We start from the raw sequence: 56844 nt of genomic DNA on the forward strand, positions 1-56844 counted from the left end.
GACGGCGGGAAGAAGAAGCCGAGCGGCGGCAAGTCCGAGGGCGGGTGGTGGCCGTTCGGCCGCAACAAGACCCCGGGTAGCGGCAAGACCCCGGCCGGCGGCGAAAAGTCTCCGGCCGGGGGCAAGGCTCCCGCTGGTGGGAAGCCGACCGGCGACGGCGGGAAGAAGAAGCCGAGCGGCGGCAAGTCCGAGGGCGGGTGGTGGCCGTTCGGCCGCAACAAGACCCCGGGCAGCGGCAAGACCCCGGCCGGCGGCGGGAAGCCCTCGGCCAGCGGCAAGACCCCGGCCGGCGGCGGGAAGCCCGCCGCCAGCGGCAAGACCCCCGCTGGCGGCGGGAAGCCGACCGGCGACGGCGGCGGGAAGCCGACCGCTGGTCGTAAGGCCAAGACGGCGGGCGGGACGGCGCTGCTGGCGCTGGTGGGGCTGGCCCGTGCCGCGAAGAAGGCCAAGACCGGCAAGGCGGCGGACAAGCCGGCCGGCGCGGAGGAGCCGGTGAAGGCGATGACGCGGCCGTCTCCCGGCGGGCACCGGCCGGAAACGGTGATCGACGTCGAAGTGGACGACATTTTCAACCCGCCTGGTCGGCCGGGCGCGACGCCGGCCAGCGGGTCGGCCGGTCCGACGCCGCAGTCGGCTCCGCGTACTGAGCCGCTCTTTGACCCCGGGACCACCGCTGGCAGCGAGTGGTGGGACCGGAACGCACCGACGCCGCTGCGCACCACCGAGCACCAGATCCCTGTTCCCAACCACCTTGGAGGACCAGCAATGAGCACCACGACCAGCAGTGTCGACCAGGACGCGATGCGGGTGGCGAACCGCTACGCCGGGCTGATCGAGAAGGCACAGACGTTGCAGGGCCGTGCGGGCGCCTGCCGGGATGCGGCGGCCCAGTACCGGCGTGACGCCCGGGCCAACCAGGAGTCGGCCGAGAACCACAAGATGGCCGCCCGCACGATCCGGGACGTCAACGTCGCGGCGGAGCACGCGCGGCAGGCGCGTGAGGCCGAGGCCGAGGCGGCGCGGGAGATCCTCGCGGCCCGCTACTACGAGGAGCAGGCCGAGGAGTACGAGGCGCAGGCACGCTCCATCGGTTTCTGACCGATCCACCGCGCGGGGGCCGCACCCGGTGCGGCCCCCGCACCCCACGAACCGCGCAGGACCAGGCAGAACAAGGAGGACGTCGTGACGAAGCGGCGAGCAGCGGTGGGCATTCAGTGGAAAACGTTCTGGGCTGTGGTCGCGCCGTTCATCAGCGCGGTGTGGGTGGCGGTGTGGCTGGTCACCGGCTCGCCGGTGTGGATCGCCGGGCTGGCCACGGCGCTGCTGGCGGCGATGGCTGCGTTCGGCGCCCGGCTGCTGGTCCGGATCTCCCCCATGTTTGCCCGCCTCAGCTCGGCGGCGAAGTCCCGGGTGCTGGGCTGGCTGGTCGCGGCGGTGACGGTCTACGCCGCCTGGTCGACGCTTGCGGTGTCGGTGCCGGACCTGTGGCCGGTGTGGGCGCTGGTCCTGCCGGCGCTGGGCGGTAGCACCTGGGTGATGGCGCGAGCGCACGAGTACCTGCTGCGGTACGCGCCCCCGGCGACGCGCCCGGCGGCGGAGGTCGCGTTGACCACCGGCGGGCACGCCCAGCTCGCCCTGGCCGCTGAGGACCTGACCGGCCCGCGTGACGGGGAGCCGCACCTGGCGTGGCTGCTGCGCCTGGCGGTGCGCCGCGCCGGCCTGGAGTGGCTGCGGATCTCCAACCCGCAGATGGTCGGCCCGGCCGATCGACCGTTCGGCGCGCGGGTCGAGGCGTGGGCACCGATCGAGCTGCGCCGCGTCGTCAACGGCAAGCTGCGCGTCGAGCAGGCCCCCCGCCTGGACGACCACGACGTGCGGCGCATCGCGCTGGCGCTGCGCGACATCACCCGCCGCGACATCGCCCCGGACTGGGTGCAGATCAGCGAGGACCCGAACCGGGTCGGCGTCTACACGATCCAGGCCAACACCGAGGACGTGATGAAGCGGATCCGTCCCTACAAGGAGCGCGTCGATGACCTGGTCGACGCCGCCGGCCGGCCGAAGTGGCGGCGGGTCGCCGAGCCCTCGTACGCGCTGTGGGGCATGGACGGGATGCCGATCGGCGTCGACGTCGCCCGGCACGCCTGGATCCTCGGCGCGACCACCGGCGGCAAGTCCGCCTACATCCACCGCGAGTGGGCCGACGTGACCCGCTGCGAGGACGCCCTGATCTGGGTCGCCGGCACCCGCAAGCTCTACGACCTGGTCGGCCCGTGGCTGGAGCCCTACCTCGGCCAGGACGTCCGGCCGCCGCTGGACTGGGTCCGCGCCGACGCCGTGGGCGTGCTGCACATGCTCATCGCCGCGATGGAGATCGCCCGCTGGCGTCAGGACCAGCCGTTCTCCGCCCGCCACGGCTTCAAGAAGATCCTCTTCTACATCGACGAGGCGTCGTTCGCGCTGAACACCAAGGTCAAGGCGTACTACGACGGGGTCGAAGTCACCGCAGGCGACATGTACGCCGAGTGCACCCAGGCCGTCGCCTCCGCCGGGATCTACCTGATCGCCGCCACCCAGCGCGGCGTGCACCACGCCTTCGGCGACAAGGGCGGCGACGCCAGCGCCAACATCGGCCGGGAGATCGTGCTCATGTCCGGTGACGAGCAGGAGGCTGGCCGGGTCACCGGCAACTACAAGCTGCCCCCGCTGCGCCACCGCGGCGAGTGCTATGCCCGCCTCGGCGATAGCGAACCGGTCCGGGCGAAGATCGAGTACGTCCAGACCTCGGACCCGTCCAAGCCGGTGCTGCACGACGGGCCGCGCGTCGACGAGATTTCGTGGAATCGCCGCTACCACCAGCGCGACCTCGACGCCGGATCGGCGCAGGCGGCCGGGAAGACCTACGCCGGCCGGCACCAGCTCGTCACCGACGACTACCTGGCGGACCTGCGCGGCGCCCGGACCCGCAGCGGCGCGAAGACGCAGGCCAGCACGCCGGAGCGCGACGCCGACCAGGCGATGGCCTCCGCCGTCGCCAGCATTTTCAGCCGGCTCGGCGGCAAGCCGGCCACCGCACCGCCCGCGCCGGCCGCTGGCGAGGCACCGGCCGCCGTGGGCCCGGTCGAGCCGACGCCGCTGGCCGGGTACCGCACCCGCGCCGACCGGGTCGAGGCGGCCGTCCGCCAGATCTGGCGCACCAGCAGCGCCCCGGCCGGACCGCGCGACATCCTCGCCGCGCTCCACGAGGGCGGCGACACCACCGCCACCTCCCAGCTGGTGTCCAACGCGCTGACCCAGCTTGGCCAGCAGGGCCGCGTCGTGCGCCCGCAAAACCCAGACGGGCGGGCGGCGACCGGGCAGTACCTGCCGCCCGAGGTCGCCACCAGCACGGTCACTGCCAGTAACGCATAACGCCTCATAACCCGGGTGTGCCCTCCCCCGTGAGGGGGCCCCTATGCAGGCGTCGACCCCCTCCCCCACCGCTGTTATGAGACCCGCCTGTTAGGTCACCGTCCGTAGAGGAGAACCCGCCCGCCATGTCTGCCAGGGTCGCTGAAATTGAGTCCGAGATCCGCCGCCTGACCCGTCAGCGCGACGCCCAACCGGCCGACACCGTCTACGCGCTGACCCACCAGCAGCGAATCGACGCCCTGTCGGTCGAACTGATCGCCTGGCAGCTCGACGGTGCCCGGATGCGCGCCGCCGAGGACGCCATCCGCGCCGCCGGCCGCCGGCACCGCCGCGCCCACATCGGCCGCAACCGCTGGCCGGCGGTGGCCGGCGCGAGCGGCCTGTTCGGCAGCGTGGCCACCGCCGGGCACCTCGCCGCCGACGCGGGCGGCCCGCCGCTGATCGGCGGCGCGCTGCTGACCGTCGCCGCAGCCGCGCTGGCGCTGACCGCCGTTGACCGCACCCGCGACGCCCGCGAGGCCGTCGCGGCCGAGGCGGACATGCACACCGCCCAGCACCAGTACGCCGCCGTCGTGGCGGGCCACGCCCGCGCCATCACCCCGGTTCGCCCGCTCGCCATCCACAGTCAGGAGACGCCATGCAGCAGCAGCCCGCAGCCCCCGGCAACGAGCCGGTCCACCGCCATCAGCACGACACCGGGCTCTGGCCCCGCGGCTGCTGCGATCGCTGGCCGCCCGCCAACCGCGTCACGACCGTCGGCACCGTCCTCGCCGACCGCCGCCGCCTGATGGCCGCCGCCACCTACACCGCCTGGCTGCTGCTGGCCTTGGTCGCCGTCGTCACCGCCCACGCGATGCTACTGCCCGCTACCACCGCCTGGGCGGGCGCCCACGGCCCGTGGGGCTGGGCGCTGTGGGCCGGCTGGGCCGCCGGTTCCCTCGCCGCCCTGCAGCAGGGCGTGCTCGCCCGCCGCCGCTCCCGCACCGCCATGTACGTCCTGCACGCCGCCGCGGTGACCGCCGTCCTCATGTCGATCGCCGCCCCCGGCGGGTGGACCCAGGCGCTGACCGCGACCGCCGGCATCGCCGGTACGTGGGCGATCGCCTTCCTCGCCAACCGCCGCTGAACAGGAGGAACCATGACCACGATCATGAGCACCGCCGCGCCGACGATCCCGGTGCGGCTGTACCTGAGCGACACCGACGCCGAGGAGCCCCGCGTCCGGGAACTGGTCGTCACCGGCTGGCCGCTCGTGCCCGGCCTGGCCATCAACGTCACCGTCGACGACGACGGCCTGCGTCTCGACGGCCGCTACAGCCTGACCCACCTGCCCAGCGGCCAGGCCATCGCCCAGCGGCTGTGCGCCCGCCACGTCGACCAGGCCGCCGTCGCCGCGATCGCTACCGGCATCGACTGGACCGACGACGCCGAGCAGATCCTCGCCGACGAGCGCACCGCCCCGCTGCGCCCGGGCGTCGCCGTCTGGGACTGGTGCGGCTACGACGCCTTCTGCCGGGCCGAGGCGTACCCGCGTCCGGACTCTCCCACCTACGCCAGCCGCTAACGCCGCGCGGGCGGCCCCCCTGCCTTCCCAAGCTCGGGGCCGCCCGCCAACTCCCCCATCCGAAACAGATGACAGGAGCTCCCGTCATGGTGCCCGAATCAAGCGACCCGACCTACCTCGGCGCGGCCTACGCCAGCGCCTACGAGCCGCGCGCCAAAGGCGGACCCCGCCGCCACTTCACCATCCCGACCGCCGGTGCGTACGCGGTGTTGGTGGAGATTTCCCCCGGCCTCGCCGACAGCACCTCCCGGTGCACCGGCTGCGGCGTGGAAGACCGCGACTTCAGCGAGCTGGAGATCCTGGCCCGTGCCGGGGCGCACGCCTCGGCGTGCGGCCGGGGCACCGTGCCGGCCTGCCTGGACGCCGAGATCACGATCGTCCGCGCCGAACTGGCCCGCATCGACCCCAAGGCGTCCGGCTACCTCCAGATGGCCGGGGTGCTGCTCGGCGCCGGCCTGGCAGTCCTCGGCGGCGCCGGAGCCGGCGGCCACCTCCCCACCGCCGCGCTCACGGCCGGCGCGGCCACCGCCGTGGTGGTGCTGACCGCCGTGGTGCTGCTCCTGCTCGCCTCCCGCCCTCGCTTGGGCGGGGACTTCGGGTTCGTCGCCTACGCCGACGCCGACGACGCCCAAGGCGTGCTCGCCCGAATCGTCGCCGGCGACGCCGAGCAGGTCCCGCAACTGACCCCCCTCGCCAAGGCCAGGGAACTGTGGTGGCTCAGCCGCTCCACCCGCGCCAAGTACCGGGCGATCAGCCGTGCGGTGCCGCTGCTGCTGGCCGGATACACCGGTGCGGCCCTGACCGCCGCCCTGGCGATCGGCGCTTGGTGACCACATGACCCACCGCCCGTTCGCCAGCGTCGTCGCCGCCACGACCGACGAGTACCGCCTAGACGTCGTCACCGACCCCGACGTCGACAGCCCTCAGGCGGTCACCTACTTCACCGCCGCCGACGTCGACGCGGCCAGCTACCAGGCCGTACGGCTGCTCGCCGCCGTCGACGGCCCCGACGACCGCTACGGCGAGCTGTATGCCCACGACGGAGACGGCAACGCCGTCCACTGCGACACCATTCACCTGCCGGCGTGACCATTCAATGCGCACGAATGGGCGGCCCGATTGACCGGGCCGCCCACCTGATTGCTCACTTTCGGATTCCCTTGGTGCGTAAGGTCGTCTGGCTTATCCCGGTATGTGCCTATTTCACGGTGAGCTCCAAACAGGACTGGCCAGGATCGCCGGTGCCGGGGCGTGGCGGTGCCTTTGCCGGTGGCAGAGTCACCGTAAGATCCACGGGTTACAACACGGCCCTGACTCGGGGTCACACCCCAACTTCGATCGTGAGGGAGCGCCCTCGCTCAACCCCTAACTGCAGACAGCAAGAGAGCCCCAGACCCCCAATCGTTTGGCCGCGAAAGGGTCTGAGGCTCCAACAAGCTCGGAGGACACCATAGCACCCACCTCCGGGCTGGGTGCATTCTTGTCTCCAGACACGGTGTCCGCGTGTCGCGGTGACGCTTGCCCGCGCCCAGCCTCATCTCACCTTCGCCCAGGTCAGCCCGCGTCAGGACGTAAGCCTGGCCGGTCTGCGACGGTGCCGCCCCGGTTGATGCCGATGATTACGGCAACTAACCGCCGCAGGCCGGCGCAGTCGGCCGAGACGATCAGCCATGGGCAGGCCCGCATCGCCACCCCGTCTGCAGCCGTGCTGGTGGTGGGCCGATGACGGCTGTTCTGGATCCCGCGCGCCTGGTGGAGTTGGGCTGGTGCCCGTCGTGCTACGCGGGTGGTCGTCCGGTGCCGGTAGTGGCGGGCCGGTCCGGTTGCCGGGCGCACTTGGTCGACGAGCGACCACTTCTCGAGGCCGACCGGTCGGGGCAGTTGCGTATCGGTGTGCCGGCCCGGGACCGCAGGCGGCCGGTATACCCGACCGGGCAGCAGACGCCGTGTGTGCGGTGCGCGGCAGCCGGCGTGGACCGGCTGGGTGTCTCCCGTGAAGGGGCCGCGTCGGACCCGCTGTGCTGGCCGTGTTGGCGAGGACGGCAAGACCGGGCGGCGGCCGGCGAGCGGCGCCGCCTGGTGGCCGAGCTGCGCGAGCGCCTGGACGTCGACGTGCCCGAGGGGTGCGGGGCGTGCGGATCGGCTCATCCGGTGCCGGAGTGCTGGCTGTGCGGGTGGTCGCACCTGGCCGCCGCACGTGCCGCCCAGGAGGCCGCCGACGCCGCCGAGGCCGCCGGGGAGGCGGAGCGGTTCGCCCTGCTCGCGGAGGTCACCGAGGCCGAAGGGCGCGTCGACGAGCTGGCCGCGTGGGTGGGCCGGTTGCGCGCGGCCGTCGACGGCTACCCGGCCGGGTCGGGCCGGTCCCGCGCGGTGGAGCTGCTGGCGGACCTGCTGGCCCGTGACGCAGCGGCCCGGTCGACGACGCGAGGCCGTCCGGGTGCGCTGGCGCGGGTGGCGGGGGTGCTGGCGGTCGACGCGGACTGGCGTTCCGGGCGGCGGGCGATGCCGGGTCGGGCGCGCAGCGCGGAGCTAGCCGGTTGCACGGAGCGGGCGGTCACCGCGGCGTGGTCGCGGGCGACCGCCCTGCGGTGGGCGGTGCGGACCGAGGCCGGCCGCCGGTTGTCCCTGGCGGAGCGGGTCGAGACGGGCCGGGCCCAGGACCGGGCCTGCTACGACCTGGTGCCGCTGCACCGGGGTGACGGCACCGGCCGGGCTCGTTACGTGCCAGCCGCGCTCGCTGTGTTGGCGGACCTGGTCGAGCACGCCGCCGCCCTGCTGGCCGCCGCGCAGGAGCACCTCGACGGGCTGCGCGCCCGTGCTGGCGGCTGGGTGGAGCGCTCGGAGGCGGCCCGTCGTGACGAGATGCGGGCGGCGTCGGCTGTCAGCGTGGAGCAGGTCCGTGGCCTGATCCGGGAGGCCATCGACAGCGGCAATTTGTTCCCCCCCCACATGGTGTCTCAAGGTAAGTATTTAAGTTCCTGTTCGTACCGGGGTTTGGTCTTCTCTCCGCCGATCGCTCCCGCCACATCTGAGGACCGGCAAAGCCGGCGGGACAAGCGCGCTTCGCGCTCATCAACTAACGAGGGGCACGCGGTTCGACCGAGGTGTGCCGGGTCACCGCGTGTACGGCGTCCTAGGTCGGTTCAGACCGAGTCTGACGGCCCACGGGCCCGCCGTCCCCGTCCGCAGTGGGCTGGGTGGGCGTACGACTTCGCGCGGGCCGTTCAGGGTTGGTGGACGTGGCTGCGTCCAGTTCCCCTGCCCAGGGTCGCCGCGACCGTGGGCGCGGCGCTCGGACCGGAGTGGACGGTCGAGGCACTGGACGCCTGGGTACGCCGGGCCCGGTCCCGGCCGCTGCTGGTCGAGCCCCGCGAGCCCTTGGCCTACCTGCGCGCCTTGCTGGAGGACGCGCTGACCGGGCCGGACGCCCCACCGCACCCGGCGGCCCGGCACACCCGGCACCAGCGGGTCCTGGCCGCGATGCAAGCCGCCGCGCAGCGCGAACGGCGCGACCAGGTACGCGCCACCGAGGACAAGCGGGACAAGGCCGCCGTCGGGCCGGGCCAGCGCAGCCCGGCGGCCGAGGCCGCGCTCGCCGCAATCCGTGCCCGTACCCCGGGGCACCTGCGCCGCGCCGGCCGTGCCGCCCTGCTCGATGTTGCCGGGGCCGGCGGTGAGTGCGAGTGGCCCGACGTGGCGCAGCCCGGCTGCGGCCTTCCCCAGGCCCTGCGCCCTTGACCGAGTGCCCCAGCCGACCTGCAGTACGACCAGCCGCCCTTGGCCTACACCGGCCGGGGCCGGCCCCGAGCTCTGTCCGGACGACAGGCGGCGGCATCCGGGCGGGCGCAACTGCAGGCAGGCGTGTGCCGAGCAGCGGCAGGCCGAATACGCCTGCCCGCGGCCGGTGACCGTCAGCGGGCACGTTGCGGATTTGCTCTGTACGGGCACGATTCCGCAGTGTGATGAGACAGTTGAGTGTCGCTTTGATGGCGGTCGGCCGCAGTGTGATGAGACAGTTGAGTGTCGCTTTGATGGCGGTCGGCGGGTTGGTTCTGCTGTCGGTCGCGCTCGCGTTGGTTCCCCGGTCGTGGTGGGGTGTCCCGGCTACCGCGTGGCCGGTGCTGGTGCCGGTGGCGGGAGCCTTGGCGGCGCTGGTCGCGGGGGTGCTGCTGTGGCAGCGGAACAGTGTGAAGCATGAGGTGTCTGCCGCGCCGACGCCGCCGGATCGGCAGGTGCGGACCCTGCGGTCCTGGGTGATCCCGGCCGGAGCGGCCGTGGTTGGGACGGTCACCTGGGTCGCGGTCTCCTGGCTGCAGGGTTCGGTGCCGGTGGTGGGTGACGGGGTGCAGCGGGCGCAGCTGCGGGTGGAGTCCATCCGCACTGGTCTGACCATCGGCGCGGCGGTGACCGCCGCCTTTGCATTGCTGTTGGCGTTTCGTCGGCAGCAGTTGGCGGAGCGAACCCAACAGGCCACCGAGTACGACGCCGGGGAGAAGCGCGTCACCGAGCTGTACGTCAAGGCTGCCGACCAGCTCGGCTCGGACAAGGCCCCAGTTCGCCTCGCCGGCCTGTACGCCCTGGAACGCCTCGCCCAGGACAACCCCGCGCACCGGCAGAGCATCGTCGAGGTGATCTGCGCCTACCTACGCATGCCCTACACCCCGCCCATCGACCAACCCGCCCTTACGCCCACTGCCCCACCACCTGCGGACGGCGCCGCTCCAGCCACCGTGCCGACGGCCGCCCCTGCTGACAGCGACAAACCCGCCGTGGACCCGCGGGAAGAACGACAGGTCCGCCTCGCCGCCCAACGCATCCTCGCCCGCCACCTGCGACCGACGACCCCAGACAGAGAACCCCACCCCTTGTACTGGGGTACGAAGGTGGTGCTCGACCTTACCGAAGCCGTCCTCATCGACCTCGACCTCACCGCCTGCCACCTTCACAACGCCACCTTCACCAAAACCCACTTCAATGGCGACGCCAGGTTCGGCGGGGTGACGTTCGGCGGCGACGCCGGGTTCGACGGGGCGACGTTCAGCGGCGGCGCCTGGTTCGGCGAGGCGACGTTCAGCGGCGGCGCCTGGTTCGGCGAGGCGACGTTCAACGGCGGCGCCAGGTTCCGCGAGGCGGCGTTCAACGGCGACGCCCTGTTCAGTAAAGCGACGTTCAGCGGCCGCGCCGAGTTCGGCGGGGTGACGTTCAGCGGCATCGCCGGGTTCGACGGGGCGACGTTCGGCGGCGGCGCCTGGTTCGGCGAGGCGACGTTCAGCGGCGGAGCCTGGTTCGGCAGTGCGGCGTTCAGGGGCATCGCTTGGTTCGGCGAGGCGGCGTTCAGGGGCATCGCTTGGTTCGGCGAGGCGGCGTTCGGCGGCGACGCCTGGTTCGGCGGGGCGACGTTCGGCGGCGGCGCCGGGTTCGGCAAGGCTGTGTTCAGCGGCGACGCCGAGTTCGGCGAGGCGACGTTCAGCGGCGACGCCGGGTTCGGCGAGACGAGATTCAGCGGTAGCGCTGGGTTCGGCGAGGCGACATTCAGCGGCGACGCTGGGTTCGGTAGGGCGAGGTTCGATGACGACGCCGGGTTCGGCGGGGCGACGTTTAGCGGCGACGCCTGGTTCGATGAGGTGACGTTCGGCAGCACCGCTGAGTTCGACGGGGCAAGATTCAACGGTGACGCGAGCTTTGACGGGGCCACCCTCGCCGGGACGAGGTACGCCGGGCCGGAGTCCGTTGCCGAATAACGTTGCGAATTGGCCTCTATGGGATCAAGACACGCTGGCGCGCGGTGAGCCGGCCGGGCGTCAGCGCGGGGGCCGGACTTGCGAAACGGACCAGTGGTTTGTGCCGTAGTGAGGCGAGGAGTCGCCCCATGACGGCTCCCCAGGGGGTGCCGCGCCCTGGGGAGCCGTCATGGTCGAGCTAATCGACGGTGCTGTGAAATTCGGGTTCTCGGCCATCGGTGGCTGCCGACAGGCGTAGTAGGAGGTCCCCGAGCGCTCGTAGGTCCTCGGTTGTCATCTCTGTTCGCAGCGCATCCGCAATCTTGTCGGGCGTGCCGCCGAGGCGTCTGATGGCCGACGCTGCTGCTGACCGCTGCGGTTTTGGTCCGCTGGGTGATGACTCTCCAGGGCGGCTGGGCTCTCGGTTAACCGCGGTTAATCCCGGTACCTCAGTTGGCTGCTTACGCTGGCGTAGCTCGGCGAGCTGCCCATCAGGGGGGAGCTGGTGGAGATCGCGGACGTCTCGGAGGGGAAGCTCTCTGGACCTCAGCAGTGCCTGTACCTCCGGTGCCAACTTGAGCAGGTTGAGTCGCTGCGTCACCCAGGCCGGAGTGCGGGACATCCTCTCGGCTGCGGCCTTTCCTGTCCCGCACTCCTGCACCAATAGCTGGATCGCCCGGGCCTCCTCGATCGGGTCCAGGTTCTCGCGGTCGAGGTTCTCGGCGGCGGTGGCGCTGACCCATGCCTCTCTGCTGTCGGCCAAGCTGTTCTTGACGACGATGTCCAGAGTTGGTTGCTCCGCCAGCAGCGCCGCCGCGCGCCGTCTGCCACCGGTGACCTGTACCCATGCGGCCTTCCCGATCGCAGCCTCGTGCTCGGGGTAGATGCGCAGGAAGGCTTCCCGGGCCACCACGGCACACGGCTGGAGTTGCCCGTGCGTCCGCATCGAATCGGCGATGCTCTCGATCTTCGCGTGGTCGGCGTCGAGGTCTCGGGTATTGAGAGGGTTGGCCGCTACCTGATGTACCCGGGCAGTCCGTGGTGCCGACTCGGCGAAGACCGGCACCCGCGCCTCAGGCAGCGCTGGCTCGGTGGCGAGGTCAGATAGATTCACTCGCTTCCCAGCCACGTCAAACCTCCTGAAGGTTCGTCGAGCCGGCCTGCGAGGGCACTGTCGCTCCCCCGCCGTAGCCCATCTCCAGCGCCAGTCGGAAGAAGTCCTCGCGCGCCTCCATGGCCACCCTGTTCCGGGGATACTGCGTGACCACCAAGCCTTCGGCGGAGGCTCGGGAGTGCAGCTTGTACCGCCGGATGACCGTGTTGCACATCGGCCAGCCCTTGCGCTGGATGAACTGGGCGGTCTGCTGAAGGTCGGGTAGCCCGTCGCGCGGGTCCCAACTGTTGACAACCACCCGGTACGGAATTCCGCGCGGCGCGATGACAGCCTCGATGGTGCGGGTCGTCGGGTCGTAGCAGAGCGGCTCCGGCACCATCGGCACCAGGACGTCATCGCACTCATCCAGCGCGGCCTGCAGGATGCGCTCGTCCTCAAGCGAGCCCGGCGTGTCGACGAAGATGTGCTCGTAGTGCAGTTTTCGTAGCTTGCGGAGATCGCGGGGATCGTCGATCTGGGCAAAGTCGAACGGCAGTCCTCCCCCTTGCTGCTCGACGCGCTTCGACCACCACACCGACGAGGCTTGAGGGTCCGTGGACGCGACCATGACCGGACTCGCCGGGTCTCCGATGGCCTCAGCGGTCGACCTGAGAATCGGCTCCGGGTTGACCAGAACGTCGTAGGTCACCGCCCCCAGGTTGACGGCAAGGGTGGTCTTGCCTACGCCGCCCTTCTGGTTGGCGACGACGTGGACCTGAGTCATGTGGAGCTCCGTTCCGTCTGCTTCCCGGGCCCATCGTGGCCGCGGTACTTCGGATGCTCGCCATGCTAGGGCCGCAGGCGCCTGCTCAGGAGTTTGGGCGCTCCAGAGTGTTGTGGTTAACCGCGGTTAATCGCTCTTGAGTGCGGGCGTGGCGGAAAGCTGCTCGACTCGTCATTGCTCGTATTGCCTAAGAGGTCTGTGAGGTCTTAGGGTGGTTGCATGGCAAGTGGTCCGCGTTACCAGGAGATCGCCGCCGACCTGCGTCGGCGGCTCGCTGACGGCGAATGGCCCGTCGGCACCACGCTGCCCGGCATCAGCGAACTGCAGGAGGAGTACGCCGTTGCGGGGCTGAACACCATCCGTCAGGCGCAGCGCGTCCTGATCGACGACGGGCTGCTCAACCCAGTCCAGGGTCGAGGCACCTTCGTCACCGCGCTGCCCGGCCCTGGAGACCCGGCCAGCCTCAAGCAGGCACTCGGGGAGCTGCGCGCTGCGCTGACGCACACCCAGGCCGCGCTCGACCGTGTCATGAGGCGCCTGGACTGACCATCAATAAGCGAGCGTGACCAGGGGGCCGTGGTGGGGGAGTGCCGGCTGCTGCACGACACCGTCGCCGGCATTTGGCTGCTGCTCGCCGACGACAAGCCGCACGCCGACCACGACGGCCTGGGCGCCGCCGAGGTCGACCAGGCGTGCCAGTGGGCCAGCACGGTGCTGACCGACGAAGGAGTCACCTGCCACGGCTGGACCGCCCGCGCCGACCACGGCGGCGGAGTGGAGTACGTCGCCGACCTGACCGGAGAGTGCTGACCGGTGGCCTCCACCGCCCAGGAGGCGATGCGGGTGGCGAACCGCTACGCCGGGCTGGTTGCCAAAGCCGAGACGCTGCAAGGCAGAGCCAGCGCCTGCCGGGACGCGGCCGACCGCTACCGGCGTGACGCCCGAGCCAACCAGGAGTCGGCCGAGAACCACCACCAGGCCGCTCGCGTGATCCGGAACCCCGACGTCGCCACGGAGCATGTCCGGGCGGCACATGGGGCCGAGGCCGAGGCAGCGCGGGAGATTCTCGCGGCCCGCTACTACGAGATGCAGGCCGAGCAGTACGAGAGGCAGACCGCAACCACCGGGCCGCCGGCTGACCAGACGAAGGAGAAGGCCATGGTCGTGACACCACCGGCCGAACCGGGCGCGAAGCCCACCGTCAAGGACCGGCTGCGCGTCGGCGGCCGGATTCTGCTGCGCGACGGCGAACGGTTCGCCGGCAGCGGCTCCGCAGCCGGCTCGGCCGGGGAGTTGGTGCTCGGTGCCGCCGTGGACACCCCGGGCGGCCGGCAGGTTCACCTCGCCGTGTCGATCTATCCGGAGGACAAGGCGGCGTGGCGTGGCGGCCACGCGCCGGCGGAGGAGAGCGTTGTCGACGAGGACGGCGAGGAGTACGCGGTCGACACGGGGGCCGACGCCACCGTCGTCCTGGACGCCGCTGACGCGGCCCGCCTGCGGGAGGTGGTCGAGGACGTCATTGCCCGCGCGACCGAGGCAGACAAGCGGTTCCGGCAGGTCGGCAGGGACTACGAGCGGTTGTACGCCGAGCGGATTCGGCTGGAGGGCCACCGGCACCCGGGCCAGGCACAGGAGGCGATCAGGCTGGAGGAGCGGGTGCGGCAGGAGGAACGGATTCAGGCGCAGCGTCGGCAACACGTCGCGCGGGCCGTGGAGCGGCTGAACCCGGCGGACCGAGCGGTCTACGACAGCCGGCAGCGGCGGATCGACGCCGCCGGCAGGGATGCCTGGAGGCCCGACGGGGGCGTCGAGGCCGCCGAGGTGTGCGGCCTGACCGTCGACGAGTACCGAGAGATGCGCGACCTGGACCGGATTCCGTTCCAGCAGCGGACCACCGCCCAGTCGGCGCGACTGGATCAGCTCAAGCATGGCGGCGGGACAGGCCTCGCCCCAGGACTGCCGCCGCTGCTGGCCGCCCAGGCCGCGCTCGTGTGCGGCCTGAGCCTGAACGAGTACCGCGAGATGGAGGCCCTGGAACGAATTCCGAAGCGCAGCCAGGTCGAGCACTACAACCAGGGCCGGCGAGTGCGCACGCACGCCGAGCAGGCGCGGCTCGACGAACTGGACGGCTCACCAGGCGGGGCGACCGGCGCAACCCCACGGGCCACGTACAAGCTGCGCGGCGAGTACCTGTCCATGCTCCAGGCGCACCACGCGTCCAAGGGGAAGCTGGCCGACGCCCAAGCCGCGCAGGCCGCGATGGACGCCGCCGCCCACACCCTCGATGAGGCGACCGCCGCCGAGTTGGCCAGGGTCACCGCCGAACTGGAGGCGGTCAGTTCCCACTACGACGAGATGGCTGGCTGGGCGAGCGCATCGGCGGAGATTCCCGCCCGCAACGGCGGCGCCCTGGTGGTCGAGGCCCTTCAGGAGGAAGACGGCGGCGTGAGCTACCGCCTCGACCGTCGGCCGGCCGACGCCGAGGAGGACTGGAGCGTCGGATCGGCCACCGACCCGTTTACCACCACGGCGGGCGGGCTGCGCAGGGTCGCCAAGCTGGCCCGCGACCTGGCCGGCGGAAGCGGTGAGTGAATGGGAGAGGCCGCTGGCCGGGGATGCAGTAGGCTCCGCCGGCGAAGCCGACGAGGGAGGTCTCTGGTGAAGCAGCACACCGCAGATGGCGCCATGCTCGGAACCGGCAACTGGTCGCTCGTTCCTCCGGGCAGCGACGACTTCGAGGTCTACGGCGGAGCGGACACGGTCGGTCGGGCGCGGGAGTGGGCGTTCCGGCATCAGGTCCTGCTGTACCGCGGCCCGGCGCAGGCGTGCGTGCACGGGCTGTACCGCATGGACAGCTGCACCTTTTCGGCCTGCACGTCGGTGGGAATGGACCACACCCAGATCTGGGTGCAGCACGACGGCCGCAGCGCGTTCCTGCTGACCCACCCGTACGTGGACGAGGTCCCGGAGTCGCTGCGGGTCTACGCCGACATGCACGGCCTGAGGGTCGACTCGAACTCGTTCGACGGTTGGTATGGCCACGGCGCGCTGCCGATCCGGTTGACGATCCCGACGAGTTGGCCGCTGTGGCCGATCGAACGGGACGCGGCGCTGCTGCTGCACACCCAACCGGTGGCCTGGCCGACCGACGATGTCGACGAGTAGGGACCGGCCTGAACCTGGGTGATCAGCAGCGATCCGGCTCCGGCCGGGCGTAGTCGGTACGAGGCCCCGCCCACTCGGACCGGCCGGGGCCGGATTCATTGGAATCGCCCTGCGGTGCTGGCGTTCTTAGCCGCGCTGATCCGCTTCATTCTGATCACCCCGCCTCTGTGGCGGCGTACCCGAGCCTGGATGCGCGCCCGGCGCGGTTCCTGATCCATCCGCGTCGACGCTGCCAGCCCCGTCACCGTGCTCCGCCCGGCCAGCATCACGCTGACCGGGCGGACTCACCCGCAGGCGGGCACGACGCCGCCGGTGATCAGGCGGATGCGCCTATGCGAGAGGCAGGTCCACCCCCCACCCGCAACGTCGGTGTCAGTCGCCCCCAGTCCACGGTCACCCTCGGACGGTACGGCACCCCTGGACTGAGGGCCGGCTGCTGTCACCTCCAAGGTAGGGGTTACGCCTGCGTGAGGGTGAGGGTCGCCCAGACCTGGCTAGTACCGATCGGGTCGATCGCACGCAGATTCACCGGCACGTCCAGCAACGTTTGCCAGAGGACACGACCACGTAGCGGCGGCCCCCAATCAAGATCATCCTTAGCGTGACTCTCCCGAACGTTGGTCCCCAAGCGCCTACCTGTTCTACCTAGCCAACCGAACCCGCTGACCTAGGCGTTGATGAGGTGCGGGCTGCTCCTCCAGCCAGTCGGGGGTCGGCGACGCCGCCGCTGTAGGTGCGGATGTTCGCCGCGGACCCAGAGTTTGCGCATGCCCTCGCGTCCCACACGGCGGCGCCCCAGGGAAGGGCTGTCCGACGACCGGTGGTCAGGGGGCGGCCTGCGCGGCAGGGGCCGCGAGGACGACGTCCAGCGAGTCGGGCGGCGCTGGCACGATGGGATGAAGCAGCGCGTGACGCATCGCCTGGAGTGCCGGACGCTTCACGCCGTTCCGGTAGAAGGCGTACCTGGGGGAGGTGACCTCGCCGGCTTGCCACTTGTCTCGGAAGCTTTCGATTTGGCCGGTGGCCGGGTCGCGGCCGGAGAAGTCGTTACGCTGGATCAGCCCGTACGCCTGCAACCGTTCGATGCTGTCCCAGGTGGTCCGGGTCAAGCGCAGCCTCGACTCGCGCTCTTGGCTGACTATGAAGAACTTCTTGCGGTCAGCCATAGGCGCCTGCTCGAAGGCCCAACGCAGCGCCAAGTAGCAGGCGATCTCGGTATCGGTCAGCGCGAACACCCACAGGTTGGTGAAGAACTCACGCGGTACGCCGAAGCGCTGATCGGCGGGGATGCCGTACCGGGCTTGAGCGTCTGGGGTGCTGTCCTCGGCCAGCAGCGTCGGCTTGTCGTAGTCCCGGCGCTTTCGGCCATTGCTGGTCAGGGCGATGTCCAGCAGCCGCGGCGTGGTCTCCAGCGCCAGCATCGCCTCCTTGATCTGCCGCTCGCGGCGGCGGCGGACGACCTGCCAGGCGACGGGCAGCTGCTTCTGCTGGTGGTCCGGAGCGGACAGCATGAGTTCGCCCCAGGACCGGTACGGTCCGTTGCTGGGCGACACGGTTCGTACATTGCGGACCCCCCGGTCGTCGGCCGCATGCCGGCATTGGGCGTCGAAGAGCATGAGCAGGTAGAGCCGTAGCTGCAGGCCTTTCGACTGGACCAGCCGGGGCAGGGCGGGCCCGTGCGCGTCCTCGGCCGTGGTGGCCACGAACGCGTCACGGATTAAAATGGTGGCCGGCTGCAGCCCCGGCTTGTCGTCGCGCTTCCTGCCGCCGTTCTTCCAGACCTCCCGCAGGTTGTCGGTGACGACCTCGTGTAGAGGCCGGGCGTCGCGCCCGTCGACGGCCTGCTCGAGCGCGTCGAGTGCGTGCAGGCGCCGCCGACGGGCGATCGTTGCGGAAGCGGAGTCGGTCGAGATGCTCATCGCCGGCCCCGCAGGACACCGGCGTACCGGGTCAGGTGGGTGATGACCGCCAGGCAGTGGCGGCGCGTGGCCGGCCGACGGGCGGCCAGCGCAGCCAGGGCGACCACCACCACGCAGATCGTGACCAGGGCCGTGGGAACGACCACCACCAGAATGGTCGCCCACCCGGTCTGGGCGAACAGGTCCTTCATGTGTAAGGCTCACCTCAAGGAATCGGCATGGGGGCTTGTCCGCTGGCGCTTTCTCAGGGCCTCCAGCGGGCGGGCCTTCGTGTTGATCCGCGTCCGGGTGACGCGGTCGAGTCCATAGTGCCGACGCTGGGAGCTACTGTCCCGTCGCGATCTTGAAGAGGGCTGTCCCCCTCAGCCCAACTAGATGCAGCGGCTTATCAGATAAGCATCTAGTTGGTGTGAGAGGTTGCGGCTGAGGGGGGCAGGAATTTCTCAAAGATTTTTATGGGCGCCGCCCCGAGGGGCCTCTTGCACAGCTGCTGCGCCTGCCACGGTTGTGAGCGGGCGGAGTCGACTACCGGGTAGACGCTGGTGGGGACGAGACGACAGATGCGATGCGCAACCTGCCCCCACCTTCGACCTCGATGGCGCCTCGGTCCATGAGCGGTTCCAGCGCTCGTAGGACGTGCTGAGGTCGGTACACCGTCTCGAGCAAGGCGAACCGGCGCAGGTCTTCCACCCGGGCTGGCCCGCCGTCGCGGAGTTTCTGATGGAGCAGGCGGGTCAGTGGGCCCAGCTGCGGTTCGTCGAGAACGAAGAGCGTCTCGGCTTGTTCGTCGCGGGGATCGCGGAAGCCGACGCCCTGGGTGCGGTCGACCTCCCACAGGCTCTCTTTCATCTTCTCCACGCCGAAGGGATGCCCGGTGCCGAAGACGAGGTACAGGGGCTGTCCGTGTCGGGGGACGAGCTCGAAGTCCAACAAATAGGGAAAGCCGGCCGCACGTAACCCTTGGCGGTAGCACGTGAGGATGTGTCGACTCTTGGCCTCCGGCGCCAGGTTCGTGACGGTGCGCCAGTGCGGGTCGCCGCCGAACACGTCGTCTGCGTCCTCGCCCATCTTGCTGACGAAGCGGACGAAATGCTGCGGGGACAGGGTGACCATGACCTCGCTGGAAACGTTCTTGGCCAGGCGCTGTAACAATCGGAAGGGCACGGGCGCGTTGCCCCAGGAGTCCAGGTTCGCGAAGATCGGCTTTCCCCAGGCCCGAACCTCGTCTAGCACACCTTCGAGGTGCTCGGCACAGGTGCCTTCACGCACCACGACGGGCATCGCCTCCTGTGACCGCGGCCGTTCGGGGAAGGCGTTGCGAAGGCTGTCCCAGAGCATGTTGACGCAGCGCTCGTCGTTGTCGAGGAAGACGAACCGGGCGACGCCCGTAGTAGGCGGCACCTTGTCGCTGAGGGCCCGGATGGCGACCACCGGCGAGCCGTCCTCCCCGCCGCTGTAGATCCCTGGGCCGGAGAAGCCCTCGGCATAGGTGACCGACGAGTAGCGCTTGGGACCCTTCAGGAGAATGGGGAACCATCGCTCAAGGTAGCGGCGGTAGATGTCGTGCTTGACGCCGGTGTGCTCTGCGCACGGCCACGGCACCGGTCCATCGGCCGCCATCAGCCCCCCCTCGGCCACGAATTGTTATGCCAAAGTGTCTCACTGCAACCTTGATTGGTGAATACCTCCGTACGCGGTCTGAGGCCAGGTAGGCCAGGCAGACGATAGGCGTAACGGGAATAACGTCCTTAGCGGTTGAATGCGACACGATCACGAGGGCGCGGGAGGGGGCGGTCCGCTGTGTACGTGGGATGAGCGCAGCTAGAAGGTGGTCACCGCGACGGGCATGTCGTCCCAGGTCCGGCCGTCCAACTCGCGTCCGCCGGCCTTCGGCGTGCGTCCGCCCCACTGCTTGAAGAAGAACGGCACACCAGCGCTGGTGCACTGATCGCGCAGGCTCTCCACCCAGGCCGGATCCATTGGCCGCGCATTGGCGCCGCTCTCGCCACCGGCGATGACCCAACCGATGCCGTCCAGCATCAGGTCGGGCAGCGGTCCCAGCAAGGGCTCGCATGACAGGAACCGCACCGCTGCGGGGACAGCCCGCAGGTCATCGATGCGATTCACCACATCACCGTCTTCCACGGAGACCCCCATCCACAGATTTGACGGCCACGTCAGCGCGGGCGCCAACCGCCGTAGGCGGCGGGCCCGCTTGGTCAGCACCTGATACGTGTGCTGCGGGGTCGCCGCCATGACCTCGAAGACCTGGCGGACGAACCCGACCGGCACCTGCGCATGGAACAGATCGCTCATCGAGTTGACGAACACGACCCGGGGCCGCTTCCAGGTCAGCGGCAACCCGAGACCGTCCGGGTGGACCGTCAACCCAAAACCTGGACCACTCGTCCGGGGATCTCCATCGCGCTGGTACCGCGGCTGGCCCATCGCCTTGAGCCGCTTGGCCAAAGTCATCGCGTAGCAGTTGTCGCACCCTCGACTCACGCGGTCGCAGCCCGTGGTGGGATTCCACGTCGCCTCGGTCCACTCGATGGCACTGCGGTCACCCATAGCTAACCCTCATCTTCCCAAACTCACAGTCGAACGAATGTGCTATAGATTTCAGCATGCGCCGACTCCGCCTGTCTGCGGCTCAACGTGGTCCTTGCCGGAACCTGGCCGATGGCCCGGCCGGGCGGCGAGTTGGCCGGTGCGTCAGCTGGGACTGTCGCCAACCGTAGAGAGGCGTACACCGTTTCGCAGCTGATGCCGAACTCCTGGGCGAGCGAGGACTTGCGTTCGCCGGCGGCGGCGCGTTCGTCTCGGTGGGGCAACCTCGTGTACGCCTACAAGTCAGCTGGGGACCTGGGTCGGCGATTCCGCTGTTCGAGCAGCTCCTCACCGACTGCCGGCGGGCTCTCGGCAATGACCAACCACCCACAGGTCGTCTACCGAAACCTGCAAGCTGTCATCGAGGGGTTCCAACTCCTAGTAGCGACGCGAGAGGTTGGGTCGGCAGTCGACCGTCTTGTTCGGGAAACGATCGTTTCCCGGACAAGCGCAGGAACCGGGCTTCGGGCCGGTCAACGCCGTCCAGAAAACGTGTCCAACAAGCTGGAGTGTCCAACAACGCCGACGCAGGTTTCCTGGACAGGGCTTCCTTTGGGGGTTGCCAGTAGCGTCAGACGCGAAGATCTCGCATCTGACGTGACTGCTCCAAGGTCCCAGTGCAAGCGCCGCGCCCCGGTCGACCAGGGAACTCTCCTTGGCGTTGTTTTTGAAAGTGATCTCTATAGGCCCATTTTGTAACCTTCTCTGATCGTCGTCGCAGACGAGTCACTGGATCAGGGCTGCTCGTGCAGCTCCTGAATGGCGCGGAGGATGGAGGTCATCAGCATGACCGCAACGAGGCTGTTGCCTGCCGTGTAATGGCCGACATCGGCCTGGTGGACGGTGACGTGGCGGCTGAGCGCTGGGGGCGCTGGCGTGCCCCAGCTGGGGAACCACGCGGCGTAGAACGGCCCGATAGCGGCCAGCGCGGTCCTGAGCCGGAGCTCAGCCACCGACAAATCGCCCCAGTCGTCGATCTTCACGGCGTTCTTGACCTTCTTGTAGTCCCGGTCGATCGTTCGAGACACGACCGTTTCGGTGATCACCACGGCGAGCGATTGGGCTGCCTCGTCGTGCCCATCCGCGAACGCATTGATGACGTTGGTGGCGAGCGGAAGTTGGCTCACCAAATCGCCGTCGCTGATCTTGGCAAGAACGTCCCGGCAGTCCTGGATGATGTCGTCGCGGTGTGCCAGCAGGACCTTGATTCGCTCATCTCGGTTTGCCGCCTGGAGGACCTGTCGGACGATCTCCTTTCGTGGCACCCAGACCAGAGGGATCCCCTCGTCCTGGACGATGGAGAACACCTTCTCGATGAGATTCGGGTCGCCCATCGGCCAGTTCGGCGGCAGCTTGGCGATGAGCCTGTCGATGACTGCCCCGACGCCTGTCATGTCAGGCAGGGTGATCTTCGGAAGGTTGGCGAGGCTCTTCTGGAGGTTGATGAGCATGGGCTCCACGGCCTTGCTGACGGCCGCCACTTGAGCTGACACCTGAGTTGCGGCGTTGAGGAGTCCAGGGGAAACAAGCTTGCTGTAGTCGGTCCACTTCGCGACGGCCTTGGCCATGACTTCGATGAACTCCGGGGTCAGGTCCTCCGGGCCTGGAGGACGGCCCCGCTCCCATCCCTGGCGGGTAGGGGAATCCGCTGGATCGTCGTCGGCCCGGCGAGGGGCCGGCTCTTTCTGCGGGTCGGGCGTCTCACCGTCGTCAGGCCGGTCAGTCATCGGTGCGTATCCCCTTGCTCTTCCTGATCGGGAGCGACGTGCTGGTCCGGCCCGCAAGGGGACGGTAGTCCGGCATGCCCAAGTGGGTGGTTCGGTGGTTGGCCGCAAGCTGCTGCATGGTAGCGAGCTTCTGCCCGGCGGCCGCGCGACTGACCTGCAGCGAGGCGCCGCGCCGGTCAGCCTCAGCGGGCCGTCGACGTGCGTCCGGGCGGCGACCAGGGCGACGTCCGGCGGGCGGGTCATCGACGCGTACGCCGCCGCCACCGCCGCTGCGGCGTGGGCGCAGGCGGACGCAGACGCTCCCGCGCCACTCGGGTGACGGCGGCGAGCGCTTCATGCAGGGTGGCATCGGCGGCCCGCCGACCAGCGGCGGCCATCTTGGCCTGGTACAGGCTGTCCGCCCCGTACGCTGCCGCCGCTGCGGCGGCCGCTTCGGCCAGGCCGAGAACGGCGGCCACGAGGTCCTCGTCAGGGAGCAGCACGGCCTGGCTGACCGCGTCGGTAAACTGACGGTACGGCGTGCCGACGAGATCCTCGGCGGCGGCCATCGATCGCTCATGCCAATCGAGGACGACCTGGCTGGCCCGCGTCATGCCGTAGGCCAGGCCCAGGGTGCTCCGTCCGGCCTGAAGCTCGAGGTATGCCTGGCCGAGAGTCAGCAGGCGCGGCTTCCATGAGTTCCATCGCGGCTGCTGTGTTGCCAGCGCCGCCAGCAATGTGAACGTGGCGCGGGTCAGCTCTGTCGTTACTGCCTCGATCTTTTCGTCCACCGCCGCCCGCTCCTGCTCTGCGTGTCGCCGATGGTTGGCCCACTCGGTCATCCGCACGGCGACCAGAGTGGACACGCCGGTTACCACCGGCGCCAACAGAAGACCAAGCGCGGTGACCCATGAGAGGACGGTAGGCTGCACCTGATCACTTTCCCCTACCCGCGCCACCGAGTTGGTCCGCCACAGGTCCGGCCGACACACCTTCACCCCAGGCGCGGCCGGTCACTGAGGCTCGCCGGCGGTGGGCGGGTTGAGGTCGCCGGCCCGGCGAGCAAGCCGACGGTGACGATGAACCGGCTCAGAGGCCAACGCCGGTCAGTGGGTTGGCTTGCCAGCGGTTGATGTCTTCGATATAGCCGTACAGGGTGCTGGAGCCGTCCTTCCAGCCGCCGGCGCGGGCGATGCGCAGGGGATCGGCGCCGGCGCGGTAGGTCTCGGTGGCGAAGCCGCGGCGCAGACTGTGGCCGGACCAGGCGGCATGCGGGTCGAGGCCGGCGATGGCCGCGGTGCGGGAGACGATGAGCGCGACGGCCTGGCCGGTGAGCCGACCATCGGTGCTGCCGCGACCGGTGGGCACACGGCCGAGGCGGCCGTGGCGGTCGATGCGCACCAGCAACGGCCCGGTGGTGCGCCCGTGGTCGGCCAGCGTGGCGAGCCAGGCCTTCACGGTGCGCACAGGGCAGGTGTGCGGATGGGTCCCCCAGGGCAATGCGGCGGTGCGGCCGACGGAGTCCCGGTCGGTCTTGGCGGTGCGCACGGTGACCTCTAGACCATCTGAGGTGAAGACCAGGTCGGCAATGTTCAAGGCCGCCAGCTCGCTGCGCCGGGCGCCCATGGCGAAGCCGAGCACGAGCAGCGCCGTGTCTCGGACGCCAGCGGGGGTGCCGCGGTCGAGGACGGAGACCATGGCGCGCAGCGCGGTGACGGTGACCGGGGCGGCCTTGCGCACCCGCACGCCGACGCCGGTGGTGGCCCGGTCGCGGCGGTAGGCGCGCAGCACGGCGCGGGGGCCCTCGGTGGGCAGGGCGCCGGCGCCGGCGGCGCGGTGCGCGGCGGCGATCGCCGCGAGGGCCCGCTCAATGGTGGCAGGGGCGCGACCGGCGTCGGCGAGGGTATTGACGTACTCGGTGACGACCAGGTGGATGTCGGGGCCATCGGTCAGCAGGGTGTGCAGCGCGGCGGCAAGCGCATCGACGTCGTTGCTGGCGCCGGGGGCCGCCACCGGCAACTGCTGGTCGGCACACCAGGTGAGGAAGCGGCGTAGGTCGCCGGTGTAGGCGCGGCGGGTGCTCTCGGGCATGGCGCGGCGCAGCCGGTCGCGGGTACCGGCCGACAGGGTCAGCGGCTGCCGGCTGGCGGGGACCACCGCGGTGATGTCGGGGCTCCCGGGCGAGGTGCTCAGGGCTGCTTGACCGACGGGTTGCGGCGGTCGGCTCTCAATCACGGGAAGGAACATTATCGGGAATGAGCGGGCAGCGAGCTCCGCGCCGCGGTGAGCACCCCTAAAACAGTCGTCGGACATGACTCTCTCCTGCGGCTACCGCGTCAGCGGCCGAGGACGCTGTCGACCAGCCGCCGCAGCGCGTCGATCACCTCGACAGTCCCCTCGCCCGCGACTGTGCTCCGACGCTCATGGCGTCCACGGACCGCTACCACGAAGGCGGCCGTCACCAGCACCCCGGCCAGCAGCCACGGCGCGACCAGCACACAGCCGGCCACCACCAGGCCGGCCACCGGATGCCCGACCGCAGCACCACCGACCGCCGACGCCACCGCGCCACCACCGCTGGCGAGCGCGACCACACCCCATGCTGGGGAGAGTCCGGTCCCACCCGGACGCACCATATTGACCACCAAAATCCCTTCAAGATCGATTTCTGGGCATGAAAAAACCCCGAGCGTCTACTCGGGGTCGTTTATGGATTTAGACGCGCGTCGCAGGCATCACCTTCTTTCGTCGGGGAATCGTCCGCTCACGCTGGTGACGTACCTGGCGTGGCGGAAAGCGAGTGCGGTGCGATGGCCGCCTGGAGGTGCACGGAGGCACCGCGGCCACCTCGACCGCAGTGAGATGGCGACGTAGCTCGAAGGTCTTGCCGAAGCCACCCGTCAACACGAGCAGAGACGTGGGTGGGCAGCAAAAAAGGCGGCACCGTTCATCGGCTCCGCCTCGACTTGGGCTCCGTCTGAAATTTTGGGCGCGATGCACCTACTGGCAGGAAGTGTGACACGGAAACGCATACTCGTCCAGCGCCTTCTGGCGATACTCGTGTTTGCGCAGCTCAAAGCCAACATGGTGAGTTCCGCCAAGCCGCATCACACCGACCGAAAAGCCGGATAGCGACAACTAGTGTTGTCGTCTGTGGACCAGACCCGCCAAAAGCTGTTCGAGCTGACCATGCGCCGTGCCGCCGAGCTGCTCGCCTCACACGGCGTCGCCCGGACCGCCAGCTCCAATCCGTTGTTCGACAGTCCGCAGGACGAGCGCCGGGCCCACGCCCTGGCCGTCCTGCAGACCTGCCGTGAGCTGACCGCACAGCTCGAGCGACTATCCGAGGACGCGGCGCGGCAAGCCCACCGGGCACAGGCGAGCTACGCCGAGATCGGTGCCGCCCGCGGTGTCAGCCGCCAAGCCGCCCGGCAAGCAGCAGTCCGGCACGAGCAGCGCTTCCAGGCCCAACAGGCCGCCTATCGAACGGCCCGCCGCAGCGCACTGGACGACGACGAGTGGGAGGACCGGGAACACCAGCGGCTCGTGCAGGAGGAACGCGACGAGCGCTGGCCACCCCGGTCGTGGCAGTACCGGGCACCGGCCGGCTACCGCACCGTCACCCTCATCGACGGCCCCGCAAAGGATCACACCTTTCGGGTCCCCGTCGGCGACGACGCCTTCCCGTTCATCGACCGCTACCAGGTCTTCGGACGGGCTCACGACCGGTACGCCAGATACACGGCCACCAAACCCGGTGCCGACCAGTACTCCTTCACCAGCGAATACTTCATCCGCTGGTGATAGGGCCGGTAGCCACCGGGCGCGGGCCCTGCGGCTTCCCGTGCTGATACGACTACAGCCCGGGTGCTGACGCATCTCCGGGCTGCGGGCACACTCCACCTAAGAGCTGGATGTGTGATGCGATTTTGCGCTCGGCACACGAGGGTGTCAACTCGGCGGGCTCGGCCGTCCCCACCTGCCGGTGCGCGCCGGTCCGCCCTTCGTACGACGGGTGATGGCTTCCACGTGCGCGACCTGGTCGAAGCAATACCAGGTAGTGCCTCGACCCCGGCCGGGCACATGGTGGCGGGGCAAGAGGCCGTGGAGGGGATCTGCGGGGTTGGCAGCCCGACGCGCCCAGTCCCGTACCCGATCAGCGGTGACGTCGGGGCCAAGATGCTCAGCGATCTCGGCGGCAGTGCCGTACTCGCGGCCAGCGATCCAGATCATGCACCCACCGTATTCATTCTTCTGATGTTCCCCGTCGCCCATCAGAGGGTGATCGTTGACCGGGCCCCGGTGACCCGTCACCGGAGCGCGCCTGTCAGGTGGCGATCCTGCTTGCTTCGGGAACCGGGAACGCATGTTCTACACGGGGGGTGCTGATCAGGGATCAGCTGAGGATGAGGCGACGGCCTGCGACTCCTGCTCGGCGCCACGACTGCCGCGCCGGCTGAACCACCGGCGGATGCCGGCACGGGTCAGCAGCCCTACTCCAGCCAGCGCGACGATGACCCCTAGCAGCCAGCTGACGACCTTCCAGGTGCCCGAGCCGACCTGCTTGGCGGCGTTGGCCGCAGTCTGCTCGACCGTGAGGCCGATGGTCACCGACTGGCGTGTCACCAGATCAGCGTCGCTGCCGGCCACCTTCAAGCTCACCGTGGCGCTGAGGAAGTACCGGCCGGGCTTGGCGGCGCGCACGTACCAAGTCCAGCTGGCATAGTCAGTGGGGCTGACCAACGGTTGGGTCTCGTCCTCCGCGTTCGAGAGGTCTTTGATCGTCACCGCGTCATCGGCTGCGGCCAGCGTGACGCCGACCCGGCCGCCGAGCTTCACCGTCTTGGCCGGCAGGGCCGGCATCGTGGCGGGCGAGGCGCCGGGGCCCTGGTCTTCGGTAGGGGTGGCGCACACCGGGTCGCTGTTTGCCTGCCCACAGATGACGACGGTGACGGGAAACCACGTGGCGACCCTCTCCACCCGGTCGGTCCGGGCGTAGAGGTCTCCGTCGAAGAGACTGCGTCGGTCGTTCGCCAGGTCCGCCTGGTAGGTGAACTGGTTCGACACCTCGGGGTTTGGGCCGGGCTGCGGGCCGTTGACGGTCGCAACGGCGACCACCGTCGCGCCGATGGTGATACCGGCTGACGCAACCGACACAATTGTGCTGATCTGGGACAAGCTGTGGGCGTGGTCACGGAAGTAGGGGGCCGTGGTGGCAGCGAAGAGGGATACCCCGGTGCGTCTGCGCCGCCTCCGATCCTGCGGGCGGTTCGTATGCGACGGCATGAGCACCTCCAGGCTGCCGAGTCGCAGTCCAGTGTGACCGGCCGGCGCACCCTCGTGCGCGGGTCAAATCGGGATGATCGGCCCGCCGCCGGCGAGACCGGCATATAGGCCGGGCTGCGCGGTCAGCACGTACCCGCCAGCGTCCACGGCCGCGAGCAGCGCGCTCGCGGCGTCGGCACGGCCCACCGTTTCGCAGGTGACGGCGAGGGCCCGCCAGCTGAACGGGTCGATGGTCAGGACCACGACGGCCGGATGGTTCTCCAGCAGTTCGAGCCGGTCCTGGTCGGCGGCGCGGTATGCCTCGGCGAGGCACAGCACCGGCAGGCCGACGAGGCACTCCTCGTCTGCGACTTCGGCGATCACCTCGCCGACGTGGATCGACTCGTGGCAGAACGCGAGGATTGCGGAGGTGTCGAGGACGATCCGGACCGGCCGGTCGTTCACGCGGCGCGGGCGGGAAGGCCGATCTGGGCGCGCAGTTCGTCGCGTAGCTCGGGGGTCCACCGCTGGTCGGCCGCGCGGAGCCGCGCCCGGGCGCGGGCCTTGCCCTCTGGGGTTACGACGATGCCGGCTGCGGCGAGTACGTCGTCGCTGCGGGTGTCGGTCTCCGGGCTCTGGCTGGCCATGAACGCAGGATACCCCCCGGACGTGACCAGCAGTCACCCACGACGCGGGTGGCCCCGGACCAACAGGTGATCCGGGGCCGCTGGTGCTGGTGGGTCAGGAGGTGCAGGCTGCGGGCGCCCACTCCGGGAGGGGGTCGGGCTCCGGGGCAGGTGCTTCGCGGCGTGGACCCCGGTGAGGGCTTGGCCGAGGGCGCGAGGGGAGGTGTTCGTCCGGGTGGTGGCCGTCCCGTGCCCGCCGCCGAACGCACACCGCGACCACCACAGCTGGATCTGCCGCTGGTGCTCGTCGACGACATACCACTCCATCGGTCCTGCGGAATCTCTGAGTCAGCGCCCGGGTTCCTCGCCTCTGGAGGCCTCGCGGCTCGCCCTCGGGGGCGTGGGCTCGGCGTCGTGCTCTGCCGGCTGCCGAGGTAGGGACTGACGGGTGTTGGTCGGGAAGGCCCGCGCGGCCACCGTGATTCCGGGAGAGACGTCGGTAATCTGAGGTAGCGGGGTCTGCGCGTCGGCGAGGGGTGCCGCGAGCCGGACGATGTCCCGGAGCTCTCCGTGCCACTCGGAGCCCATCTTGTCGGTGAGCTGCTTGACCGTTGCCGCGAACGCCTTGGTCGCCTCTGGGGTCCACGGCCGCTGGCGCTCAAAGTCGATGGCCGCGGCGGTGCCCGCGGGCCAGCGCCACGAGCCGGCGGCGTCGAGGTAGTTGATGTGCAGCTGGTGGTTGCCGCGGCGGTAGACGGCGGCGACGTCGACCACCCGATCCTGGTCGATCGCCTCGGCGGCCTGGCGAACACCCTGGTAGGAGGCGTCGTGGTTGTCCCGAGCGGTCAACCTGCCGTGGCCGAGCTTCTGGACCTGGTCGTGATAGCGGTGGACGATGCCGAGTCGGCTGAGCGGCTCGGGTACCGCCATGATCGCGGCCTCCACCCGGTAGCCGGCCGCGCGGAACATCGCCGCAGGTTCCAAGAAGTCTCCGGGGTCCCGCATCGTCGTTTCGATGATCGTGTCGACTTGCCGGTCGATGAGGTACTGCTCGGCGGCTGCCATCCACCGGCGTCCGTCCATGCTGGTGTACGGCGCGGCATTTCGGTCGTCTTCGCGCAGCAGTCTGCTGTACTCCGGGTGGTAGGGCTTGTAGAAGTCGGAGTTGACCACGATCGCGCCACCACGCTGATCGAGTTCACGCTTGACCGACTCGGTGGTCATGGTCTTGCCCGCGCCGGGCTGCCCGGCGACGAAGACCACCACCGGCTGGTCTTGGGAGACCCCGTGGGCGAGTTCCTCCGGCGCGATCTCCTCGCGGAAGATGCGCTGCGACTGCTCCTCGGTGAGCAGGTAGCGTCTCGGGTCGATCGGCATCAGGCAGCGCGCCAACGGAGTTGCTCGGCCAGGGCGCGGTAGTGCTGCGTGGTGGCGGCGACCGCTTGATGGTCGGTCGGTCGCAGCTCGTTACGTGCGGCGATGCACTGCTTCCGCAGGTTGATCAGCTCTGCTACCGCGGCGTCGTTGTCCTGCTGCCGGGCGGCGGCGATCAGCGGGGTGATGGCGGCGGCCGCCTGGCTGATCGCCTCGATGGCGACCTCGTAGGAGACGGACTCAGTCGGGTCCCACTCGAACTGGCGCAGGTTGGCCAGCGCGGACTGTTCGGGCACGGCTCGTACCTCCTAGTCACTCAGGGTCAGAATCTCGGAGATGATCAAGGTGTAGCGGGTGCGGGTGATGCCGCGGAATTAGAGGCTATCGGCGTCGGGGAGCTGCGCGATCACCTCCGGTGGTGCCGGCTCGACGGGCAGCGGACGGGGCTCGGTGTGCTTGTCCGGGCGACACCGGCTGAAAGGCCCGTACTCGGCGGCGAGCGCGGCGAGGTGGGGATCGAGGTGGTCGCGCCACCAGATACTCATGCCGGTCTGCGGGTCGCTGATCCGTAGCGTTTCCCAGGCCCGCCAGAGGGCGTACAGGCGGGAGATCGCTTCCGGGTGCGCCCACCACCGGGGGCACCAGTTCACCCCTGAGGTCGGCCCAGTGGCGAGGCGCCGCTCGACGACGTGGGCGAGGTAGTTCCCGACGAACGCCTCGACGTTGCGGTAGGCCGGCTCCGGTGCGGCGTCGTCGCCGGCTGGCGGTGTGGCGGCCGGCGGCGTCACGTCCGGGTCGCCGGCGAGTTGGCCGAGCAGGGCGCTGAGGTCGGCTACTGGGTCACCGGCCGGTCCGGGCTGGGGCAGGGTCATGGGGTTGGCTCCGGCGGGGCGTAGTCGGGGGTGAGGGTCCAGTCGCTGCGGCCATGGGGGTCCCAGCGGGCGATCGAGGCGCGGATCGCGGTGGCGTACGGCCCGTCCTGCCAGGGAGCGGTGCGGGCGAGGGCCGGCGGGGCCCCGGAGGCGTAGACGACCATCCGGCCGCGTGGGAGGGCGTGCAGGTCGGAGACGTCGAGGATGCGCTGGCGGCGGGTGGCGTGCGAGACCGACCGCTGGCCCCACCCGGACCCGCTGCTGCTGGTCGAGCGGGTGGTGACGTCGTGCTCGCCAATCAGCTTGGAAAGTTCTTCGAGCCAGTCGGGGTCGGCGACGCCGCCGCCGTAGGTGCGCACGTTCGCCGCCGACCAGAGTTTGCGCATGCCCTCGCGGCCCCACACGTCGACGCCTTGGGGATAGGACTGCAGGATCGTGATGATCGGTAGGCCGTGCGAGCCGTAGTAGGAGTAGAGGCTGGGGAGTTGGCGCAGGCGGCAGATGTTGGCGGCCTCGTCGAGGATGCTCAGTAGCGGCGGGTCCAGGCGCCGGCCGGCCGAGGCCCGGGCACGCAGCTCGCCGGCGCGCAGCACCGCGTCGGTGAGGGCTGCGACCAGCGGGGCGGGGGAGCCGGGGCCGCCCTGGGAGAGCAGGTAGAGCACGTCGGTGGACGTCACGAACGCGGCCGGGTCGAACTCGAGCACCCCACCGCGGGCGGGTGGGGTGACCCAGGCGGTGACGGCGGGCTCGGTGAGGCACATGAGCATCTTCTGGGCACCGGCGTAGATGCCGCCGCGGGTCTTGTCGGGCATGTTGACCACCCCGGAGACCGCGTCGGCGGGCAGGGCGAAGCCGTGCTCGCGCAGCAGCATCGCCGGTTCGTCGTCGCGCGGGCTGACCGCCCACCGGTACGCGGCGAGGATGTCCCGTGCGGAGCAGGCGGCGGCCAGCAGCAGGTTCGCCACCAGTTCCTCGCTGGAGGGGTCGAAGAAGGCGTCGCGGCTGACGCCGGGCTCCCGCTCGGCGGAGGCGAAGTGCTCGGCGAGGCGGCGGGCGTCGGTGATGGTGGCCACGGTGCGCAGCGGGTTCCACCACATGCCCTGCTCGGTGCCGAGGATGTGCTGCGGGTCGAACGCCCACACCTGGCCCCGGGCGGCACGCAGGTCGCGGGTGGCGTCGACGATGTCGCCCTTGACGCTGGTGACGAGGGTCGGGCCGGGGGCGGCGACGATGGCGGGGATGGCCCGGCAGGTGGTCTTGCCGGTGCGGGGACCCCAGATGTCGACGGCCATGTCCTCCCAGGATTGGCGCAGTGGCATCCCGCCGGCGACGGTGGTGGCGATCAGGACGCCGAGTTGGTCGGGGTCGGGCCGGTCGACGTTGGCGAGGCTGGGCCGCAGCCGTCGGCCGCTGTCGGCGATGCCTGCCGGCCCGAGATGCGCGAGGTCGGCACGGGTGGCCATCTTGCGGGCGGCGGGGTCGACGCGGGTACGCCGCCGGCGGTTCCACCGCCATGTCGCCGCAGCGGCGGCGGCCAGCGCCGCCACGCCGGTCACCTCGACGAGGGCGACGACGGTGCAGGCGGTGGTCCAGGTGATGTCGCCGTGCAGCACCGCGGCGGCGACCCGGATCGGTCCGCCGCCGGTGTAGCCGGGTGGGTGGGTGATTATGACCGGCAGCCACGTGGCGCTGGCCACGGTCAGGGCCAGCGCGGCGAGTCCGCCGGCGAGCAGGCCGGCGTCGTCGTGGCCGCCGCGCGGGCCGGCGGGGCGGCTCACGACATCGTCCAGCGGAAGTCGGTGTTGCCGAGCTTCTTTTCGGTTTCGGTGGGTTCCAGGTGCACCGGGATGCCCGGTCGGGAACCAACCTTGATGAGGAAGTTGCCCCGGCCGACGGTCTCGCTGCCCTCGGTGGCCGTCCATGACGGCGGCGCCGACCAGGACAGCACCTCCCGTCGCTCGGCCTGCGACAGCGGCCGGACCCGGGAGACGGAGTCCAGCTCCTGCTCGGAGCAGGGACCGATCATCAGCACCGCCGAGCGTTCGGCGAAGCCCCGGGCCTTGGCCCGGTCGTGGGCGGTGGGCAGCGCTTCCAAGTCGGCCAGGGAGTGGGTGATGAAGGCGGTGCCGGTGCCCTTCTGCCGGTTGAGCCGGGTCAGGCCGTCGGCGCGGTCGACCAGGCCGTGGCCGACGCGCAGCGCCCGCCACAGCTCGTCGAGGACGGTGAAGAACGTCCGGGGTGGGGCCAGACCGAGGTCGGCCATCAGGTGCGCGGCTTCCACCTGGGCGAAGCCGTAGGACCAGGTGGACAGCAGGGTCGCGGCGGTGCGCAGTTCGTCGGTGTCGTCGATGCTGGAGATGTCCACGCAGACGGCGGGGGTGTCGAGCCGGATCGCGGTGGTGGTCTGCCCTTCGAAGGTGTCTCCGAGGGGACCGTGCAGCAGGGCCAGCAGGGTCCGGCGCAGCCCGTTGGTTTCCTCGCGGAAGCGGGGCAGATCCTGCTGCTCCTGCCAGAGGGTGACCGCGCGGACCTCCGGTGGGGCGTCGTGGATGACGCGCAGGACGTCGGAGAGCACGGGCTGGGTGTCGGTCTCGCGGTCGGCGAGGTAGCGCAGCGCGGCGGACAGGACGGTGGTCTCGTCGGAGCTGACGGGCCCGCGGCGTACGAGGGTGGCCAGGGCGACCAGCATGTTCAGCCGCCGGTCGGTGACTGCGGAGCGCACGACGGCGCCGGTGCGCTCGTCGACGCGGTGGAGGACCTGCCGCCATGGGCCGGCGTCGAGGGGGTTGATCCGGTCCAGACCGGGCCCGACGCGCAGGACCTGACCGCCGAGGGCGCGGACGAGCTCGGCGTAGTCGGGTTTGAGGTCGCCGAGGATCAGCGGGGTGACACCCTGGGCGGTCAGGCCGAGGACCATCCGCCGTACGGCAGTGGACTTGCCCATGCCGGGCTCGCCCTCGATCCACACCGATGGGTTGTTGATGAGTCGGGCTCGGGTGTACCAGGAGATGGGGTCGAAGCACACGGCCGAGCCGGTGTAGAGGTGCCGGCCGACCGGCACGCCGATCATCGGAGTGGACGCGCCGGTGCCGAAGGGGAACAGGCCGCACACCTGCACGGTGGTGCCCCGGTACTCCGTGGGCGGCTCGATGTAGGACCAGGCGCCGCCGCCGGGCCCGGTGTAGCCGAGCCGGCCGGGCCGGCGGCCGGCTGGTCGACGCGGTGGGGGAGAGGGGCTGTCGCGGGTACTGACGGTCATGCCGGCGTCCTCAGAAGGGGATGGTGGCGTGAGTGGGCAGGACCACGCCGGCGGGCAGGCCGGCGGCGAACCCGGCGGCTTGGCAGCCGTACATCGGGCGTAGCACCAGGCGAGCCTCGCCGGCGCGGGCCCGGATGATGCCGCTGGCCTCGTCGAGCTGGGTGTCGTCGGCGACGGTGGCGGTGACCAGCACGGTGAAGCGCGTGACCCCGGCGCCGGTGGCTTCCTCCTCGGCGGCTTGGTCGGCGGCGGCCAGGTCGGTGAGGTCGCGGGCGCTGGGCCGGTGCTTCTTGCTGGCCAGGAACCGGGCGTCGCGCTTGTCGGCCTCGACCAGCCGAGCCGCCTCGCCCGGGGAGTACGGCCGGTAGAGCATGGTGACGCGCTTACGCAGCAACTGCGGGTCCGGGTCGGTCAGCCGGGAGAACAGCCGGGAGTACACCACGCCGCGCGGGGCCTCGGCCATGCACCAGGTGCGGGAGATTCCGGAATCGTGCCGGTAGGAATCCCAGCTCTCCCGGGTGGCCACGGGCCCGGCTTGCGGCCAGTCGGGGGTGAGGTGCGGGCCTCGGGCCAGGTCCAGGGCGGCGGCGGGGTCGTACGCGGCGCGGACCACCCCGGCAAGGCTGCGGGCGGACATCGGCACGATGCCCGCGCCGGTCGCGCCGGTCAGCCCGGCATGCAGGTGCGGCAGCCGGGCGGCGACCTCACGGCACACATCCTCGTGGGACATCGACCGGCCGGGTGGCGCGGTGTAGGTCAGCGACACCCGGGTATCCACGGTCGCCGACCCGGCCGGGTAGGACTGGACGACGTCGTCGAGCACCTGCAGGGCCAGCGCGGGCGCGTCGGGCCGGGCGGTGCTGGCCACCTCGGCGGCCAGTCGGGTACCCGGGTCCGGGGTCGTTTCGACGGTGACCTGAGCCTGGACCAGATGCGGCTCGCGGGACAGCGCCGACAGCCACGACGCCAGGTGCCCGACGCGGGCATCGATGACAGCCTGGTCAACCAGGTCCATTCCCTCGGGGGCGCACCGCAAGGTGACGGTGTAGTGCCGGCTCTGCGGCACCACGACGACCGCGACGACCCCGGAACGGCCGGTCTCCACCTCGTACACCTCGGAGCGGGCCAGCACCCCGGGCAGTTGGTGGGCGGCGGCGACCCGGGACGCGACCCCGGAGACGTAGACGTGGTGACGACGCGAGCGAGCCAGCCACCACGCCACCCGGGCGGTGATGACCTGGAATCCGGTACGCCCGTTGACGCGGATCGCCAGCGGCGCGAGGACCAGCAGACCGGTCACGGCGGTGACCAGTGCCGCCGCCGTGGATACCGGCAGCAGCGCGGCGGCTGACACCATCACCAGGAACGCCGCGATCGTGCCGACCGGTCCGAGCCCGAACAGCCCGGCTCCTCGCCCCAACCGCCAGTTGCCGTAGGTGCGCTGCTGTTCCACCGTCTGCTCCCGCACCCCGGTGCTCATCCGCTCTCACCTTCGACCGCTCCGGACGCTGTCCCGCCGACCTTGCGCACCGCCGCAGGCCCGGCCTTGGCCACCTTCTCTGCGGCCACGGCGGCGATGCCGATGGGCCCGGCAGCAGCAGCGCCTGCTCCCGCCGCCCCCGCGCCGGCGCCAGCCCCGCCTCCGGCGGCGCCCGCTCCCGCCGTTCCGGCACCCGCTCCCGCTGCTTGCGACCCGGCGCCGCCGGTGCTGCCGGAGGCGGCCGACCCGGAACCTGCTCCGCCGCCGGACGGCCGCGGGTACGGAGGATCGCTGGGGTTTGCCCCGACCGGGCGCCCCTGACCACCACCGGATTGCTTACCGTTTCCGCCTCCGCTGCCGCCACCCGAGCCGGCCAGTCGCACCGCACCGGAGGCGACCTGTCCGAGGGCGGACCCAGTAGCCATCGCCACTCCCCCCGCACCGCCGCTGGACAGCGTCGCCACCGCGGGGGCGATGAGCCGCATCAGGGCGGGCAGCGCGACGATGGCCATGCAGAACCCGACCAGACCGGTCAGGACGTCGGTGAGGCTCTTGCCTTCGCCGATGAGCCAGAACACCGTGGCGTAGATCGTGGCCGCCGCTGGCTTGTACAGCACCAGCGCGAGCAGCCAGGCGAGGTAGCGGTTGCGCCACTGTCCGCCTACCGCGCCGGCTAGTGGTAGCAACCCGGACAGCGCTAGCAGCCCGACATTGCTGGCCAGCAGTATGAGGAGCTGCGTCAACGCCGCTAGGACGATCATGAGGGCGATGCCGATGGTCATCAGTGCGGTCAGGGCGTTGATTTGGGCGGCTGGCGCGAACTGCATGAACCGCTTGCCGAGGTTGCCGTTCGCGGAGCCGGTGAGGATCCAGTCGGCGTAATGGTCGCCGATATACAGCAGCGAACTCACGGCTGGCACCCCGGCGCCGGCGAGCAGCATCAGCAGCAGCAGGTTCTTGCCGAGCGTGCCCGCCTCGCGGCCGTTGCGTTCCAGCGCCAGTTTGATCGCCGCGACCAGCACTGAGCCGACGGCGACCGCGAGGACCGCCCACCAGGTGTACGCACGAAGATGCTGCACCACCCCCGACTCCTCGGACACCCCAGGGGTGGGGACGGTCAGCCACCCGGTGACCAGGGCCCTGATTACCTCTGCCGCCGCCTCGGACGACTGCTCGGCGAGCTCCTCAAGAAACCGGCTGGCAGTCCCCTCCGCGATCTGACCGGGAATGCACGTCGGGTCAGCGATCGGGATGCACTGGGGCACTAGCGCGGGCCCCACTCAACGACACCAACCAGGTCGGTGGTTATGCGGTTCAGTGAGGTCCACATCCCGCCGGGCGGGGCGACCATCCGCCAGTCCCCGTCACGCCAATGCAATGTCAGTGACAGCACGTGGTAACGCGGGGTGCCGACGGACGGTGCGCGGAAGGTCAGCCCGATGACGGCAGTGTCCGGTGTGTAGGACTGGTAGCTGAAGCCGGCGATCTGGCTGAGCGATCCGGGTTCTGCCTGCGTGTAGCCTGCATTTCGCAGCACATCCAGGAGCCGGTCGCGGTCCGGGCCGGGCTCGAACTGCTGCGAGATCGTCGGCTCCCATGACTCGCGGCCGGAGGAAAACCCAGCGCGGGTGCTCAGCTGTGCGGCCGCGATCAGCGCACCTTCGGGAGTGTGTGCATAACCGGCGGCCGTCCCGCCGGTGACCTGCTTCGGGCCTGCGGTGCTGCTGACTGGTACAGGGAGCGATCCGACCAGTTCCCACCGCACCCCGGTTGGTGCGGTGGTCGGCACCGCCGTGGGCAGTGACTGCTCCGGGCTGCGCTCCGCCGGCGTCGTGCCGGCCGGCGGCGCACCGGTGGTGTCGGTGTCGTCGTCGCTGCCGGGCGGAGATACCGCGACGATGATTCCCGTGATGACGACGATCAGCATCAGCGCCGCAGCGGCGATGAAGCCTGGCCGAGTCCATGGCGGTCGGTCGGCGAAGTCCTGGGGCGCGGATGAGCGCGACATGGGGTTCTCCTAGATCAGCGCGGAAACCAGCGAGGACGCGCTGCCGATGAGCACGCAGGCGGCGAAGACCCAGCCGAGCTGGGAGACGTTCGTGTCGTCGCCGCGGCGGTGCGAAATGGCCATCTTCGCCGCCGTGTAGAGCACACCGCCCACGCAGGCGGTGGTAGCCAGGTAGGCCACCCATCTGAGGACCGTGAGGATCTTGACACCAACGCCGGGTGGGGCTTCCCCGCTGCCCGGGTTCGGCACCGGAGTGGGAGCTGCGGCCTGGAGCTGATTCAGGTAGTCGATCAGGGTCATCATGTGCCTTCTCCGGGTGTGTGCAGCTTTTGCCAGATCGCGGTGCGTAGCGTTTCGATGTCGGGTGAGGCGCCGATGTCACGCGGGTCGTCGGCGGCGAGCAGCGCGTCGATCCAGCCGACACGCCAGATCGCCGGCACCCATCCGCGCAGCAGGTGCAGCCGTTCGGTGGCGATGCGTGGGGGGCGGCGCGGGGACGCGGCGACGGCGACCACTCCGAGCACCCGGGTCCGGGCGGACATGCCCGAGCGGCGGCGCCACTGCTCGACCGCGCCGGTCGCGGCCCAGGTGCCGGAAGCAGACGCGCGGCATACCAGGACGACGTGGGTCGGCGGCATCGCCGGCGACACCGCTGGCCATTTGCGGCTGTCGAAGTCCAGTCCAAAGCCGACGAGTTGCGCCAGGGTGCTGGTGCCGGCGCCGCCGTGACAGCCGACCCACCAGACGGGGGGCCAGGCCGGGAGATCCGATGGAATCGCGGCGAAGGGCAGCTCGGGAGCGGGCCCTGGACGTGTCCGCGTCCTAGCCGCAGCGGCTGACCTCATTGACGCTTGCACCTGCACGCGTCGCTACTACTCGTCATCCGATGCCTCCCCCATGTTTCAAGGTCACCGACGAGGACCAGACAGTAGCACCGCGTTTCCAAATGGATCTATGGTGATTGCTCTGCCGCAATAGGACGCGGAAGGCACCACGGGGGGGCGTCGAATGGCACGCAGAGCCTGTCTATCTCTCTGTGTCGGGGGGTGGGATCGTGTTGGGCTTGGCGTGGTCGTTGCCGCGACGGTGCTGGCGGGGTGTGCGCCCACGGCAGATCGGGATACGCCGGTCGGGCAGGACGCCAGCCCGGTGTACCCGCCGGCGGTCGTAGGTGACGCATTCACCACGCCGAGCGCGGAGCCGCCGGGTCGAGACGATCACGATCACGGTGCGAAGGCCGTCGCGCCGCCCCCGCCGGCTCAGGCGGTCCGGGTGGCGGCGGCGTTTGCGACGGCTTGGGCGCGCCCCGACCTGCCGGCGTCGGCGTGGTTGCGGGGGGTGGCGGCGACGAGCGACGAGGGGTTCACGCGGTCGCTGCGTACCGTGGATCCATCGCGGGTTCCGGCCACTCGGGTGACGGGACGCCCGGTGGCCAAGCAGGTGCCCCGGGGCGGCAAGGCGGTGTTTGAGGTGCCCACCGACACCGGCACGCTGACGGTCTGGCTCGCCGGGGTGGACGGCCGATGGGTGGTCACCGACAACGACTTCCGTCGGACGGTCAATCAGTGAATCGTCGTGCGCTCACAGCCGGCGTGATGGTGCTGGCGGTCGTCGTGTTGTTGTGCGGCGGCATGGTCGGGTTGCCGTTGATGATGTTCGGGCTGGCTCGCGCCGAGGCGGAAGCATGTGAACTTCCGTCGGTGCCTGGCTCACCGGTGCCCGGGGTCGGCTCGTGGGGCAGTGCCGAGACGACGAACGCCGCCGCGATCGTCGCCGTCGGGCGGCAGCGTCATGTGCCACCGCGGGGTTACGTCGTTGCGCTGGCGACCGCGATGCAGGAGTCCACGTTGCGGAACCTGGCCAACGCCAACGTGCCCGAGTCGCTGACCCTGCCGCACGAGGGCGTGGGCCGGGACCACGACTCGGTGGGGTTGTTCCAGCAGCGGCCCGGATGGGGCAGCGTGCGTGAGCGGATGACGCCCAGCTACGCGGCGGGGAAGTTCTACGAGGCGTTGCTGCGGGTCGACGGCTGGCAGCGGATGCGGCTGACCGACGCGGCGCAGGCGGTGCAGCGTTCCGGTCTGCCGGAGGCCTACCAGAAGTGGGAGGACGACGCTGAGCGGCTCGCCGCGCTCGTGCTCGGCCTGCCGAACATCGACGACATCGGCGGGGGCGCGCCGACGGCTCCGTGCGGTGCCGATGATCTCGGCCCGGTGCCCGTCGGTCCGGGCGGTTGGGTGCAGCCGATCCGGGCGCCCGTCGGCAGCGCCTTCGGTCCTCGGGGCGGGAGCTTCCACGCGGGCGTGGACATGTCGAAGGCCGACGTGCGGGGCGATGCGATCCGCGCGGCTGCGGTCGGCGTGGTGGAGCAGGTCAAGTGCGACTGGTACACCACGTGCGACCACGACGGCAACACCAGTCAGCGCGGATGCGGCTGGTACGTCGACATCCGGCATCCGGGCAACATCGTCACCCGCTACTGCCACCTGATCCAGCGACCCGAGGTGTCCATCGGTCAGCAGGTCGCTGCCGGCACGGTCATCGGCTTCGTCGGCACCAGCGGCGGCAGCTCCGGACCGCACCTGCACTTCGAGGTGCACCGTGACGTTCCGGCCGGACCGTTCCACGCCAACCGCGACAACGCCGTCGACCCGGTGCCGTTCATGCGCGCTCAGGGCGCCCCGTTGGGGCCGGGCACGTGAGCCGGACACACACGGCGGCCTTCCCCACCGCAGCGCGGGAGGCCGTCGTGCCAGCACCGATGCCCTGGCTACGGCTGGCCGGCCTCGTCGTGTGCCGCTACCTGCTCACCGGGCGTGGAGGGCGTCGCGGGTCGCGGCGCGCGACGACGTCGGCCCGGGCCGGGCTCTGGTGCGTCCAGGCCGAGCCTGGCCAGCTCGTCCTCAGTCCAGCCGCCCTGCACAGCCGCCGCATACCGCTCGGCGTACCGGGTGCTGGCCTCGTGCAGAGCCCCGGCGAGTTGGTCACGCTCATGCCGCGCTGTGGCTGCCTCACCGACCAGGTTGGCGCGCTCGCGCAGCAGTTGCAGCGCCGCCCTTTCGGTCTCGCTGCGAACGGCCTTGGCACTCTGTTCGGCCATGATGTCCTCCCCCGGATGACTCAGTGGTGGCTGTGGACGCCGAGCTTAGCGGTCAAGATCGATACATGCGGTACCGCTTCTCCGCCCTTGACGTTGGGCGGCCCTTGTGTCGCCGGAGCCAGGTGGTTCCGGGGGCCAGCCCCCGGACCCCCGGACCGCCACCCGCCGCAAAAGGTTGGGTCCGTGGTGGTCCGGCTAGAAGGCCGCGCTGCCGGGTCCGCGCCGCCGGCACCAACCCCGGGCGCCGTCGGAGCAAGTTGGAGTAAAAGTCAGACTTTTGGTCAGACGGGCCGCGTGGCGGCCGGGCAGATTAGGGCGGCGTCGGCGCGCCGGGAGGGTGGTCGACGTGGCTGATTCGCCGCAGGTCGGTGTGGTCCGTTTCGGTGCCAGTCAGCGCCGCAGGCGTGCCCACACTGACGATGATCCGCGCGTGCACCGGGTGACTGTGCGGCTGTCCGAGACGGAGCTGGCGGCGGTCGAGGCGAATGCGGCGGCGGCCCGGATGGCCACCTCGGCGTATCTGGCTGAGGCCGGTTCGGCGCCGCTCGTGCCCGCCCCGGCCGGGCCGGGTGAGGGCGGGGAGGTAGGCCCGTTGCTGGTCGAGTTGATGGGTGTGCACCGGCAGGTGCGGGGCGCGGCGACCAACCTCAACCAGGCGGTGGCGCGGCTGCATTCGACCGGGGAGCCGGCCGGGGACCTGGCCGCAGCGACGGCGTACCTGGCGCGGGTCGCGGCCCACGTCGACGAGCTCGTAACGGCGATCGCCGCCGCCCAGACCGGTCGACGCTGATGATCCCGAAGGTCACCTACGGCACCCGGGTCCGGGGCTTGCTGGAGTATCTGTGGGGCCCGGGAAAGGCCGAGGAACACATCAACCCGCACCTGGTCGCCGGGTACGACGACGCGTCGCTGCTGACTCCCGGCCGGCACGACCGTGACGGCGAGCGGTGGTCCCTGGACGAGTTGGCGGCGCGGTTGGACGCGCCGCAGATCGCCGCCGGCGAGCGCGGGGTGAAGCAATACGTGTGGCAGTGCTCGTTAAGCCTCCCGGCCCAGGAGGGGCAGCTCGACGACGCGACGTGGGGCCGCATCGCGGGCCGGTTCGTGGCCGAGATGGGCTTCACCGGCAGCCCTGATCGGGCCGGGTGTAGGTGGATCGCAGTGCGGCACGGACTGTCAGCGCGCGGCAACGACCACGTGCACCTGGTCGTCACCCTCGCCACCGAGGACGGGGCTCCGGTGTGGCTGCGGCAGGACAAGCGGCGCAGTCAGCAGGTCGCCGACCTCATCGAGGACGAGTTCGGGCTGGGCAAGTGGACACCCGGTCGGGCGGGGGCGACCCGGCGTCCGGAGCTGACTCGGCCCGAGGTGGAGCGGGCCCGGCGCGTCGACCAGGCGCCGGACCGGGAGCTGCTGCGCCGTCAGGTCCGGGCCGCGCTCGCCGGTGCCACCAGCGAGGCCGAGTGGGTCGCGCGGATGCGGGGCGCGGGTCTGCTGGTCGCTGCGCGCACCGCGGCGACGGACCGGGACCAGGTGGTCGGGTACGCCGTGGCGCTACGGCCAGCCGGTGCCAGTGAGCCGCGCTGGTATGCCGGTCGCAGCCTGGACGGTGACCTGAGCCTGCCCCAGATCCGGAAGCGGTGGCCCGACGCGCCGCCACCGCTGGCAGCGCAGTGGAAGGCGGCGGATTCCGCAGAATCGACCACCCTGCTCGGTGTGGACCGGATGGCGGTGTGGCGGTCGTCGGCCGCCGCCCTGGAGGCGATCAGCGGGCGGCTGGCCGGTGTCGCGCCGGGCTCGCCACAGTGGCCGGCGGCAGCTCGGGCCAGCGCCGAGTTGCTGGCGCGGGTCGCGGCCGTGACCGAGCCGTCGGGGCGGGGCCCGGTGACGCGGGCGGCTGACGCACTGGCCCGCGCGGCGGCGCCACCGCGTCGCGCGCCGGCACCGGTGGCGTCGACGATCGCTGCCGAGCTGGGCCGGGTCGCCAACGCGCTGATGGTCACCGGGCCCGCCCGTGACGGCGGTGAGGCGGCGGTACTGGTCGCCGTGGTGGTGCAGGCGGCCCGGCTGGTGGTGGCGTTGGCCGAGCTGCGTGCGGCCGAGCAGCAGGCACACGCGGCAGGCGCGGCGGCCAGGGCAGCGGCGCACCTGATGCCGCTGCTCGCGCAGGGCGCGGTGCACGTCGACCGAGACGTTCCAGCCCCGCGCGTCGGGCGCGAGGAGCCGGATGCGATGCGGGCACGGGCCCGCGTCGACCCAGCGGTGGATCAGCAGACGCAGCGATGACAGACGGGGGACGGTAGTGGCCGACAACGAGATGGCCGAGATCCACCAGCGGGCGACCGCGGCGATGACCGCCGCGATCCAGGCCGCCGGCCAACTGGCCCAGGTTCTTATCGACGCCCGGATCGCGCAGCTGCAACGCGCCGCGCGGGCCAGCGAGGAACAGGCCCGGCAGATCCGCGCGCAGGCTCGCGCGGCACAGCAGGCCGACGCGGCGGTGTGGCGGCCGGCGACGCGGCCGGGGTGGTGGCGCACTGCGGGGACGGAGGACATCGCCCGGGTGTGGCGTGCCGCGTCGGCGTGGCAGCACGTTGACCCCCGGGCGCAGCAGGCTCGGCAGGTGGTGGTCGACCAGCTCGCCAAGAGGTCTGGCGAGCCGTCCGAGAAGCGGGAGCCGGCGCGGGAGCCGGACGGTATCGAGGTGCTTTCCGACGCCGTTGATCGGGCGGTGCGCGAGGCTACGGACCGGTCGAGCCGGCCGGCGATGTCCGCCGAGGCGGTGCGCGACAGACATGAGCGGATGGCCGCCGAGATCCGCAAGGCATGGCCGGCTGGACAGCGGGCCAACAGGGTGCTCGGGTGCGAGGCGTGGGGTGCTCTGGCGTACACGCTGGATCAGGCGCAGCAAGCTGGTCACGATGTGCAGCAGTTGCTGCGCGGTGTGCCCGGCTTCGTGGACCGGGCCCGAACCCCAGGGGCGTTCGCGTGCCGGGTGGTGCAGGACCAGCTCGACGGGCGAGTCGACCTCGGCACGGTGCGGATGGATCGCAGCCAGGGCAACGCTCAGGAACAGGCTCGCCCGGAGACGCCCGGCCCTGTGGTTTTGGCAGCCACCGAGCAGGCGGGGATTCGGCACGCGGGCGGTGTCAAGGGCGAGCATCTCCGCGCGGCGGCGGTCGCCTACTGGACTGAGCGAAAGGTGGCTGCGGAGCGGATCGACGGCGAGGGCACTTCGCTGGAGACAATCAAGCAGGTCACGCTTGCCGGCAACCAGCTTGCGGCCTACCGCGACCCGAAGGACACCATGCGGGTGTTCGGTGGGGAGCAGCCAGCGGACCGGGCGGGAATCCTGGCCCGAGTTGATCAAGCAACGATCGCCGCTCGGGCGTTTCCCGTCTCGACCCGAGATGCTGTGGCTGCTTCGCGGCCCGGGAGCGACGCAGCCGGGAATGCCTCTGCAGTGAAAGCCGTGGAAGCGGGGCTCGACTCGCCAAGCCGGTAGGCCTACCCGGGTGTCGGGCCGGTCTGGCACGCTAGGCGCCACGGTTACACAGGGCAATCTCGTCGTGGCGGAGGATCGCGGACGTGGAAGAACCGGAAGGCCGCCAGCGGCGGCTCGGGATGGGCGCGGTGGGGCAGCTGCTGGGCGTGCCCCGGCTGACCGTGTGGTGGTGGGTCAAGACTGGGAAGCTGACCGCGACTGGTGTCGACGATGGCCGCCTGTGGTGGTCCGAGGACGACGCCTACGAGTGGGCGCTGAGCCAGCGCGGCACCCGGTGGTCCGGGCGGGTGCCGGTCACGGCCTGGCCGCCGACGTCGTACAACACAACCTTCGACACCACCGTGGAGCTGCCTGGAGCGGTCGCGTTGCGCTGGCAGACCCGGCAGGGTCCGGTCCACCTGGTGTGGCCGCTGGCCACCGGCCGGCGACAACCGCACCGGGAGTGGGCCGAGCAGCTCGCCCCGCGCGGTGACGGCGCGGTCATCGTGGTGTCCGGCGGGTTCTCCCTGCGGCACGGCCCGGAACTCAAGGGCCTGCTGCCTGGCCTGCCGGAACGCACCTACCAACCGACCTGGCTCGACCTGTCCGGGGTGCTGGGCCAGCCGGTGCCGTGGTGGCCGTTCAACCTGCGGGACAAGCAGCTGCTGCTGGACTGGAAGCCGTCGACGGACGCCGTCACCGCGATGGCCGTTCCCGCGCTGGACACCGGCGCGCTGCTCATGATGGCCTCGACCTACCCGGAAACCCACCCGGCAGCCCGGGTGCTGGTCAACCTCGCACGTCTCGCACACGCCCAAGCCGCCGGCTCCGCCGAGCAGGACATCGAGATAGTGAAGAAGGCCCACCTGCCCGACGGGGTGTTGCACATCGCGGCCCGGCCCCTGCCGATGCCCGACGCTGACGACATCAAACCCACCCAGCGCCGCGCCGGCTGGCTCGACCTGCTCGCCCGCGCCGACGACCTCGCCCGCCGCTGCGTCCGCGAGGTCACCCGCTGGGACGCCGGCGCCGATTTGCCCTACAGCAGCCCACATCACATCGAGGAAATCGAGAGCACCTGGGCGTACAACTGGACGCAGCGGCTGATCCCCACCCAACGCACTGCCGCGTTCGAGCTACTCGCCCCGGCCGGGGAACCGGGTGACGCTTTGGTCGACCCCGACACCGACGCCCCGGTCTGGCGCAACGGCGGCGACTACACCGCCGCCATGCCCCAACGCCTGCCCGCGACCGCCCCGCTGGCCGAGCTGATCCTCGACGGACCGGTCTGGATCCGCACCGCCGACGGGAAGGTCTACCCCGCGCCCCGCGACTCCTACTACGGCATCAACTGGGGCTACGGCGGATCCGGCCCCGGCTCGCTGGCGCTGCTCGTCGACGCGCTGCTCGACGACATCAACGCCCAAGCCCCCGCCGACATCAACGGCGCACCCGAGGGCCTGGAGGCCCTGCTGTCCCGCAAACTGCCCGACCGCACCGTGCTCACCCGCGCTCAGCTGGAAGCCGCCCGCCGCGGAGAGCCGGTCATCATCGCCGTCGACGACGTCGACCAGGACGAAGACGGGGACGACGAATGAGCACCGACACCACCACGCCGGCGCGGCCGGCGCCGATCGAGGACACCGACGCCAGCTGGCCAGCGATGCTCAACGAATGGGCCGGTGACCTGTGGCGCCGTCTCCACCGCAGCCGCAACAGCGACGACTGGCCACCCGGCTGGCTCATCCCGGCCGTTGGCGTCGCAGGGGTGCTACTCGTCGCACTCCTGCTGTTCGGGCTCGTCCTCCCGCTGCTGCGCTGGGCCGGCCGTCTCCTCGTCGACACGGTCGACGGCGGCGTCGACTGGCTGCGGGATTGGAACCTCACCCGGATCGTCCTCGACCCGGTCCGGGACTACCTCACCGCCCACTCGGCCGGCCTGCCCGTTGACGCCGAGACGCTGTGGTGGACCTGGTGCGCCGCCGGCGTCTCCCTGTTCCTGCTCGCCACCTTCTGGCGGGCCGTGGCCGCCCGCCTCGGCTGGGTCCTGTTCGGCGCCGCCACCGCCGCGATGGTCTGGGCCACCACCACCGGCCCCGCCCGCACCACCACCGCCGGCATCGCCGTCCTCTGGTGGATCGCACTCAGCCTCTTCGCGCTCCGCCGCCCCTGGACCCAGCAACGCGTCACCGTTTACCTACCCGAGCTGCCCTGGCTTGCCCGCATCCTGCAACGACGCGAGTAGGCCTCCCAGTAGCGGCCGGCGAAAAACCAACGGCAACGCTGGTCAGAGCTGGTCCCGCAGGGTGGCGGGGCCGCTCGTACCGACGACCAGTTGACCAGCGTTACCGTTGAGGTCGGCGTCTGACATCGCCCTACGCGGCGGCGGGACGCTCCCGGCGGGCAACCTGGGCCAGCGCGCGGACGACGTCGGCGGGCCGCACGGTGATCGGCTCGTCGCCGGCGGCGTCGAGCGTGGCGTAGTGCGCCTCCACGATCTCCCGCAGGATCGCCCCCGGCTTCACGCCGCGATCCTCCGCGTCCTCCATCACCCGGCGGGCGATGTCGCTCGGGTACCGGGCGGACATGCTCACCTTCGTCGTCGGCGGCGTGTCGTCGACCACCGCGTCGGACCAGTCCCGGCTTTCCAGTGACTCCTGCGCCGCCCTGAGGTCATCTGCTCGGCTCATCGCCCGCCCCTCTCCATCAACTTGCGCAGCGGCTGCGCCTCGTCCTCGTCGAGCCACCGCGCCCCGACCACCACGTACTCGTCGTCGGTCTCCTCGATGAGCGCCACCGCCAGCAACCGCCCGTCCTGCACCGCGCCGACGACGTGCATCACCGCGCCGATGTGGCGCACGATCCGGGGCCGGGCGGCGGTGAGCACGTGTAGGGCCGCCTGCCAGCCGACGCCGACGCGGTCGAGCGCCTCATAGCTGGTGTACGAAAACCGGTACGGGTCTACCGACATGGGGAAAGTATACAAAAGCATACGTTGCTCGGAGTGGTTCCTGCCGGGGCAGCCGATTGAGTTCGGCGGCCGCGTCAACGCCGTGATTCTGAACCTCACCGGCACCCAGCTGCGGCAGCTGCGAGCAGCTGCACTACAACCCTGACCACAGACCCCTGGTCACAGGAGCTCGCCAGCCACCACGATGCCTGTCAACGCCTGCTACATCGACTGGAGCACCCCTTGGCCGACGGCGGCCCGGCCCCAGCTGGCGGCAATCGACGAGCAGCTGCACACCGACCTCGCCGACAACGCCCGGCTTGCCCAAGGCGCCGACGACTCCGGGGCTGAGGAAGAACGGAACGAGGAGGAGTCGCGATCATCCGGGGCACCCGCTAGTCAACAAGCGCACCGCGCCGCCGGAGTGAGGTTCAGCGCGACGAAGATCGGGCCCGTACCACCACGGGCGACAGCACGGTGTCGGCGACAGACGTCCGCGCAGAGCCGGGCCGATGTCAGTGACGCCACCGCGCCGCTAGCGGCCGCGGCACGTGCCACAGGGATGAACCACGTCGACCGCGCTCGCCCGGCAAACTCCCTACCGCGCGTCGCTAGGCGACGAATCATCCACGGGCGAGCGTCACTCGACAACACCTCATTTCCTCAAATGGCATCCCCTGATTGGGGGTCGCAACGGCCAACCAAACCAACTACGGTCGGCGATGTGCCGGTTGCGTTGTGCAAGCGATGCTTTGGCCGCATGCCGCTGCTCAAGAGGAGCGATGCCCAGTTCTGCTCCCGTGCGTGCCGGAGCGCGGCGGCTCGCGAGGCCAAGCGGCCCGACCCGGCAGCAAGGGCGCGGGAGCCGTTTCTGATCACGTGTGGGGTCTGCGGGACGAATTGGGACTTCGACGAGTGTCGGCCGGAGAAGACGTACTGCTCCAAGCGGTGCCGAACCCGCGCGTGGCGGTCCCGCCTGTCCAATCCGCTGCTTAAGGTGCGTCCCCGACGACCTCAAGATCCGCAGACGTGACGCTTGACTGGGGCGTCTGCATGCGGCTGAGCTGGTCTTATAGACGACCATGCCGTTCGATGCCGGGAATACCGGAGACCGGATCCATAGTCTGGATTGTCGGCCCCAACGTGGAGGTACCGCGCGGGAGGCAGACCAGACGTTGGGGCTCGATCACGTCGCAGTTATCGACCCTAACCGCTAGTAGTGGGCTTGGCGACCGTTTCAGGTTGTGAAGTTCCAGTCAGCGGTAACCGCAGCGTCGGGTTCTGCGTTCCGATCAGGGCCAGAGGAGATCGCCAGGTTGACCCACCCGACGTCGAATTTCGACATCGCCATGGCTCGGTTCGTCAAGTACGTCCTGAGCCCGGGGACGCAGCGCTTCGCGCTCGTCCGTAGCTTCGACGACTCGTACTCGCCGGCGAAGGACCCCTACCGCAAGATTCGGTTGGCGGTCCAGGCCGGCCGACGCACCGGCAAGGACGAGGCGGCGATGAACAGCGCCGTCCAGAACTGCCGGCCACAGGTCCGGGGCCACTACATCGACATCGCCCGCGGGTGGCTGTCGTTTATCGAGCCGCGCGCGGACACCGCTCTCGTCTCCCCGGGCACCGCCCGATGGCACACCACCGACCTGACCGTCCGCGTCACACCGGACCTCGTCCTCATACACCCGGACGGGACCACCGACGCGCTGAAGCTGCACCTCTACAGCGACCCGCTCACCACGCAGGCCGCCGAGATCACGCTGTGGCTCATGAGCCAGACCCTCGACCAGACCCACCCCAGGGCCCGGCCGATGGTCCTGGACGTCCGCCGTCGCCGGGAGTACACCCGGGTGCGGCCCTCCTCGGGATACGCCAGCTGGCTGGAATCCGAGGCCGCCAGCCTCGCCTTCCTCTACCGGCGCCACCGAGCGGCCTGAACGGTCACCGAGGTCCCGGCCGGCTGTGCTGCGGCCGGCCGGGCACCCGGCATGTCTCACCCTCCACTGCCCTGCATCCGTCGCGCACCGCCCCGTCCGGGTCGCTCAGGTGGCAGCCATATGGCAGCTCGTTGCCGCCGATCGGTGGGTGATGGCCACGTCGTGTACATCATGCATGGTCAGCGAAGTAGGAGCTGAAGTCCTCTTCCATCGCGAAGGGATCCAGCGAGTCTCGGGAGGTCAGGTCGTCCCTGCTCTCGCCGTGGACCTTGGCGAGGCCGTTGGGGACGACCCGGTACACGTTGCGGGCTCGGTACCGCTCGTCGAATGAGGCCTGGGGCACGGGGCGTTTTTCTAGGTTGAGCAGGCCGAGGTTGACCAGCTCCGCGAGGCCCTTGCCGCGGGTTTCGTCGCTCAGGTCGTAGCGTTCCCGCCCGATGCGGGGGGAGATCCAAACGGCGTCGCCCGTCCTGCCGCGTTCCTCGTGTAGGGCGGCGAGGTACATGGCGACCGCCGCGCCGGAGAGGTGGCTGATCCAGCCTTCGGTCCAGAGCTCGCGCTTGAGCTGTACGTAGAAGTGCTTTTCCCGCTCTGTCGAGTGCTTGCGTTTCCTGGCCACGAGCGGCCCCGGTGCCTGGTACGCCGCGCCCGATCCCGCGTCATCGAGCATGTGGATCCGGGCGGCCTCACCCGGCCGGTGCTCTAACGCGACGAAGCCTTGGCCATGCAGCCACTTAAGCGCCTCGTGGATGCGTCGAGCGCCGGCACCGGACGGGCTCGGCAGTCCGAGTAGCGATGCCAACTGCTGCGCGGGGTAGCCGAACACCGGATCGGGGCGGCCGCGGGCTAACCAGAGCAACGACAGGAAGAGTTTCAACCGGGTGGCTCCCCCCCGGCCGCCGCCACCGCGCAGGATGCGCGCCATCGGCGGGGGCTGCTCCGCAGCATCGGCCCGAGCGATGAACCGCCACCGCACGGCGGCCCCGGCGGCGCCAGCGTGGCGGGCCGCCTCGTGCGCGGTCTCCAGCTGAAGGGAGTCTCGCCGGAACTTCAGCTCGTTCAGGTTCAAGTTTTCACCACCGACGCTCTCTACCTTGTTAAGGAATATAGTCCTCTCTGGTCTAAACGTAAGGGTACACCCGGCATACTGCTAGAGAGACTAATTCCGCTGTAAGCGTATGAGCGGGGGGAAAGCGGTAGGGTGAGAGGCCTGAACGAGGGTCGGTGCGGGTTGGATAAGCGGCAGGGTCGATGGTACTGTCTGTCCAGATCGAAGCCGGGGGACGGCCTGCATCGTTTCCACAAGGTAGGTGGGCGCGGTTGTCAGGAGGATCCGGCGGAGGTCAACGGAAGCAACTGCGGACCCGCTACCAAGCGATCACCAGTCGTTCGGGCCTCCGCGACCGCGGCGCAGGGTAGGCGTCTCGCTTCCGTCGAAGGGCCCCGTGGACGTCCGCGGGGCCCTTTCGCGTTGCCTCCCCTATCCCGCACGCCCGGTCACTGGGGCTCGCCAGCGGTGAACCGCATGGCGGTGAGGATGAGCAGGATGGAGTTCCTCGTAGACGGCGGCCGCCCTGGCCAGGTCCCCCGCCCCTGCAGTGAGGCGACGGCGGACAGGACCGCGCCGGCGGCGGTGGCGGCGGCCACGCCCCGGTAGCCGACGTCGTTGCTCAGGACGTTGATGCCCATGCCGCTGGCAGCGCCGAGAACACCCCGGACACCCGCCCGTGCCAGTCCAATCGGGCACGCTGCCCGTCGGGCTCGCCGTTGGTGGTCACCCGGTCAGCATGACGTGAGCGATCGAGCACGACCGCGCCCGCCCGCCGGCGCGGCCATCGAACCGGAGATGCGTCCGGGTCGCGGCTTTCACGGCGCACCATAAGGTCAATTTGATGCGTAAGCGATTAGGGCTGGTGCGGATGGTCTCGCGGGCGTCAACCACAGGGTCTTGGCCGGGCACCCCCGTAGGTCGTCTACCACGTGCGCGACGCCGAGGGCAATGGCGGCCCGATTGCGGTGACCATGCCCTCGACGTCGCCCTGCCACATGTATCAGGTGACTTTGCGCAGTGGAACGACCTGAGCGCTCCCGCGCTCACCGTCGTTGGTGCGTTCCCGGCGGGTGGTGGTGTCGTCCGTCGCCTCTTGTACGTGCCAGGTGATGTGGCGCGCGGGGTTTACCACCCACGCCCCGCACTCCGGGCACTCGAAGCCGGCGGGTGTGTAGGACCCCTGCCCGGTGATGTCGGTGGCCGGCGTGGATTTGCCGGTCCGGCGGGGCTCCTTACGCCCGGCCACTTCCCACAGCGGCACCCACTTGCCCATGACGATGGAAGGATCCACCGCGAGCGCCTCGGCCAGACGGAGCAGGACGTTCTTGTTGGGTACGTGGTGGCCGTTGAAAAGCCGCGACAGCAGGGCGGGGCTGCAATCGACCTTGGCGGCGAGCTCGGCCAGGGTGGGTTTGCCCGCCGCCATCCGGGCGGCGTTTACTGTCTCGACGAGCTTGCGGCGGGCGACCGCGGAACTGGGCGCGTCGAGGCCGGCATCGCCAAGCTGGATGAAGTTACCGGTACCGCTGATGTGTACCTGGCCGCCGCCCCCTCGGTTGATCTCAGCGGCCACCATCTGCGCCAACTGAGCGAGCGTTTGCGGGGAGGCAGGCCTTTCCATGACGCCCATCACGACCGCCCACTGGTCTGCGTGTTGCCGCCCGGCGCTGAGGCGATCGCCTCGATCGCGGCGGTCAGCTCACCGGCTGCCGGACGGCGGCCATCGACCACCCGGTCGATGACCACGGCGGCGGCGAGCCCGAGGAAGACGAGCGCGCCGCCAGCCTCTAGGACGCTCAGCCGCTGAACCGTGAGCAGCCAGCCGCAGGCCACTACCAGGATCACCAGCACGATGACACGCCACCGTATGCGCCGATCATGGCGTCGGGCTTCGGGCGTCAAGCACCCTAAGAAGTCACTCACTCCTGATCTCCATTCTAGAGAGCGCTGGACCGAGATTGCGTGTGGGCCCTCACCCCACGGCGTCAGCCGTGGGGGTGGTGAGAGGGCTCACCCGCGTCACAAAATCATGCCGGAGAAGAGCGTGTGCCACAAGGGAGGGTGCAGGAAAAGGGGCACGCCGCAGGCGTGCCCCTTTTTGGGTGGTCCCTGATGGCCATCACCACAACAGCCGATCAGATGGTCGTTCCGATCTCGGTCCAGCGCTTCTAGAAGGAGGTCGGAAGGGCCTAAAGTGGCCCTGAGCAGGTCAGACGGATGGTCCGGTCTGAACTGCCATGACAGCTAGTCTCGATGGCAGCCGCTCTAAGTAACAGTGTTTAAAGGGATACCTGCAACGCTCTGCAAGCGTTATCCGAGTCATAGCAGCTCAGCGCCCGGGGTCATGGGTAAAAGTCGTTAAGGTTGCGCAAGAACCGTGAAGAAGGGTGAACAGCTGAACGATCGGAACCCTTAAATGAACGATCCGCTTTGGCCGGAGAGTCGTTTGTTTCGGACGAGGAGAGGTCACTCGGCGCGGTGGACTTGGCGCCAGGGACCAGATCGCAGGGCCGGGCCCTGCCTACAGGGCCCCCGGTCAGGGGTTGGCGTGCCAGCGGTCAACGTCGTCGATGTAGCCCGTAGAGGGTGGTGGAGCCGTCTTTCCAGCCGCCGGCGCGGGCGATGCGTAGGGGTCGGCGCGGTAGGTCTCGATGGCGAAGCCGCGCGGCGCAGGCTGTGGTCAGACTAGGCGGCGTGAGGGTCGAGGCCGGCGGCGGTGGCGGTGCGAACGACGATGAGGGCGATGGCTTGGCCGGTGAGTCGGCCGTCGGTGCTGCCGCAGCCGGTGGGGACGCGGCTGAGTTGGCCGTGGCGATCGATGCGTACCAGTAGTGGCCCGGTGGTGCGGTGGTGGTCGGCGAGGGTGGTGAGCCAGGCCTGCGCGGTGCGTACCGGGCAGGTGTGGGGGTGGGTGCCCCAGGGCAGGGCGGCGGTGCGGCGATGAAGTCGCGGTCGGTCTTGTCGGTGCGGACGGTGACTTCCAGGCCGTCGGGGGTGAAGCCGAGCACGAGCAGCGCAGTGCCGTGGACGCCGACGGGGGTGTCGCGGTCGAGGACGGCGACCATGGCGCGTAGCACGGTGACGGTGACCGGGGCGGCCTTGCGTACGCGCGCCGGTGCCGGTCGCGGCGGTAGGTGCGCAGCACGGCGCGGGGGCCTTCGGTAGGCAGGGCGCCGGCGGCGCGGTGCGCGGCACGTCACCGGGCGTGGTCGTGGTCGGCAGCCCGGTGGGCGGCGGCCGAAGCTGGCGATACTGGCGCGGTGGTCGAGACGCTTGCCGACGCTGCTCGGGAAGCAGGGAGGAACGCCATAGCGGCGACCGAGGCCGAGTCGACCGCCGAGCCGCTCGCGCTCTGGTGCTCGGCTCGCAGGAGCGGCGCGAGCTTGTCCCAGGCCAGGTTGGTCAGGCCGGTGCGGAACGCCTCATCGCCGTGTAGTTCGGCAAGCCGCACCACGGCGTCCGGGTTGTCGAGCTCACTGATCGCAGTGGTCATTGCGGTGGCGTACGCGGCGGAGAACGCGACCTGGTCCCGGGCTTGGATGGTGGCTTGGACGTCGTCGACGCCGAAGGCTCGCTTGCTGCAGGCGTCCAGCAACGCCCGGTCCTCGGGGGTGGTGGCGACGACGATCTCGGCAGGCGTCAGTGGGTCGGCCGCCTGGGGCTGCTCGGTCAAAGCGGTGGGCTGCGCGTTCGGTGCCGGTGCCGGTGAAGGCGGTGTGTCGCGGACTGCCTGGTGCACGGCTTGCCCGGCGGCGCTGTAGAGGGCCTGGCGCCATGCCAGGTCGTCGCACTTGAGCATCACCGCAACGGCCATCTCCGTGTTGCCGGGGTCGGCGAGGGCGTGGGTGAGCGCCTTGTCGAACGGGGCGGTGAAGGCGGTCACGTCGGTGGTGCGGGCCGCGTCTTGGACGGCGCCGCCGCCGGCGACGTGCTGCACGCGCCGGTCCAGCCATGCCTGTTCGTCGGAGGTCAGGCTGTCGCGCAGATCCGTGGGCATCCAGTTGTCGACCGTGACGGGTACGGCGGGCGGGGCAGCCGACGGTGGTGGCGTGGTGTCGGCCATCAGGTCGATGACCGCGTTGATCGCGCGGAGCCGGCGGCGGGTGTCGAGCAGCTCGTCTCGGCGGGGGAACGGCTGGTCGAGCTGCTCGGTGGCACGGGCGATCTCTTCGTGCTGGCCGGCGATGCGGGCCTGCATGGTGGCCCGGGTGCTGTCCAGGTCGGTGAGCTGGTTTTCCAGGCGGCGGACGAGGCCGGTGGGGTCGCCCTCCACGGCGGAGGTGAGGCCGATGGTGGTGGAGGAGTCGGGGATTCCGTCGAATCGCAGGGCGACGAGCATGCCGTCACGGCCGGACCAGAACACGGCGTCGACCGGGAAGCCGCCGAGCTGGGCGACGGCGGCGGCTTCGCGCCGGTCGGTGGAGGCGACGCCCTGCGCGGTGGCGGTCAGGGCGTGTTGCAGGGCTCGGCCGGCCTCCGCGCGTTTGGTGAACCGGTGCCCGGCGACGGTCATGGCGAACTTGTCGCCGCGGGTGTCCTGGCGGCGGGCGATGACGTCGTCGAGCACCTCGACGCGGCGGGTGTCCTTGGTGATCCACGCCTTCAGCTCGCCGACCTGCCGGCGCAGCGCCGCCTGAGTGTTGTGGTGGGTCCGGTCGGCGCGTTCGAGCCGGGTGAGGTCCTGGGCGACCTGCTCACGGTCCATCAGCAGCGGGTTGCCAGTGGCGATGGCCTTGATCTGGTGCGCTTGCAGGGTCTCGTCGCTGACGTCCTCGATCTCCCGGGCGGAGGTGCCGCGCATGATCTGGTCGATGAAGGTGCCCTTGCGGGCCACGGTCTGCCAGGAGAAAGCGTCGAAGGATCCGGCGACGACGTAGCGGTAGATGCTGATCTCGGGGTTTTGGTTGCCCTGGCGCAGGATGCGTCCCTCGCGCTGGGTGACGTCGGCCGGGCGCCACGGGCAGTCGAGGTGGTGCAGGGCGATCGCGCGGGCCTGGACGTTAGTGCCGACGCCCATCTTGGCGGTCGAGCCGATGAGCACGGCGACGTCGCCGGAGCGGCAGGCGTTGAACAGGCTGGCCTTCTTGGCGTCGGTGTCGGCCTCGTGGATGTAGCGGACCTTCTCCCGGGGCATCCCGCGCTCGACGAGCAGGTCGGCCAGGGCGTCGTAGGCGTTCCAGCGCTCGGGGTTCGGGGTGGACTGGTCGCAGAAGACGATCTGCAGCGCACCCGGGGTGGGGTGCTGGACGGGGTCGGCCGCGTCGGGGTTGACCAGGTAGACGGTGTCGCGGGTGTCGCGCCAGATCGCCGCGATCCGCTCCGCCGCGGCGTCGATCTTGCCGGGTGCGGTCTGCTGCTCGCCGATGAGCCGCAGGTCCAGGGAGGCGGCGCGGGCCTCGCCGCTCACCTTGAGCATGTTGTCTTCGCTGGGCTCGACCTGGCGGTTGCGGATCCGCTCGACGCGCTCGTCCAGGCCGGAGATGAACTCCTCCAGCTCCGGGGCCGGGTCGAGGGTGACGATGTGCGGGGCGCGTTCGCCGTCCTCCCGCTGGGTCAACTGCGGGGTGGGCAGGGCCAGGTCCTCGGGCGTGCGGACGTCGCCGTAGGTGCGCATCATCAGCGACAGCTCGGGCACGTTGGCGTACTTGGCCAGCCGGGCGCGCATCTGGAAGCCCTGCCCGGTTGGGGACACCTCGATGGCGGTGACGACCTTGGCGAAGGTGGCCGCCCAGGTGTCGAAGTCGGTGGTTGCGGTGGCTTGCAGGAGGTCGGGTCGGAGCTGGCGGGTCACGACGTACAGCTCCCGGACGCTGTTGGCGATGGGGGTGGCGGTGGCCCCGCACACCACTCGCTGGCCGCGCTGGCGGCGCAGGTAGGACAGCTTCATCCGGAAGTCCACTGCGCGGTCGCTGCCGTCGTTGCCGGCGTCGGGGATGGAGCTGGTGATGGTGTCGTTCTTCAGCTCGTGCAGCTCGTCGCGATAGACGTAGTCGATGCCGGTCTGCTCGAACGTGACGCCCGGGTCGCGGGCCTTGTCGAGCTTCTCCTTGACCCGCTCCTCCTTGCGCAGCAGCGCCTTCTGCAGGCGCTTGACGCTGCTGGAGCGCTTGGCGTCCTCGCCGTTGGCGATGGCCTGCTCACCGGCGCGGACGATCTTGTCGCGCAGCTCCTGCAGCTCCTCATCGAGGAAGCGGCGCTGCTCGTCAGGGGATAGCGACAGCCGCTCGAAGAACGAGGCGGCCATGATGATCGCGTCCCAGTCGCCGGTGGCGCAGCGGGCGACGAACCGACGCCGCCGGTCGGTGCTCATGTCGTCGCGGCCGGCGGCCAGTAGCCGGGCCCGGGGGTAGATCTGCAGGAACTCGCGGGTGAACTGCTCCAGCATGTGGTTGGGCACCACGATGGCCGGCTTGTTGACCAGGCCGAGGCGGCGCTGCTCCATCGCGGAGATGGCCATCACCGCGGTCTTGCCGGCCCCGACGGCGTGGAACAGCCCGACCGCCGGCTCGGCGACGATGCGGGCGACCGCCTCCACCTGGTGCGGGCGCGGCGTGAAGCCGACCGCGATGCCGGGCAGCGATCGGGTCACCCCGACGTAGCTGCGCGGCACGGTGGCGTTGAACATCTCGTTGTAGGTGGTGGCGACCTGCTCGGCGCGGTCCGGGTCCTCCCACACCCACGCGCCGAAGCGCTCCTCCAGCTCGATCGCCTTGGCCTGCGCGACGGCGGTGGCATCCACGTCGAGGGCGCGTTTGCCCTCCTCCACCTCCACGAACACCCGGATCGGGGTCTTGGTCAGCAGCCGCTGCGCGAGGTCTGGCGCGGCCATCCCGGGGGTGCCCCAGGTCGAGCGGGCCAGGACACCGGCGCGGGAGCCGCGGACCCGCCAGTCGGACCCCCCGACGTGCTCCACCCGCAGCCCCGGGTCGCGCAGCGTCTCTTGGAGGAACTGCTGGATGAGGGGGGCGGGTAGGAACGGGGCGCCGAACGCCGCGTCGATCTCCCCCGGCCCGAGGTCGCGGGGGATCACCCGCTGCAGGGCGCGCACGTTGGTCTCGAAGCGCGGGTCCGTCTCGGCGGCGGCCTGGGCGGTGCGCAGCTTCACGCGCACGTTGCCCGACAGGTACTCCGGGGCCTCCACGAGCCGGCCCGTGCCCGGGTCGTCGTAGACCAGGTCGCCGAGCGCGGCGCGGCCCTCCGGCTCGCTGACGCCGAGCAGCCGGGCGACCTCGGGCAGCCGTACGTCGCCGTGCGTGTCGACGCAGATGGCCAGGGCATCGGCGGGGGTGTCCGCGCCGAGCTGCGGCGCCCGGGGCAGGATCACTCGACGGGCGAAGATGTCGGCCTTGGTCGCGGTCTGGGCGGTGTCGTCGAAGTGCTCGAGGGCGAACACGGTGGCCGCGTGCGGGTCGGTCTGCCGGAAGCGGCCCATCGGCGGGTTGATTCGGGCCATTTTCGGCTCGCCC

Annotated in this window: 53 protein-coding genes and 1 pseudogene (1 of these 54 only partly in view); 22 read left to right on the top strand and 32 right to left on the bottom strand. The window is 70.5% G+C overall.

Annotation, left to right across the window (positions count from 1 at the left end):
- From ACLQ2V_RS26695 to ACLQ2V_RS26735, 9 genes and pseudogenes are all read left to right on the top strand, one after another.
- Positions 1 to 1098 (top strand): annotated as a pseudogene (locus tag ACLQ2V_RS26695) (hypothetical protein); the annotation flags it as partial.
- Positions 1099 to 1182: 84 nt separating this feature from the next.
- Positions 1183 to 3411, top strand: a complete 2229-nt coding sequence (locus ACLQ2V_RS26700) for a hypothetical protein (protein WP_425721339.1) — start codon at positions 1183 to 1185, stop codon at positions 3409 to 3411.
- A gap of 125 nt (positions 3412 to 3536) precedes the next feature.
- On the top strand, positions 3537 to 4199 hold the full coding sequence (locus tag ACLQ2V_RS26705; RefSeq protein ID WP_425721340.1) for a hypothetical protein: 663 nt from the start codon (positions 3537 to 3539) through the stop codon (positions 4197 to 4199).
- Complete coding sequence (locus ACLQ2V_RS26710; RefSeq protein WP_425721341.1) at positions 4199 to 4537, top strand: hypothetical protein; 339 nt, start codon at positions 4199 to 4201, stop codon at positions 4535 to 4537. The genes ACLQ2V_RS26705 and ACLQ2V_RS26710 overlap by 1 nt, the downstream gene beginning before the upstream one ends.
- 12 nt (positions 4538 to 4549) lie before the next feature.
- On the top strand, positions 4550 to 4975 hold the full coding sequence (locus ACLQ2V_RS26715; protein ID WP_425721342.1) for a hypothetical protein: 426 nt from the start codon (positions 4550 to 4552) through the stop codon (positions 4973 to 4975).
- Between the two features lie 86 nt (positions 4976 to 5061).
- Positions 5062 to 5805 carry a Pycsar system effector family protein gene (locus ACLQ2V_RS26720; RefSeq protein ID WP_425721343.1) on the top strand — a complete coding sequence of 248 codons (744 nt, stop codon included), beginning with the start codon at positions 5062 to 5064 and terminating at the stop codon, positions 5803 to 5805.
- Between the two features lie 4 nt (positions 5806 to 5809).
- Positions 5810 to 6064, top strand: coding sequence for a hypothetical protein (locus ACLQ2V_RS26725; RefSeq protein ID WP_425721344.1), 255 nt, complete (start codon positions 5810 to 5812; stop codon positions 6062 to 6064).
- A 990-nt stretch (positions 6065 to 7054) separates the two neighbouring features.
- Positions 7055 to 8713 carry a hypothetical protein gene (locus ACLQ2V_RS26730; RefSeq protein ID WP_425721345.1) on the top strand — a complete coding sequence of 553 codons (1659 nt, stop codon included), beginning with the start codon at positions 7055 to 7057 and terminating at the stop codon, positions 8711 to 8713.
- A gap of 248 nt (positions 8714 to 8961) precedes the next feature.
- Entirely contained in the window at positions 8962 to 10716 is a 1755-nt protein-coding gene (locus tag ACLQ2V_RS26735) for a pentapeptide repeat-containing protein (RefSeq protein WP_425721346.1), read from the top strand.
- A gap of 178 nt (positions 10717 to 10894) precedes the next feature.
- On the opposite strand, the gene ACLQ2V_RS26740 is transcribed toward ACLQ2V_RS26735, so the two are convergent.
- Positions 10895 to 11824 (bottom strand): ParB/RepB/Spo0J family partition protein, encoded by a 930-nt coding sequence (locus tag ACLQ2V_RS26740; protein WP_425721347.1) that lies wholly within the window; start codon positions 11822 to 11824, stop codon positions 10895 to 10897.
- Between the two features lies 1 nt (position 11825).
- Entirely contained in the window at positions 11826 to 12572 is a 747-nt protein-coding gene (locus ACLQ2V_RS26745) for a ParA family protein (protein ID WP_425721348.1), read from the bottom strand.
- Positions 12573 to 12791: 219 nt separating this feature from the next.
- Between ACLQ2V_RS26745 and ACLQ2V_RS26750 the strand changes: the two genes are divergently transcribed.
- From ACLQ2V_RS26750 to ACLQ2V_RS26765, 4 genes are all read left to right on the top strand, one after another.
- Positions 12792 to 13118 carry a GntR family transcriptional regulator gene (locus ACLQ2V_RS26750; RefSeq protein WP_425721349.1) on the top strand — a complete coding sequence of 109 codons (327 nt, stop codon included), beginning with the start codon at positions 12792 to 12794 and terminating at the stop codon, positions 13116 to 13118.
- A gap of 30 nt (positions 13119 to 13148) precedes the next feature.
- The gene (locus tag ACLQ2V_RS26755) at positions 13149 to 13382 is read left to right on the top strand and encodes a hypothetical protein (RefSeq protein WP_425721350.1); all 234 of its coding nucleotides are present in this window, start codon (positions 13149 to 13151) and stop codon (positions 13380 to 13382) included.
- 3 nt (positions 13383 to 13385) lie between these two features.
- Entirely contained in the window at positions 13386 to 15164 is a 1779-nt protein-coding gene (locus ACLQ2V_RS26760; RefSeq protein ID WP_425721351.1) for a hypothetical protein, read from the top strand.
- A 66-nt stretch (positions 15165 to 15230) separates the two neighbouring features.
- On the top strand, positions 15231 to 15737 hold the full coding sequence (locus tag ACLQ2V_RS26765; RefSeq protein ID WP_425721352.1) for a hypothetical protein: 507 nt from the start codon (positions 15231 to 15233) through the stop codon (positions 15735 to 15737).
- A gap of 824 nt (positions 15738 to 16561) precedes the next feature.
- On the opposite strand, the gene ACLQ2V_RS26770 is transcribed toward ACLQ2V_RS26765, so the two are convergent.
- The 8 genes from ACLQ2V_RS26770 to ACLQ2V_RS26805 form a co-directional block, all read right to left on the bottom strand.
- Positions 16562 to 17656, bottom strand: a complete 1095-nt coding sequence (locus ACLQ2V_RS26770; RefSeq protein WP_425721353.1) for a hypothetical protein — start codon at positions 17654 to 17656, stop codon at positions 16562 to 16564.
- Positions 17653 to 17847, bottom strand: a complete 195-nt coding sequence (locus tag ACLQ2V_RS26775; protein WP_425721354.1) for a hypothetical protein — start codon at positions 17845 to 17847, stop codon at positions 17653 to 17655. The genes ACLQ2V_RS26770 and ACLQ2V_RS26775 overlap by 4 nt, the downstream gene beginning before the upstream one ends.
- A 334-nt stretch (positions 17848 to 18181) precedes the next feature.
- Entirely contained in the window at positions 18182 to 19276 is a 1095-nt protein-coding gene (locus ACLQ2V_RS26780; RefSeq protein ID WP_425721355.1) for a three-Cys-motif partner protein TcmP, read from the bottom strand.
- A gap of 201 nt (positions 19277 to 19477) precedes the next feature.
- Positions 19478 to 20227, bottom strand: coding sequence for a DUF5131 family protein (locus ACLQ2V_RS26785; protein WP_425721356.1), 750 nt, complete (start codon positions 20225 to 20227; stop codon positions 19478 to 19480).
- Positions 20228 to 21000: 773 nt separating this feature from the next.
- A complete protein-coding gene (locus ACLQ2V_RS26790) occupies positions 21001 to 21993 on the bottom strand; it encodes a hypothetical protein (RefSeq protein WP_425721357.1) in 993 nt (330 codons plus the stop codon).
- A gap of 239 nt (positions 21994 to 22232) precedes the next feature.
- Positions 22233 to 22838 carry a hypothetical protein gene (locus tag ACLQ2V_RS26795; RefSeq protein ID WP_425721358.1) on the bottom strand — a complete coding sequence of 202 codons (606 nt, stop codon included), beginning with the start codon at positions 22836 to 22838 and terminating at the stop codon, positions 22233 to 22235.
- 223 nt (positions 22839 to 23061) lie between these two features.
- Positions 23062 to 24285, bottom strand: a complete 1224-nt coding sequence (locus ACLQ2V_RS26800; protein WP_425721359.1) for a site-specific integrase — start codon at positions 24283 to 24285, stop codon at positions 23062 to 23064.
- A gap of 23 nt (positions 24286 to 24308) precedes the next feature.
- The gene (locus ACLQ2V_RS26805) at positions 24309 to 24566 is read right to left on the bottom strand and encodes a hypothetical protein (RefSeq protein ID WP_425721360.1); all 258 of its coding nucleotides are present in this window, start codon (positions 24564 to 24566) and stop codon (positions 24309 to 24311) included.
- A gap of 559 nt (positions 24567 to 25125) precedes the next feature.
- On the opposite strand from ACLQ2V_RS26805, the gene ACLQ2V_RS26810 reads away from it, so the two are divergent.
- Positions 25126 to 25776 carry a hypothetical protein gene (locus ACLQ2V_RS26810; RefSeq protein WP_425721361.1) on the top strand — a complete coding sequence of 217 codons (651 nt, stop codon included), beginning with the start codon at positions 25126 to 25128 and terminating at the stop codon, positions 25774 to 25776.
- A gap of 147 nt (positions 25777 to 25923) precedes the next feature.
- Here the strand turns inward: ACLQ2V_RS26810 and ACLQ2V_RS26815 are convergent, their stop codons facing one another.
- The 14 genes from ACLQ2V_RS26815 to ACLQ2V_RS26880 form a co-directional block, all read right to left on the bottom strand.
- A complete protein-coding gene (locus ACLQ2V_RS26815; protein ID WP_425721362.1) occupies positions 25924 to 26205 on the bottom strand; it encodes a hypothetical protein in 282 nt (93 codons plus the stop codon).
- A gap of 156 nt (positions 26206 to 26361) precedes the next feature.
- Positions 26362 to 27150, bottom strand: coding sequence for a hypothetical protein (locus tag ACLQ2V_RS26820; RefSeq protein WP_425721363.1), 789 nt, complete (start codon positions 27148 to 27150; stop codon positions 26362 to 26364).
- A gap of 171 nt (positions 27151 to 27321) precedes the next feature.
- Positions 27322 to 27702, bottom strand: coding sequence for a hypothetical protein (locus ACLQ2V_RS26825; RefSeq protein WP_425721364.1), 381 nt, complete (start codon positions 27700 to 27702; stop codon positions 27322 to 27324).
- Complete coding sequence (locus tag ACLQ2V_RS26830; RefSeq protein ID WP_425721365.1) at positions 27699 to 27884, bottom strand: hypothetical protein; 186 nt, start codon at positions 27882 to 27884, stop codon at positions 27699 to 27701. The genes ACLQ2V_RS26825 and ACLQ2V_RS26830 overlap by 4 nt, the downstream gene beginning before the upstream one ends.
- 327 nt (positions 27885 to 28211) lie before the next feature.
- Positions 28212 to 29240, bottom strand: a complete 1029-nt coding sequence (locus tag ACLQ2V_RS26835) for a zeta toxin family protein (protein WP_425721366.1) — start codon at positions 29238 to 29240, stop codon at positions 28212 to 28214.
- Positions 29240 to 29533 (bottom strand): hypothetical protein, encoded by a 294-nt coding sequence (locus ACLQ2V_RS26840; protein ID WP_425721367.1) that lies wholly within the window; start codon positions 29531 to 29533, stop codon positions 29240 to 29242. The genes ACLQ2V_RS26835 and ACLQ2V_RS26840 overlap by 1 nt, the downstream gene beginning before the upstream one ends.
- A 78-nt stretch (positions 29534 to 29611) precedes the next feature.
- Entirely contained in the window at positions 29612 to 30109 is a 498-nt protein-coding gene (locus ACLQ2V_RS26845; RefSeq protein WP_425721368.1) for a DUF4913 domain-containing protein, read from the bottom strand.
- Positions 30106 to 31887, bottom strand: a complete 1782-nt coding sequence (locus ACLQ2V_RS26850) for a type IV secretory system conjugative DNA transfer family protein (RefSeq protein ID WP_425721369.1) — start codon at positions 31885 to 31887, stop codon at positions 30106 to 30108. The genes ACLQ2V_RS26845 and ACLQ2V_RS26850 overlap by 4 nt, the downstream gene beginning before the upstream one ends.
- On the bottom strand, positions 31884 to 33368 hold the full coding sequence (locus ACLQ2V_RS26855) for an ATP/GTP-binding protein (protein ID WP_425721370.1): 1485 nt from the start codon (positions 33366 to 33368) through the stop codon (positions 31884 to 31886). The genes ACLQ2V_RS26850 and ACLQ2V_RS26855 overlap by 4 nt, the downstream gene beginning before the upstream one ends.
- 10 nt (positions 33369 to 33378) lie before the next feature.
- Positions 33379 to 34848, bottom strand: coding sequence for an SCO6880 family protein (locus ACLQ2V_RS26860; RefSeq protein ID WP_425721371.1), 1470 nt, complete (start codon positions 34846 to 34848; stop codon positions 33379 to 33381).
- Entirely contained in the window at positions 34845 to 35930 is a 1086-nt protein-coding gene (locus ACLQ2V_RS26865) for a hypothetical protein (protein WP_425721372.1), read from the bottom strand. The genes ACLQ2V_RS26860 and ACLQ2V_RS26865 overlap by 4 nt, the downstream gene beginning before the upstream one ends.
- A 182-nt stretch (positions 35931 to 36112) precedes the next feature.
- Positions 36113 to 36856 carry a hypothetical protein gene (locus ACLQ2V_RS26870; RefSeq protein WP_425721373.1) on the bottom strand — a complete coding sequence of 248 codons (744 nt, stop codon included), beginning with the start codon at positions 36854 to 36856 and terminating at the stop codon, positions 36113 to 36115.
- Between the two features lie 9 nt (positions 36857 to 36865).
- Positions 36866 to 37156, bottom strand: coding sequence for a hypothetical protein (locus ACLQ2V_RS26875; RefSeq protein WP_425721374.1), 291 nt, complete (start codon positions 37154 to 37156; stop codon positions 36866 to 36868).
- Positions 37156 to 37494 (bottom strand): hypothetical protein, encoded by a 339-nt coding sequence (locus ACLQ2V_RS26880; protein WP_425721375.1) that lies wholly within the window; start codon positions 37492 to 37494, stop codon positions 37156 to 37158. The genes ACLQ2V_RS26875 and ACLQ2V_RS26880 overlap by 1 nt, the downstream gene beginning before the upstream one ends.
- 430 nt (positions 37495 to 37924) lie before the next feature.
- On the opposite strand from ACLQ2V_RS26880, the gene ACLQ2V_RS26885 reads away from it, so the two are divergent.
- Together ACLQ2V_RS26885 and ACLQ2V_RS26890 are read left to right on the top strand one after the other, a co-directional pair.
- Positions 37925 to 38425, top strand: a complete 501-nt coding sequence (locus ACLQ2V_RS26885; protein WP_425721376.1) for a hypothetical protein — start codon at positions 37925 to 37927, stop codon at positions 38423 to 38425.
- Positions 38426 to 38451: 26 nt separating this feature from the next.
- Positions 38452 to 39558: a M23 family metallopeptidase gene (locus ACLQ2V_RS26890; RefSeq protein ID WP_425721397.1), complete on the top strand. Its 1107-nt coding sequence runs from the start codon at positions 38452 to 38454 to the stop codon at positions 39556 to 39558.
- 68 nt (positions 39559 to 39626) lie between these two features.
- Here ACLQ2V_RS26890 and ACLQ2V_RS26895 read toward each other — a convergent pair whose 3' ends face one another.
- Positions 39627 to 39956: a hypothetical protein gene (locus ACLQ2V_RS26895; protein ID WP_425721377.1), complete on the bottom strand. Its 330-nt coding sequence runs from the start codon at positions 39954 to 39956 to the stop codon at positions 39627 to 39629.
- Between the two features lie 430 nt (positions 39957 to 40386).
- Between ACLQ2V_RS26895 and mobC the strand changes: the two genes are divergently transcribed.
- The 5 genes from mobC (at position 40387) to ACLQ2V_RS26920 (ending at position 45685) form a co-directional block, all read left to right on the top strand.
- Positions 40387 to 40746: a plasmid mobilization relaxosome protein MobC gene (gene mobC, locus ACLQ2V_RS26900; protein ID WP_425721378.1), complete on the top strand. Its 360-nt coding sequence runs from the start codon at positions 40387 to 40389 to the stop codon at positions 40744 to 40746.
- Positions 40746 to 42242 carry a relaxase/mobilization nuclease domain-containing protein gene (locus ACLQ2V_RS26905; RefSeq protein ID WP_425721379.1) on the top strand — a complete coding sequence of 499 codons (1497 nt, stop codon included), beginning with the start codon at positions 40746 to 40748 and terminating at the stop codon, positions 42240 to 42242. The genes mobC and ACLQ2V_RS26905 overlap by 1 nt, the downstream gene beginning before the upstream one ends.
- A gap of 16 nt (positions 42243 to 42258) precedes the next feature.
- Complete coding sequence (locus ACLQ2V_RS26910) at positions 42259 to 43461, top strand: hypothetical protein (RefSeq protein ID WP_425721380.1); 1203 nt, start codon at positions 42259 to 42261, stop codon at positions 43459 to 43461.
- 83 nt (positions 43462 to 43544) lie between these two features.
- The gene (locus ACLQ2V_RS26915; protein WP_425721381.1) at positions 43545 to 45038 is read left to right on the top strand and encodes a hypothetical protein; all 1494 of its coding nucleotides are present in this window, start codon (positions 43545 to 43547) and stop codon (positions 45036 to 45038) included.
- Positions 45035 to 45685 carry a hypothetical protein gene (locus ACLQ2V_RS26920; RefSeq protein ID WP_425721382.1) on the top strand — a complete coding sequence of 217 codons (651 nt, stop codon included), beginning with the start codon at positions 45035 to 45037 and terminating at the stop codon, positions 45683 to 45685. Before ACLQ2V_RS26915 ends, ACLQ2V_RS26920 begins: the two co-directional genes overlap by 4 nt.
- A 130-nt stretch (positions 45686 to 45815) precedes the next feature.
- Here the strand turns inward: ACLQ2V_RS26920 and ACLQ2V_RS26925 are convergent, their stop codons facing one another.
- Both ACLQ2V_RS26925 and ACLQ2V_RS26930 read right to left on the bottom strand, forming a co-directional pair.
- On the bottom strand, positions 45816 to 46130 hold the full coding sequence (locus ACLQ2V_RS26925; RefSeq protein WP_425721383.1) for a hypothetical protein: 315 nt from the start codon (positions 46128 to 46130) through the stop codon (positions 45816 to 45818).
- Positions 46127 to 46411: a hypothetical protein gene (locus ACLQ2V_RS26930; protein ID WP_425721384.1), complete on the bottom strand. Its 285-nt coding sequence runs from the start codon at positions 46409 to 46411 to the stop codon at positions 46127 to 46129. Before ACLQ2V_RS26930 ends, ACLQ2V_RS26925 begins: the two co-directional genes overlap by 4 nt.
- Before the next feature lie 1295 nt (positions 46412 to 47706).
- Here ACLQ2V_RS26930 and ACLQ2V_RS26935 point away from each other — a divergent pair.
- A complete protein-coding gene (locus tag ACLQ2V_RS26935) occupies positions 47707 to 48327 on the top strand; it encodes a hypothetical protein (protein WP_425721385.1) in 621 nt (206 codons plus the stop codon).
- A 169-nt stretch (positions 48328 to 48496) separates the two neighbouring features.
- On the opposite strand, the gene ACLQ2V_RS26940 is transcribed toward ACLQ2V_RS26935, so the two are convergent.
- The 5 genes from ACLQ2V_RS26940 to ACLQ2V_RS26960 form a co-directional block, all read right to left on the bottom strand.
- The gene (locus tag ACLQ2V_RS26940) at positions 48497 to 49396 is read right to left on the bottom strand and encodes a hypothetical protein (protein ID WP_425721386.1); all 900 of its coding nucleotides are present in this window, start codon (positions 49394 to 49396) and stop codon (positions 48497 to 48499) included.
- Between the two features lie 428 nt (positions 49397 to 49824).
- Complete coding sequence (locus ACLQ2V_RS26945) at positions 49825 to 50016, bottom strand: hypothetical protein (protein ID WP_425721387.1); 192 nt, start codon at positions 50014 to 50016, stop codon at positions 49825 to 49827.
- Positions 50017 to 50378: 362 nt separating this feature from the next.
- Positions 50379 to 50954, bottom strand: a complete 576-nt coding sequence (locus ACLQ2V_RS26950; RefSeq protein WP_425721398.1) for a helix-turn-helix domain-containing protein — start codon at positions 50952 to 50954, stop codon at positions 50379 to 50381.
- 53 nt (positions 50955 to 51007) lie between these two features.
- Positions 51008 to 51229, bottom strand: coding sequence for a hypothetical protein (locus ACLQ2V_RS26955; protein WP_425721388.1), 222 nt, complete (start codon positions 51227 to 51229; stop codon positions 51008 to 51010).
- Between the two features lie 1345 nt (positions 51230 to 52574).
- Positions 52575 to 56844, bottom strand: the 3' portion of a protein-coding gene (locus ACLQ2V_RS26960; RefSeq protein WP_425721399.1) for a helicase-related protein. Its footprint extends 1430 nt past the window's final position; only the last 4270 of its 5700 coding nucleotides appear in the window; its start codon lies off the right edge, out of view; the stop codon is at positions 52575 to 52577.

The organism is Micromonospora sp. DT233, from assembly GCF_049841815.1.
Classification (GTDB): domain Bacteria; phylum Actinomycetota; class Actinomycetes; order Mycobacteriales; family Micromonosporaceae; genus Micromonospora.

Coding starts and splice junctions, on each gene's coding strand:
- ACLQ2V_RS26920 (WP_425721382.1), top strand. CDS start 45,035: ATGAGCACCGACACCACCACGCCGGCGCGGCCGGCGCCGATCGAGGAC.
- ACLQ2V_RS26905 (WP_425721379.1), top strand. CDS start 40,746: ATGATCCCGAAGGTCACCTACGGCACCCGGGTCCGGGGCTTGCTGGAG.
- ACLQ2V_RS26745 (WP_425721348.1), bottom strand. CDS start 12,572: ATGACTCAGGTCCACGTCGTCGCCAACCAGAAGGGCGGCGTAGGCAAG.
- ACLQ2V_RS26750 (WP_425721349.1), top strand. CDS start 12,792: ATGGCAAGTGGTCCGCGTTACCAGGAGATCGCCGCCGACCTGCGTCGG.
- ACLQ2V_RS26925 (WP_425721383.1), bottom strand. CDS start 46,130: ATGAGCCGAGCAGATGACCTCAGGGCGGCGCAGGAGTCACTGGAAAGC.
- ACLQ2V_RS26930 (WP_425721384.1), bottom strand. CDS start 46,411: ATGTCGGTAGACCCGTACCGGTTTTCGTACACCAGCTATGAGGCGCTC.
- ACLQ2V_RS26775 (WP_425721354.1), bottom strand. CDS start 17,847: ATGAAGGACCTGTTCGCCCAGACCGGGTGGGCGACCATTCTGGTGGTG.
- ACLQ2V_RS26800 (WP_425721359.1), bottom strand. CDS start 24,285: ATGTCCGACGACTGTTTTAGGGGTGCTCACCGCGGCGCGGAGCTCGCT.
- ACLQ2V_RS26770 (WP_425721353.1), bottom strand. CDS start 17,656: ATGAGCATCTCGACCGACTCCGCTTCCGCAACGATCGCCCGTCGGCGG.
- ACLQ2V_RS26895 (WP_425721377.1), bottom strand. CDS start 39,956: ATGGCCGAACAGAGTGCCAAGGCCGTTCGCAGCGAGACCGAAAGGGCG.
- ACLQ2V_RS26715 (WP_425721342.1), top strand. CDS start 4,550: ATGACCACGATCATGAGCACCGCCGCGCCGACGATCCCGGTGCGGCTG.
- ACLQ2V_RS26875 (WP_425721374.1), bottom strand. CDS start 37,156: ATGACCCTGATCGACTACCTGAATCAGCTCCAGGCCGCAGCTCCCACT.
- ACLQ2V_RS26720 (WP_425721343.1), top strand. CDS start 5,062: ATGGTGCCCGAATCAAGCGACCCGACCTACCTCGGCGCGGCCTACGCC.
- ACLQ2V_RS26845 (WP_425721368.1), bottom strand. CDS start 30,109: ATGACCCTGCCCCAGCCCGGACCGGCCGGTGACCCAGTAGCCGACCTC.
- ACLQ2V_RS26860 (WP_425721371.1), bottom strand. CDS start 34,848: ATGAGCACCGGGGTGCGGGAGCAGACGGTGGAACAGCAGCGCACCTAC.
- ACLQ2V_RS26870 (WP_425721373.1), bottom strand. CDS start 36,856: ATGTCGCGCTCATCCGCGCCCCAGGACTTCGCCGACCGACCGCCATGG.
- ACLQ2V_RS26855 (WP_425721370.1), bottom strand. CDS start 33,368: ATGACCGTCAGTACCCGCGACAGCCCCTCTCCCCCACCGCGTCGACCA.
- ACLQ2V_RS26880 (WP_425721375.1), bottom strand. CDS start 37,494: ATGCCGCCGACCCACGTCGTCCTGGTATGCCGCGCGTCTGCTTCCGGC.
- ACLQ2V_RS26945 (WP_425721387.1), bottom strand. CDS start 50,016: ATGGGCATCAACGTCCTGAGCAACGACGTCGGCTACCGGGGCGTGGCC.
- ACLQ2V_RS26835 (WP_425721366.1), bottom strand. CDS start 29,240: ATGCCGATCGACCCGAGACGCTACCTGCTCACCGAGGAGCAGTCGCAG.
- ACLQ2V_RS26815 (WP_425721362.1), bottom strand. CDS start 26,205: ATGATCTGGATCGCTGGCCGCGAGTACGGCACTGCCGCCGAGATCGCT.
- ACLQ2V_RS26785 (WP_425721356.1), bottom strand. CDS start 20,227: ATGGGTGACCGCAGTGCCATCGAGTGGACCGAGGCGACGTGGAATCCC.
- ACLQ2V_RS26950 (WP_425721398.1), bottom strand. CDS start 50,954: ATGGTGGCCGCTGAGATCAACCGAGGGGGCGGCGGCCAGGTACACATC.
- ACLQ2V_RS26830 (WP_425721365.1), bottom strand. CDS start 27,884: ATGGCCAGCCAGAGCCCGGAGACCGACACCCGCAGCGACGACGTACTC.
- ACLQ2V_RS26710 (WP_425721341.1), top strand. CDS start 4,199: ATGGCCGCCGCCACCTACACCGCCTGGCTGCTGCTGGCCTTGGTCGCC.
- ACLQ2V_RS26780 (WP_425721355.1), bottom strand. CDS start 19,276: ATGGCGGCCGATGGACCGGTGCCGTGGCCGTGCGCAGAGCACACCGGC.
- ACLQ2V_RS26790 (WP_425721357.1), bottom strand. CDS start 21,993: ATGACTGACCGGCCTGACGACGGTGAGACGCCCGACCCGCAGAAAGAG.
- ACLQ2V_RS26725 (WP_425721344.1), top strand. CDS start 5,810: ATGACCCACCGCCCGTTCGCCAGCGTCGTCGCCGCCACGACCGACGAG.
- ACLQ2V_RS26890 (WP_425721397.1), top strand. CDS start 38,452: ATGGTGCTGGCGGTCGTCGTGTTGTTGTGCGGCGGCATGGTCGGGTTG.
- ACLQ2V_RS26705 (WP_425721340.1), top strand. CDS start 3,537: ATGTCTGCCAGGGTCGCTGAAATTGAGTCCGAGATCCGCCGCCTGACC.
- ACLQ2V_RS26735 (WP_425721346.1), top strand. CDS start 8,962: ATGGCGGTCGGCCGCAGTGTGATGAGACAGTTGAGTGTCGCTTTGATG.